General features: G+C 69.4%; 51 protein-coding genes and 1 pseudogene (1 of these 52 running past the window's edge). 28 read left to right on the plus strand and 24 right to left on the minus strand.

Going from position 1 to position 57,671, the window contains the following annotated elements:
* Positions 1 to 393 precede the first annotated feature (393 nt).
* The 5 genes from ABZV06_RS15540 (at position 394) to ABZV06_RS15560 (ending at position 3,987) form a co-directional block, all read left to right on the plus strand.
* Positions 394 to 1,305, plus strand: a complete 912-nt coding sequence (locus tag ABZV06_RS15540; RefSeq protein WP_355621862.1) for a GNAT family N-acetyltransferase — start codon at positions 394 to 396, stop codon at positions 1,303 to 1,305.
* A gap of 615 nt (positions 1,306 to 1,920) precedes the next feature.
* A complete protein-coding gene (locus ABZV06_RS15545; RefSeq protein ID WP_355621865.1) occupies positions 1,921 to 2,448 on the plus strand; it encodes a DUF6244 family protein in 528 nt (175 codons plus the stop codon).
* A 119-nt stretch (positions 2,449 to 2,567) separates the two neighbouring features.
* On the plus strand, positions 2,568 to 2,993 hold the full coding sequence (locus ABZV06_RS15550) for a hypothetical protein (protein WP_355622077.1): 426 nt from the start codon (positions 2,568 to 2,570) through the stop codon (positions 2,991 to 2,993).
* 10 nt (positions 2,994 to 3,003) lie between these two features.
* A complete protein-coding gene (locus ABZV06_RS15555; protein ID WP_355621868.1) occupies positions 3,004 to 3,453 on the plus strand; it encodes a SitI3 family protein in 450 nt (149 codons plus the stop codon).
* Positions 3,454 to 3,522: 69 nt separating this feature from the next.
* Positions 3,523 to 3,987, plus strand: a complete 465-nt coding sequence (locus tag ABZV06_RS15560; protein WP_355621871.1) for a DUF296 domain-containing protein — start codon at positions 3,523 to 3,525, stop codon at positions 3,985 to 3,987.
* 37 nt (positions 3,988 to 4,024) lie between these two features.
* Here the strand turns inward: ABZV06_RS15560 and ABZV06_RS15565 are convergent, their stop codons facing one another.
* Positions 4,025 to 4,756, minus strand: coding sequence for a haloacid dehalogenase-like hydrolase (locus tag ABZV06_RS15565; protein ID WP_355621874.1), 732 nt, complete (start codon positions 4,754 to 4,756; stop codon positions 4,025 to 4,027).
* 437 nt (positions 4,757 to 5,193) lie between these two features.
* Here ABZV06_RS15565 and ABZV06_RS15570 point away from each other — a divergent pair, with 437 nt between their 5' ends.
* The 4 genes and pseudogenes from ABZV06_RS15570 to ABZV06_RS15585 all read left to right on the plus strand — a co-directional run bounded on the left by ABZV06_RS15570 (position 5,194) and on the right by ABZV06_RS15585 (position 7,812).
* Positions 5,194 to 5,733, plus strand: a complete 540-nt coding sequence (locus ABZV06_RS15570) for an AAA family ATPase (RefSeq protein ID WP_355621877.1) — start codon at positions 5,194 to 5,196, stop codon at positions 5,731 to 5,733.
* Positions 5,730 to 6,230 carry a hypothetical protein gene (locus ABZV06_RS15575; protein ID WP_355621879.1) on the plus strand — a complete coding sequence of 167 codons (501 nt, stop codon included), beginning with the start codon at positions 5,730 to 5,732 and terminating at the stop codon, positions 6,228 to 6,230. Before ABZV06_RS15570 ends, ABZV06_RS15575 begins: the two co-directional genes overlap by 4 nt.
* Positions 6,231 to 6,325: 95 nt before the next feature.
* Positions 6,326 to 6,670: pseudogene (locus tag ABZV06_RS15580) on the plus strand (helix-turn-helix transcriptional regulator); the annotation flags it as partial.
* A gap of 92 nt (positions 6,671 to 6,762) precedes the next feature.
* Complete coding sequence (locus ABZV06_RS15585) at positions 6,763 to 7,812, plus strand: GlsB/YeaQ/YmgE family stress response membrane protein (protein ID WP_355621882.1); 1,050 nt, start codon at positions 6,763 to 6,765, stop codon at positions 7,810 to 7,812.
* Between the two features lie 60 nt (positions 7,813 to 7,872).
* Here ABZV06_RS15585 and ABZV06_RS15590 read toward each other — a convergent pair whose 3' ends face one another.
* Positions 7,873 to 8,367, minus strand: coding sequence for a hypothetical protein (locus ABZV06_RS15590; RefSeq protein WP_355621885.1), 495 nt, complete (start codon positions 8,365 to 8,367; stop codon positions 7,873 to 7,875).
* A 343-nt stretch (positions 8,368 to 8,710) separates the two neighbouring features.
* Between ABZV06_RS15590 and ABZV06_RS15595 the strand changes: the two genes are divergently transcribed.
* Both ABZV06_RS15595 and ABZV06_RS15600 read left to right on the plus strand, forming a co-directional pair.
* The gene (locus ABZV06_RS15595) at positions 8,711 to 9,292 is read left to right on the plus strand and encodes an RNA polymerase sigma factor (RefSeq protein WP_355621888.1); all 582 of its coding nucleotides are present in this window, start codon (positions 8,711 to 8,713) and stop codon (positions 9,290 to 9,292) included.
* Entirely contained in the window at positions 9,289 to 10,137 is an 849-nt protein-coding gene (locus ABZV06_RS15600) for a hypothetical protein (protein ID WP_355621891.1), read from the plus strand. Before ABZV06_RS15595 ends, ABZV06_RS15600 begins: the two co-directional genes overlap by 4 nt.
* Before the next feature lie 92 nt (positions 10,138 to 10,229).
* Here ABZV06_RS15600 and ABZV06_RS15605 read toward each other — a convergent pair whose 3' ends face one another.
* The gene (locus tag ABZV06_RS15605; protein WP_355621894.1) at positions 10,230 to 11,039 is read right to left on the minus strand and encodes a helix-turn-helix transcriptional regulator; all 810 of its coding nucleotides are present in this window, start codon (positions 11,037 to 11,039) and stop codon (positions 10,230 to 10,232) included.
* 277 nt (positions 11,040 to 11,316) lie between these two features.
* Between ABZV06_RS15605 and ABZV06_RS15610 the strand changes: the two genes are divergently transcribed.
* The 7 genes from ABZV06_RS15610 (at position 11,317) to ABZV06_RS15640 (ending at position 20,094) form a co-directional block, all read left to right on the plus strand.
* On the plus strand, positions 11,317 to 11,799 hold the full coding sequence (locus ABZV06_RS15610; RefSeq protein WP_355621897.1) for an NUDIX hydrolase: 483 nt from the start codon (positions 11,317 to 11,319) through the stop codon (positions 11,797 to 11,799).
* A 151-nt stretch (positions 11,800 to 11,950) separates the two neighbouring features.
* On the plus strand, positions 11,951 to 13,933 hold the full coding sequence (locus ABZV06_RS15615; RefSeq protein ID WP_355621900.1) for an ABC transporter ATP-binding protein: 1,983 nt from the start codon (positions 11,951 to 11,953) through the stop codon (positions 13,931 to 13,933).
* Between the two features lie 11 nt (positions 13,934 to 13,944).
* The gene (locus ABZV06_RS15620) at positions 13,945 to 14,511 is read left to right on the plus strand and encodes a kinase (protein ID WP_355621903.1); all 567 of its coding nucleotides are present in this window, start codon (positions 13,945 to 13,947) and stop codon (positions 14,509 to 14,511) included.
* Positions 14,508 to 15,404, plus strand: a complete 897-nt coding sequence (locus ABZV06_RS15625; protein WP_355621906.1) for a phosphotransferase — start codon at positions 14,508 to 14,510, stop codon at positions 15,402 to 15,404. The genes ABZV06_RS15620 and ABZV06_RS15625 overlap by 4 nt, the downstream gene beginning before the upstream one ends.
* Positions 15,405 to 15,755: 351 nt before the next feature.
* Positions 15,756 to 16,349 carry a hypothetical protein gene (locus tag ABZV06_RS15630; RefSeq protein WP_355621909.1) on the plus strand — a complete coding sequence of 198 codons (594 nt, stop codon included), beginning with the start codon at positions 15,756 to 15,758 and terminating at the stop codon, positions 16,347 to 16,349.
* Positions 16,350 to 16,367: 18 nt separating this feature from the next.
* The gene (locus ABZV06_RS15635; protein ID WP_355621911.1) at positions 16,368 to 18,068 is read left to right on the plus strand and encodes a hypothetical protein; all 1,701 of its coding nucleotides are present in this window, start codon (positions 16,368 to 16,370) and stop codon (positions 18,066 to 18,068) included.
* A 262-nt stretch (positions 18,069 to 18,330) separates the two neighbouring features.
* Positions 18,331 to 20,094 carry a hypothetical protein gene (locus ABZV06_RS15640; RefSeq protein ID WP_355621914.1) on the plus strand — a complete coding sequence of 588 codons (1,764 nt, stop codon included), beginning with the start codon at positions 18,331 to 18,333 and terminating at the stop codon, positions 20,092 to 20,094.
* A gap of 276 nt (positions 20,095 to 20,370) precedes the next feature.
* Here the strand turns inward: ABZV06_RS15640 and ABZV06_RS15645 are convergent, their stop codons facing one another.
* The 9 genes from ABZV06_RS15645 to ABZV06_RS15685 are packed head-to-tail and all read right to left on the minus strand — an operon-like array spanning position 20,371 to position 29,750.
* On the minus strand, positions 20,371 to 20,643 hold the full coding sequence (locus ABZV06_RS15645; protein WP_355621917.1) for a hypothetical protein: 273 nt from the start codon (positions 20,641 to 20,643) through the stop codon (positions 20,371 to 20,373).
* Positions 20,644 to 20,657: 14 nt separating this feature from the next.
* Positions 20,658 to 21,635, minus strand: a complete 978-nt coding sequence (locus ABZV06_RS15650) for a DnaB-like helicase N-terminal domain-containing protein (RefSeq protein ID WP_355621919.1) — start codon at positions 21,633 to 21,635, stop codon at positions 20,658 to 20,660.
* On the minus strand, positions 21,632 to 22,339 hold the full coding sequence (locus tag ABZV06_RS15655; RefSeq protein WP_355621922.1) for a hypothetical protein: 708 nt from the start codon (positions 22,337 to 22,339) through the stop codon (positions 21,632 to 21,634). Before ABZV06_RS15655 ends, ABZV06_RS15650 begins: the two co-directional genes overlap by 4 nt.
* Entirely contained in the window at positions 22,336 to 24,117 is a 1,782-nt protein-coding gene (locus ABZV06_RS15660) for a type IV secretory system conjugative DNA transfer family protein (RefSeq protein WP_355621925.1), read from the minus strand. Before ABZV06_RS15660 ends, ABZV06_RS15655 begins: the two co-directional genes overlap by 4 nt.
* Complete coding sequence (locus ABZV06_RS15665; RefSeq protein WP_355621928.1) at positions 24,118 to 25,614, minus strand: type VI secretion protein; 1,497 nt, start codon at positions 25,612 to 25,614, stop codon at positions 24,118 to 24,120.
* 5 nt (positions 25,615 to 25,619) lie between these two features.
* Positions 25,620 to 27,155, minus strand: a complete 1,536-nt coding sequence (locus tag ABZV06_RS15670) for an SCO6880 family protein (RefSeq protein WP_355621931.1) — start codon at positions 27,153 to 27,155, stop codon at positions 25,620 to 25,622.
* Entirely contained in the window at positions 27,152 to 28,720 is a 1,569-nt protein-coding gene (locus ABZV06_RS15675) for a hypothetical protein (RefSeq protein ID WP_355621934.1), read from the minus strand. The genes ABZV06_RS15670 and ABZV06_RS15675 overlap by 4 nt, the downstream gene beginning before the upstream one ends.
* Entirely contained in the window at positions 28,717 to 29,442 is a 726-nt protein-coding gene (locus ABZV06_RS15680) for a hypothetical protein (RefSeq protein ID WP_355621937.1), read from the minus strand. Before ABZV06_RS15680 ends, ABZV06_RS15675 begins: the two co-directional genes overlap by 4 nt.
* A gap of 8 nt (positions 29,443 to 29,450) precedes the next feature.
* Complete coding sequence (locus ABZV06_RS15685; RefSeq protein WP_355621940.1) at positions 29,451 to 29,750, minus strand: hypothetical protein; 300 nt, start codon at positions 29,748 to 29,750, stop codon at positions 29,451 to 29,453.
* A gap of 206 nt (positions 29,751 to 29,956) precedes the next feature.
* On the opposite strand from ABZV06_RS15685, the gene ABZV06_RS15690 reads away from it, so the two are divergent.
* The 6 genes from ABZV06_RS15690 to ABZV06_RS15715 all read left to right on the plus strand — a co-directional run bounded on the left by ABZV06_RS15690 (position 29,957) and on the right by ABZV06_RS15715 (position 34,917).
* A complete protein-coding gene (locus tag ABZV06_RS15690) occupies positions 29,957 to 30,418 on the plus strand; it encodes a helix-turn-helix domain-containing protein (protein ID WP_355621943.1) in 462 nt (153 codons plus the stop codon).
* A gap of 277 nt (positions 30,419 to 30,695) precedes the next feature.
* Positions 30,696 to 31,073, plus strand: coding sequence for a hypothetical protein (locus ABZV06_RS15695; protein ID WP_355621946.1), 378 nt, complete (start codon positions 30,696 to 30,698; stop codon positions 31,071 to 31,073).
* The gene (locus tag ABZV06_RS15700; protein ID WP_355621949.1) at positions 31,066 to 32,217 is read left to right on the plus strand and encodes an MAB_1171c family putative transporter; all 1,152 of its coding nucleotides are present in this window, start codon (positions 31,066 to 31,068) and stop codon (positions 32,215 to 32,217) included. The genes ABZV06_RS15695 and ABZV06_RS15700 overlap by 8 nt, the downstream gene beginning before the upstream one ends.
* Positions 32,214 to 32,807 (plus strand): phosphoesterase PA-phosphatase, encoded by a 594-nt coding sequence (locus tag ABZV06_RS15705; RefSeq protein ID WP_355621952.1) that lies wholly within the window; start codon positions 32,214 to 32,216, stop codon positions 32,805 to 32,807. The genes ABZV06_RS15700 and ABZV06_RS15705 overlap by 4 nt, the downstream gene beginning before the upstream one ends.
* A 135-nt stretch (positions 32,808 to 32,942) precedes the next feature.
* Positions 32,943 to 34,001 (plus strand): M23 family metallopeptidase, encoded by a 1,059-nt coding sequence (locus tag ABZV06_RS15710; protein ID WP_355621954.1) that lies wholly within the window; start codon positions 32,943 to 32,945, stop codon positions 33,999 to 34,001.
* A 169-nt stretch (positions 34,002 to 34,170) separates the two neighbouring features.
* Positions 34,171 to 34,917 carry a hypothetical protein gene (locus tag ABZV06_RS15715; RefSeq protein WP_355621957.1) on the plus strand — a complete coding sequence of 249 codons (747 nt, stop codon included), beginning with the start codon at positions 34,171 to 34,173 and terminating at the stop codon, positions 34,915 to 34,917.
* A gap of 274 nt (positions 34,918 to 35,191) precedes the next feature.
* Here the strand turns inward: ABZV06_RS15715 and ABZV06_RS15720 are convergent, their stop codons facing one another.
* From ABZV06_RS15720 to ABZV06_RS15730, 3 genes are all read right to left on the minus strand, one after another.
* Complete coding sequence (locus ABZV06_RS15720) at positions 35,192 to 36,202, minus strand: DUF5954 family protein (RefSeq protein ID WP_355621960.1); 1,011 nt, start codon at positions 36,200 to 36,202, stop codon at positions 35,192 to 35,194.
* A gap of 247 nt (positions 36,203 to 36,449) precedes the next feature.
* Entirely contained in the window at positions 36,450 to 37,157 is a 708-nt protein-coding gene (locus ABZV06_RS15725) for a sulfotransferase domain-containing protein (RefSeq protein ID WP_355621963.1), read from the minus strand.
* Between the two features lie 597 nt (positions 37,158 to 37,754).
* The gene (locus ABZV06_RS15730) at positions 37,755 to 38,918 is read right to left on the minus strand and encodes an acyl-CoA dehydrogenase family protein (protein WP_355621966.1); all 1,164 of its coding nucleotides are present in this window, start codon (positions 38,916 to 38,918) and stop codon (positions 37,755 to 37,757) included.
* 252 nt (positions 38,919 to 39,170) lie between these two features.
* Between ABZV06_RS15730 and ABZV06_RS15735 the strand changes: the two genes are divergently transcribed.
* Together ABZV06_RS15735 and ABZV06_RS15740 are read left to right on the plus strand one after the other, a co-directional pair.
* Positions 39,171 to 40,598 carry a UDP-glucose/GDP-mannose dehydrogenase family protein gene (locus tag ABZV06_RS15735; protein ID WP_355621969.1) on the plus strand — a complete coding sequence of 476 codons (1,428 nt, stop codon included), beginning with the start codon at positions 39,171 to 39,173 and terminating at the stop codon, positions 40,596 to 40,598.
* 150 nt (positions 40,599 to 40,748) lie between these two features.
* Positions 40,749 to 45,647 (plus strand): permease, encoded by a 4,899-nt coding sequence (locus ABZV06_RS15740; protein WP_355621972.1) that lies wholly within the window; start codon positions 40,749 to 40,751, stop codon positions 45,645 to 45,647.
* 139 nt (positions 45,648 to 45,786) lie between these two features.
* Here ABZV06_RS15740 and purE read toward each other — a convergent pair whose 3' ends face one another.
* The 6 genes from purE to mca form a co-directional block, all read right to left on the minus strand.
* Positions 45,787 to 46,278, minus strand: coding sequence for a 5-(carboxyamino)imidazole ribonucleotide mutase (purE, locus tag ABZV06_RS15745; RefSeq protein WP_355621975.1), 492 nt, complete (start codon positions 46,276 to 46,278; stop codon positions 45,787 to 45,789).
* A gap of 31 nt (positions 46,279 to 46,309) precedes the next feature.
* Positions 46,310 to 47,485, minus strand: coding sequence for a 5-(carboxyamino)imidazole ribonucleotide synthase (locus ABZV06_RS15750; protein ID WP_355621978.1), 1,176 nt, complete (start codon positions 47,483 to 47,485; stop codon positions 46,310 to 46,312).
* A gap of 29 nt (positions 47,486 to 47,514) precedes the next feature.
* Complete coding sequence (locus tag ABZV06_RS15755) at positions 47,515 to 49,608, minus strand: thioredoxin domain-containing protein (RefSeq protein ID WP_355621981.1); 2,094 nt, start codon at positions 49,606 to 49,608, stop codon at positions 47,515 to 47,517.
* A 40-nt stretch (positions 49,609 to 49,648) separates the two neighbouring features.
* On the minus strand, positions 49,649 to 52,129 hold the full coding sequence (locus ABZV06_RS15760; protein WP_355239827.1) for a bifunctional diguanylate cyclase/phosphodiesterase: 2,481 nt from the start codon (positions 52,127 to 52,129) through the stop codon (positions 49,649 to 49,651).
* A gap of 229 nt (positions 52,130 to 52,358) precedes the next feature.
* A complete protein-coding gene (locus ABZV06_RS15765; RefSeq protein ID WP_355239615.1) occupies positions 52,359 to 52,652 on the minus strand; it encodes a hypothetical protein in 294 nt (97 codons plus the stop codon).
* 48 nt (positions 52,653 to 52,700) lie between these two features.
* The gene (mca, locus tag ABZV06_RS15770) at positions 52,701 to 53,582 is read right to left on the minus strand and encodes a mycothiol conjugate amidase Mca (RefSeq protein ID WP_355239612.1); all 882 of its coding nucleotides are present in this window, start codon (positions 53,580 to 53,582) and stop codon (positions 52,701 to 52,703) included.
* Between the two features lie 201 nt (positions 53,583 to 53,783).
* Between mca and ABZV06_RS15775 the strand changes: the two genes are divergently transcribed.
* Both ABZV06_RS15775 and greA read left to right on the plus strand, forming a co-directional pair.
* Positions 53,784 to 54,224, plus strand: a complete 441-nt coding sequence (locus tag ABZV06_RS15775) for a DUF4307 domain-containing protein (protein ID WP_355621984.1) — start codon at positions 53,784 to 53,786, stop codon at positions 54,222 to 54,224.
* A 167-nt stretch (positions 54,225 to 54,391) separates the two neighbouring features.
* Positions 54,392 to 54,889, plus strand: coding sequence for a transcription elongation factor GreA (gene greA / locus ABZV06_RS15780; RefSeq protein WP_355239606.1), 498 nt, complete (start codon positions 54,392 to 54,394; stop codon positions 54,887 to 54,889).
* Between the two features lie 48 nt (positions 54,890 to 54,937).
* Here greA and ilvA read toward each other — a convergent pair whose 3' ends face one another.
* The 3 genes in view from ilvA to ABZV06_RS15795 are tightly spaced (at most 47 nt apart) and all read right to left on the minus strand, a layout consistent with a single transcriptional unit that may run on beyond the window.
* Entirely contained in the window at positions 54,938 to 56,158 is a 1,221-nt protein-coding gene (ilvA, locus tag ABZV06_RS15785) for a threonine ammonia-lyase (protein WP_355621987.1), read from the minus strand.
* The gene (locus tag ABZV06_RS15790; RefSeq protein ID WP_355621990.1) at positions 56,155 to 57,087 is read right to left on the minus strand and encodes a DUF4328 domain-containing protein; all 933 of its coding nucleotides are present in this window, start codon (positions 57,085 to 57,087) and stop codon (positions 56,155 to 56,157) included. The genes ilvA and ABZV06_RS15790 overlap by 4 nt, the downstream gene beginning before the upstream one ends.
* A gap of 47 nt (positions 57,088 to 57,134) precedes the next feature.
* Positions 57,135 to 57,671, minus strand: the final stretch of a protein-coding gene (locus ABZV06_RS15795) for an amidase family protein (RefSeq protein WP_355239824.1). It continues 855 nt past the right edge of the window; only the last 537 of its 1,392 coding nucleotides appear in the window; its start codon lies beyond the right edge, outside the window; its stop codon occupies positions 57,135 to 57,137.

The following is a 57,671-nucleotide window of genomic DNA, read 5'->3' on the forward strand; positions in this document are numbered from 1 at the left end:
TCAACAGCAGTATTCAACGCTTCTCGATCCTGAACTCGCCCTGTCCGGCGGACTTGCTATGAGCCGCTGGCCTCAACTCACCCTGACAGACAGGGCACACGGCGTTGGTGTGATGCCACAACAGGCTGGCGCCGGCGTCAGACACGTTTAGGCGGCGGCACACCTCGGCGAGTACCGGACGCGTTCGCGCTTCGACGAAACTGGGGCTCCTGTGGATCGAGCACTGTAGTTCCATCAGCGAGCGCACGCCTTGCTCGCGAGAGGCCCGTGCATAGCCGTAACCCTCGGGCGAACCGGGGGAGCCTCAACGGTGAAGTACGCCGGCCGCCGTGTCACCTCGAACACGCAGAAAACCCCGTGCCCATGGCTCTTGGCGGTGGTTAGCTTGCGCAGATGAGCGCAACCTCGGTGGCCGCGCCGCGCCTGCAGTTCTGCAAGACTCCGGGCGAGTTCCTCGCGGTAACTGGCGACCATCTGGCCGCCGACCCGGTAGTCAGCACGGTCGTGACCACCGTCGCGCACCGGCTGGTGGCGCAGCAGGCCGATGGGATCGCCCAGCCCGACCGCAATTGGTGGCTGGCGGTTAGGGATGCATCCGGCACGGTCGTAGGTGCCGGTATGCGAGCGGCGCCGTTCGCACCCTATCCGCCGTTCCTGCTGCCGATGCCCGACAAGGCGGCCGTGGCCCTGGCCCACGCTCTGCACGAGCGCGGGGAGGAGGTACTTGCAGTCAATGGCGCCGTTCCTGCCGTTGCGCTGTGCGCCGCCGAGTTGACCCGCCTCGGCGGGGGCAGAGTCCAGGTCAACCAGCACACGCGGCTGCACGAGCTCGGCGAGCTGGCTTGTCCGGCGGCAATGCCTGGCAGCCTGGAGCTAGCGGTCGAGGAGGACGTAGAGCTGGTCATGAAGTGGTTCAGCGCGTTCGTGGGCGACGCCGACGAACAGGCGGGCCGCCGACGCGGTGCCAGCGCGCATGAGGTGCCCGACCGTGCGGAATTGCTGCGCCGACTACGGGCCGGGCAGCTGTGGTTCTGGGTCGACGAGACTGGAGAGCGGGTGCACCTCACCGGCGCCAACCCCCCATCGTTCGGGGTCGCGCGCATCGGCCCGGTGTACACGCCGCCAGCCCAGCGCGGGCGTGGATGGGCCAGCAACGCGGTTGCCGAGGTTTCCCGGCGGATCCAGGCCGACGGTGCACGGGTGTGCCTGTTCACCGACCAGGCAAACCCGACCTCGAACAAAATCTACGCCGCTCTCGGCTACCGGCCGGTGGTAGACATGGCCAACCTCATCATCGTCCACTGACGAGAATGGCGTGCATGGCGGAGGAGATTGAGGTCGACCACTGCCCGCCCTCTACCATCGGCGAGTTAGGCAAAAGATTCAACGTCAATGGACTTGCGGCCCGCGCACCTGGTGCATCTATAGGATCTCATTAGCGACACACCAACCGCCTAACTGAACGGCGTTGCAGCTAGAAGTGCGAGCTGAGGCACCATCTCCACCGGCGCGTCGACAAGCCGCCCAAACATGGGGCTGTATTCGTAGACCGGCATCAGCGCCGTCTCGTCCGGGCGGTGAGGGCGCCGGCTGCCGGGCACGCGGGTGGGCGGGATCATCCGACGGACCGGCTCCCGCCGCTGCCGGCGGCCACTGCGCTTGCGATTACCCACCGATCCTCCCGACGCGAACACCCGCACCGCCGTTCCGTCGATGCTGACACGTCGACAGCCGGACACGACAGCCACAGACCCCACCCCACGAGCTGGAATCTGGACCGGAAGCCGCTCGTGCGACTACTCGCATCGCGGTGGCTGTCTGCGGTGCCGACCGCCTCGCCGATGTCTGGTGGCCTCACAAGGAGCCCGGTAGGTTCAGCTGTCCAGCACTTTCGCTCTCATCGATTGGGGTGCCGGCCACGTGTCGCAGATCGAGAAGATTGCCGGTGAACTCCGCGCGTTGATGACCGGGGTCGAACGCGCGCAGGGGTTGGCGGCCGCCGCCGACAGTCAGACGCAAGAGGTGGCGTTGCGGGCTGCGGGAGCTGGCTTCGTCGCCGTGGCGGCGGGTGTGGCGCGGGTGCGTAACGCGATCACGGGCATCCAGGGCGGCCTGGGAAGTCTTGCCGGGTCGATCGGTGAGGCGACGAAGGCGACCGCGGCGGTGCCGAACGAGGCCACCCCGCAGGAGACGATCGCCGGGCTGGCGCCCGTGCTGAGCGCCGTGGACGCCGCTCGTGACGCGGCGGCCGGGGCTATCACCGGAGTCGGTGAGGCGCAGCAACTCGTCACCGTGGTCCTGCAGGGTGGGCAGCCCGGGCCGCTGCTGCAGGCCCTAGATAGCATCAAGCAGGTCTTGGTGCTGGTCGTTCAGCGCACCGGCGGGGCCCGGCAGGCCATCGAAGCGGCGATCGCACAGGCCCGGCAGCTGGGCTCGTCGGGAAACTGACAGGGGCTGGCGGTCATCCACCGGCCAGCCCCGCCCCTGCTACCACTGACGTGTCAATCCCGTGGACCAGGCGTCCCACCGGCGTCGCCGACGGGTCGCCTACCGGACGTCGAACCCGGATCTCCGCGAACGAGAAGCCACGGGAGCGGCGTGCCCTGGAGTTGGAGAACGAGTGTGCCGACAGGGTCGCCGGCAAGGGGTACCGGGTTCACCAGAACCCCACGAGGCAGGAGGTCGCGGACGCGCGACGCGAGACCGGGGATTCTGGGAGGCCGGAGAAGGCACCCGACTTCCTCATCGAGGGGCATGTCTTTGACTGCTACGCGCCCACTGCTCCCGTGCCGGCCCGCGCCGTCTGGAGCGCCGTGTCCAGAAAGGTCGACACGGAGCAGACCCAACGCGTGATGTTGAACCTCCACGACTGGCGAGGAGACCTCGCCGCCCTGCACAAGCAGTTCCACGACTGGCCCGTAGCAGGGCTGAAGGAACTGGCGGCGGTAACGCGCGACGGTGCGATTATTCAGATCATCCGGCGAGACCGATGAAGGGGTGCAAATGGCTGTCGAGTACCGGTTGACGCTGGCGGGCGACATTCCACTGGAGCAGGTGGCGGAACTGGCTGCTCCCGGAGCGGTCGAGACGTCCACGGCGTCCGGCGGCAGGATGCTCAGTGCCGACCTGAACGACGAGCACGGGTACGTCGTGGACATCACGGGCGGAAGGCACGGCTACTACAGTGCCGAGGACGACGGTGGCGCTCTGTGGCAGTGGGAGCCGGAGGCCTACGTCGACGTCAGCTTCTACATGCGCAAGGACACCCTGTTCGACAAGGGCAAGCCCCACATGCTGGCGACCGTGGCCAGGATCCTCGCCGGCAGAGCCGAGGACGCGGCCCTGACCCTCAACGGCGACGTGCTCATGCTGACCCGCACTGCGGGGACCACCCAGAAGCACAACACCGACGGCTGGTACGACGAAGACTACGACAGGATTTTTCACCTCTGACGGGCATGCGTCCCCGGCTGGATCCACCACAGCCACTCCCCCGACCACCCCGACCGGAAGTGCCTCAGTATGCGCAGCCATGACCTCACGCCCGGACGGATGATCGGCGTCACCTTCGATCATGGCGAGGACTTCTTCACCGCCCTCGCCGACGCCTGCCGCACCAACGGCATCCGGCACGGCTACATCCCCGTCTTCATCGCCGGGTTCAGCGCGGTCGAGATCGTCGGCACCTGCCAGCGTCTGGACGACCCCCAAGCCCCGGTCTGGGACCGGGTGCACCTGACCAACGTCGAAGCGCTCGGCGGCGGCACCATCGCCTACGACGACGCCCACGACCGGATCGCGCCGCACATCCACGTCAGCGTCGGGCTCAAGGAGCACAGCGCGACCGGCCACACCAGTCACCTACTCGCCGCCACGGTCCAGTTCCTCACCGAGATGCTGATCATCGAGGTCGCTGCGCCCGTCATGCGCCGTATCCCCGAGGCGAGCCTCTACGACGTGCCGCTGTTGCGGATCGGCGACAACTGACGCTGGTTATGCTCGAACCTGAAGAGCAGATGAGTGGCTAAGCAGTCGACGACCCGCCCGAGCTCAACAGCGAAGTGACGGCGGCCACCACCATCATTGGTTCAAGACTGTCGAGCACCAGGTCAGGTTCGTAGGCAGTCAACTCTTGCCGTCCAATTCGGTGAGCGACGACGGCGACATGAAAGTCGGCATGGCGCGCGCAGGCGATATCGTTGGGCGCATCCCCGATGACGATGACGCGCGCAGGATCGAGCTGATCACCGTAGATCGCGGAGTAGCGTCGGGCGACGACTGCCGGGAGCTGAAAGCGATCGCGCTCGTCTGAACCGAACCCGCCGATGCGGAGATCAAGAAACTCATCCAAGCCCGCCACGTGCAGCTTCACCTCGGCAGCCGAACGCAGATTGCCGGTCAGCACGGTCTGGATGAAGCCACGGTCGTGCAACTCCGCGATGCTCGCCGCAGCACCTGGATACGGCGGCTGGACCTCAGCGAACTCCTGCCGGCCCTTTTGCATGACCGCGGCAATGGCCTGACGGAAGGCGGGTATGCCCGTCTCCGCAGCTGACGGGTCGACGCCCGAAGCGATCGCCGTGCCGACCGCGATCGACTCGTCCGTATACCCATGCACCTTCTTGTCAGGAAAGATAACCGCGGACTCCGCAAGACCGTACGTGCGAGCGATTGCGCGCGTCAGCCAGCGCAAGTCCGCGGGGATGAGCGTCCCGTCAACGTCCCAGATCACCAAGCCGGCGCTGCGGTGGTTCACAGAACCATCGTCGCACGACGGGCGAGTGAGGCCGATGACGGTACCGAACTGGCTGCCGAGCGTCGGTGGTTCTCATTCGAGGTTGCGCGCGGCGACTCGATCGCCTACCGGGCATGGCGTCCGACCGACACCGAATCGGAGGCCGAACTCGGTGCCCACACGTTCGGGCCGCACGGCAAGAACGCCGCTGCGGCTGCGACGGAACAGATCCGGGCATGGGACCAACGGGCTCGCCGCGGGCCAAGTCCGAGTTCGCTTACTGGCCAACGGGCACCAGCCCCGGGATGCCCACGCCGAGAAGATAGCGGTGCTGGCAGAGACTCATGGTCTTCTTACGATCTCCTCGCTGGCGGTGAACCGGCCGCCCCCAACTGGGCGAGCCACCCCCTCGTTAGGTCAAGTAGTAGTGCAGCCGTTTGATGCCTGAGGAGCGACACGTGCGCGTGATCTGGATCAACGGTGCGTTCGGCGCTGGGAAGACGACTCTGTCGCAGCAGTTGACGACGGAGGATCCCCGACTGCTGATGTTCGATGCGGAGCTGCCAGGCTTCATGCTCCGCGAGATCGTTCCGCCGCCGGTGAGCGGCGATTTTCAAGACCTGCGGGTGTGGCGTCGCACCGTCGCGGACACAGCTATCGCAGTGCTTGAGGAGTACGGACGCAGGCTTGTCGTACCGATGACCGTCGTGGTGCCGTCGTATCTTGACGAGATTTTCGGCCGGCTGCGCGCCCACAACGTGCTTGTCGACCATTTCTTCATCGACGTGCCCACCGGCGTCCTACGGACGCGCATCGCGGCGCAGTCGGTCTGGCCGGATGACCCGGTTCGGGATGCGCAGGTGCGTGCTTGGCGGCTGGAGCAGGTAGCCCGCTGCGCTGCGGCCGTCAGCCTGTTGCCGGCCGACACGGTGGTGCTGGATGGTCAGCTGCCGGTGACGCAGTTGGCCTCGGAGGTCTGGGCACGGTCAGCAACGTGATCTCTCGTAGCGGCCAACCGAGCCTGTTCGGGAACGGCGACAAGGCTGACGACAGCCGCGAGCCCATCCTCATGTCGCTCAATCCCCTGTACTACGACCTCCTCTGGACTGGCGGGAAGACGCACGAGTTCCGACGCCGGTTTCTGACCGGCCAGTCGGCGCGTTGGTACGTCTACCTCACCTGGCCTGTCGCCCGGCTCGGCGCGGTCATCGACCTCGGGCCCGCCATCATCGACACTCCGGAGCGAATTGCCGAGATCGCCGAACGGGCTCGCCCCGGCAAAGGCGCATCGGTGCTCGAGTACGTACAGGACCTGAACCAGGCCTTCGCGATCCCGATCCAACGAGTCGCGGAGTACCCGGGGATGTCGCTGGAGCAGCTCAGGGCCCAGTTGGAAGCATTCATCCTCCCTAGGGGTACACCAAGCTGCGCAACCACCCTGAGCTGCTCAGCATCTGCGAGAAGATCACGGTCTGCTCAGCGAGCCGCAAGATGACCGTGCCCGGGCACACCTAGGCGGTGTCATCACCCGATGCGGCGCTTCTCACGACCTTGTCACCGATATAGCTTCATCACCGATATATTGAGGTCATGGCCACACCCACGCCGCTCCGGGAACCCACCTTCCTGATCCTCACCGCGCTCGCGCGGGAGCCCATGCACGGCTACGGCATCATCACCGACGTCGCTGCCCTCTCCGGCGGACGGCTGGCGTTGCGGCCCGGCACCCTCTACGGCGCACTCGACCGCCTCACCGACGAGGGACTGGTGAAGCGGGACCACGAGGAGGTCGTCGAGGGACGGCTGCGCCGCTACTACCGGCTCACCGAAGCGGGCCGTTCCGTGCTCACCGCCGAGACCGAACGGCTACGCCGCAACGTCGAGGCCGCCAGCGAGCGACTGCGGGCCCGGCCCGCCGGCACCCCCGCCGTCGGCGGCACCCCCGCCGTCGGCGGCACCTCACCTGGCCCCCTCGACCTTCCCGGAGCGGCGGCCCGACCCATCCTTCGACCGACCGGAGGCCCGGCATGAACCAGCCCAACCCTGCGCCGGAACAGGCCCGGTCGCCGCTGGAGTCCCGCTACCGGCGGCTGCTGCGGGCCTACCCTGGTGACTACCAGGCCGACCGGGGCGACGAGATCGTCGGGACGTACCTCGACACAGTCGAACCGGGGCGGCGCTGGCCCTCCCCACACGACGCCCTCGACCTGCTCGGCGCCGGGCTCCGAGAGCGACTGCGCGGGTACGGCGCCCTCGGACTGGCCGCCGCCTTCCCACTGGCCGCGACCGCCGCGCTCAACACCCTCATCGCCGTCGCGACCTTCCTACTCCTACAGGTCGAGTTCGAAGACCCCCGCTTCGCCCGACTGGACCCGGTCGGCCCGGTCCAAACCCTCGGCGCCGTCATCTGGCTGGGCTGGCTGCTCGTCGGCCTCACCGCCGCCGCGCTGCCCGGATCCTGGACCCGCACCGCCGCGGCCGGCGCTCTCCTGCTGACTGTCGCCGTGCCGCCCGCGGCCGCCCTCATCGGACAACCCCGGCCGCCGCTGTTCGTGCTACTCCCCGCCGCCGCGCTCGGCCTGGCAACCCTCGCGCTGCCCTCCCATCCCGGCTGGGTCGCACGTAGCCTGCCGCTGCTCACGGCCGGCTGCATGACAGCCGCATCCGTCGCATTCAGCGCAGCCGAGAACGGCGGCAACATGTTCACCTCGTACAGCTCGACCCCAGAGCTGCTGGCGATGGCTGGTGGGCTGATGTTCACACTGGTCCTGCTCGTCGGCCTCGGCCGCGCCCTACGCGCCGACGACACCGGCCTCTGGGCGACCGTGCTGCTCGCCACCCCAGCCGGCCTGTTCGGTGCCGACCAGCTCAGCCAGGCGATCTGGGGTACCAGCGGCGGCGGACCCACCCCGGCGGCCTTCGCCACCACAACCGGATCGATCCTCCTCGCCGGTGCAGCGCTGCTCGCCGCGGCGCTCGCCGGTCAGGCCGCACGACACCGGACCGTACGTCGACGAGTCCTCGACGAAGCCTGCCCGACCTGCGGACACCGGCCGGAGGTGACAGCAGAGGCGTGACCCTCCCCCAGACCTCAGCCACTCCCGGGTACCAAAGCGTGCCGTCGGGTCCGAGCGTGGTTAGTCGGTCGTCTCGTCGGTGTCGGGCCAGAGCCGGACCGCCCGCGCGGCGGCGTTGAGGATCACCTGGCCGTCGACCTCCAGCCGCGACTCGGGCATGTCGTACGCCGGCCACTCGCAGACGAAGGTGACGGGCCCGGACGGCGGTAGTGGCCAAACCCAGTAGTGCGCCTCGTGCCGCCGGGCGTCCGACTCAGCGTTGCCCGGAAACAACAACCGGCCAGGTGGCTCGACATCCAGCGGCGTGGGCGAGCGTCGATCCATGTTGGTGACGGTGCTCCCGTCGGCGAACTGCACACCCACCCGGAGGAAATCCGCTGGCACGGGCTGCCCGGCCCAGTACCCGATCCGGTGGTGGTGCAATAGATCAGCCCGTCGGTCCGGCGTGCGTAGCACCGCGGTCACGCTGAACTCGAAGCCCGCGGGGTAGGCGAGCAGACCGCTGATCGCGACCGCCGCGCGATCGGTGTGGACCAGCACGTGGCTTTCCGCCACGACACCGGGGATCACCGCCTCGGGTTTCATCCAGTCGGGACGGGGCTGTCTGATCGGTTCTGGCTCGACATCCGATGCCGCTACCTGACGGTCGAAGAAGCCCATACCGCCCACCTTTCCACAATCCCGCACTGCCGCCGGCTCTCCAGGCATTACCGATGTCAGTGCCAGAGACATCCGTCGGTGCCGCTGCTGGATGCCGGCATTCGTGGATGGGCGACGGCAGTAATGCATGGGTTGGCTGGTCTGTGGCGTACCGGCCAGCACGTCGCGCCTCGGGTGATCGTTGGAAGGTTTCGGGCGCAGCCTGCAACAGGATTGGGCTTGGCGGCCATAGTGGGGTGTGACGCATCAGGTACGGCCGTCGGATGAGCAGCTGTGGTGCTCGATCATTGCGGGGGATGAAGCGGCTTTCGGACGGCTGTTTGATCGGTACTCCCGGGCGGTGTACAACCACGCGTTCCGGCTGACGGGGTCGTGGTCGGCGGCGGAGGACGTCACCCAGGCGACGTTCCTGGTCGCTTGGCGCCGCCGCAAGGACGCCCGCCTCGTCGAGGGCTCTGCGCTGCCGTGGTTGCTGGTTGTGGCGACAAATGCGGCGCGTTCGGAATGGCGAGCGGCACGTCGTTGGCTGGCGCTCCTGCGGCGGCTGCCACCCGAACGCGCCGCGGATGGTGATCTCGCCGAAGAGGTGGCCGCGCGGCTCGACGACGAGCGGCGGATCAGCGAGGTTCTCGCGGTCGTGCGCCGGCTGCCACCTGCCGAGCGGGAAGCGGTGGCGCTGTGCCTGTGGTCGGGCGTCTCGTACGCCGATGCGGCGGAGGCGCTGGGAATCAGCGAGGTCGCAGTGCGGTCCCGAGTCAGTCGTGCTCGGAGCCGCGTTGCCCGCCTCATGCCCGAGAGAATTCAGGAGGGGACGCGGTGATCGAGATCGTTGACCTGCCGGCGGAGCGGGACCTGCCACCGAGGGTCGAGCAGAAGATTCGGGCGAAACTGGTTCGCTCGGCCAACCGCCGCCCTGCCCGCAAGCAGCGCCCGCGGGTCGCCCTGATCGGGTCCATGCTGCTGGTCGTAGTGTCAGGCGTGGCGGCGGTCAAGTGGGACGCACTCGACGGCCGGGACGCGCAGGTGCTGGCGCTGGGGTCGGGTGAGCTGTCGCCGATGCAGCGCGACGCGGCCGATCAATGTCTGCGCTGGCACGCCGAGGAGAAGCAGCGGGAGGGTGTTCAGGCCCGGCCCGAGGTTGCGCTCACTCTCGCCGATCTAGCCGTGGCGTCGGAGCGTGGCAGCCACAGCCTGGTGCTGTTCATGAACGACATCGGCTACGCGACGTGTGACGTGCAAGCAGCCGGATGGAACCGGGAAGTTTCCGGCGGGATCGCAGCCGATCCGTGGCCGCACGGCACTTGGCTACCCGGCCCCTTGCAGAGGCTCTCGTTGACATCGACCAACTTCGGCGGCGGCGACGTCACTGTCAGCGGCAGAGTCAGCCAACGTGTGCACCGGTTGGTGCTCGAACACGGCGATGGCAACACCACCACCGCGCGACTTGCCGGCGGGGCATTCGGCCTGATGACAGCAGGCGCACACCTCAAGATTGACCGGCGCCCCCAGCTTGTCAGCTACGACGAGCACGGCGCCGAGATCGACAGACGCCCGCTGTTCCAACCCGAAGACCAACTCGAACACTGCTACACCACACCCGCCGGGAAGATCATCTACGGCAAGCCCAAGACCAACTGCCGACCCGCCGAAGCCTGGAGGCGCTAGGTCCGTGAATCGAGTTCCGCCGCGAACGGCCAATGACGATCGATGCCGACCTTTGTACAGCGAGAACCCCGGACCGGCCTGCGACTCAGCGCCTACCCGGCACCGCCGACCCCGGACGCATCGTCGCGCAGGTAAGCAGTGGCCCCGTCGTCCACCGCCAGGGTGTGGTGTTTTCGGCGTAGGGCGATCAGTGTCGCCCGTACCTCAGGTTGCTGAGCGGCTTCGGCAAGGTCGAAGGCTTCGGCGGCGTAGGCGTGCGCGACCCGGGTCGCGCCCAGGTCCAGGGCGAGGGCGCCAAGCAACCCGGACAGGTGGACGGCGAGGGTGTAGAGCCGTGCGCGTTGCGGTGGATGCTGCTGCCCGGCCATGAGTTCATCCACACAGGTACGCAACGGCCGCAGGCGCACCAGGCGGACTGCTGGCGGAAGGCGTTCGTTGTCGGCGATCGCCTGTCGGATCTCGTCTTCGAGGTAGCCGAGTCGGGCGTCTTCGTCGTTGCGGAACTTGAGCGCGGCTCGGCGGGCGTTGATGCTGTTCTCGTCTTCCCAGAAAGCCGATTCGTCCTTTCCGCTGTCGCTGGAATCGGTGCCGGCGATGGACTCCGGCCGGTGCGCGTTCTTCGCTGACGGGACCGACGGTGGCTGTGGTTGGTGCCGCTGGACTCGCTTGGTGAGGCGGTCGTATTCCTGGGTCAGGGTGCCGTCGGTCTGCAGGGCGGTGTCGCAGCGTGCCCAGAACTCGCGCTCGGGGTGTTGGCGGCCGGTCTCGGTGTTGGCAACGGAGCTGCGGCCGTACTGCACGAGCCGGGCGAGGCCCTGCTGGGTGAGGTTGGCTCCCTTGCGCAACTGTGCGAGGTGGCGGCCGAGGGCGCGCCGTGCCGTCGTGATCTCGTCGTCGGCCATGGTTTGCCACCCCCTGGCGGTGCCGAGATGCGGTCACGGTGCGGGCAGACCGTATCCGCCGCCTCCGACAATTCCTGGGTCGGTTACTGAGGGCTGTCGGGGGCCGGACGGGGTTTGGTCGACAGCCGGGCAGCCTAGCGGCTGCGTCGGCCGCCGGTAGAGGTCACGCGCGGCCGACGTTGTCGCCGTCTTGTCGGAGTCGGCAGCGGAATCTGCCGACAATGTCGTGGCACGGCGCGGCGGGCGTGTCGAACGGCAGGCGTCCTACGGTCGACTCATGCCCGCCGAACGCCTTGACTTCACCGCCGATCTACCTCGCAAGCGGATGGCCGCAGGGCTGCTCCTGACCGATCCCCGCGGTCGGGTGCTGCTGGTCGAGTCGGCATACAAGGCCTCGTGGGAGATCCCCGGTGGGTGCGTCGAGGCCGACGAGTCGCCCTACCAGGCGGCGGTCCGGGAGTGCCGTGAGGAACTCGGGCTCACCCTGACGCCCGGCCGGCTGCTGGTCATGGACTGGGTGCCACCGCAGCCTGGCCGCACCGAGGGGGTCATGTTCGTCTTCGACGCGGGCACGCTCACGTCCGAGCAGACGGACCAGATCGTCTTGCCGCCGACCGAGTTGCGCAGCTGGTCCTGGTGCGACCAGCCGGCGGCCCATGAACGCCTGCCGGCGCTGCTGGCCCGACGCGTCGCCGCGGCCCGGGAAGCACGCGGCCACGGGTTCACCAGGTACCTGGAGAACGGGCTGCCGGTCACCTGAGCCCCGGCCCTACACGGGCCAGCCGCACCCACGATTCGACTCATAGCCCTCTGCTGAAAATCCGATCTGCGGGAGGTCTCCTTCGGGCGACCGGCCCGACCCACACACGTCCCACTGCCATCCATTTACATGACTTTGAGGAGGTTTGTCCATGACTCAGACGACCACCGCACAGAGCCCCAGTACAGCGGGCCAGCCGGGCACCGCACGACCGGAGTCGGTCTTGCCGGAGCTACGGGCCACATGGTGGGAGACGGGAGTGCGGGCCCGGGCGGAAGCGGGCGTGTTCACCGTCTTCGCGGAACTCCCCCGGCTCGTCTGGACCGCTCTGGGCGTCAGCTGGCGCGCAGACCGACTCCGCACGGGCGTGGTCGCGGTAGCGACGGTCGGCGCCGGGGTGATGGCGGCCTTCGGCCTGTTGGCCACACAGCGGGTGTTGGTGGAGTTGTTCGCCGGCGGGCCGACCGCGGACAAGGTCCGGGCGGCGTTGCCCGCGCTGGCCGTGCTCGCGGTGGCGGTCGCGCTGCGTGCGGGGATGGGCATCGCCACGGGGTACGCGCAGAACGCGTTGACGCCGCAGGTGAGCCGGGAGGTGGAGCGGGGCCTGTTCGAGGTGTCCACGCAGGTGCGGCTGGAAGCGTTCGATGCCGACGCGTTCGCCGACGACATGGAACGCGCCTCCCGAGGCACCGAGTCGGCGATCGGCCTGGTGCAGTCCTCGATGAACCTCCTCGCCGGGCTGGCCGGTGTGCTCGCGGTGGCCGTTGCCGTCGTGGTGATCCACCCGCTGTTGCTGGTGGCGTTGTTGGTGGCGACGGTGCCGAACGGGTGGGCCGCGCTGCGGGCGGGGCACCTGCGGTATCAGACGTACACGGCCGGGTCGGTGCGGCGGCGCCGGTTGTGGCTGTTGCAGCGGTTGATGGCCGAGCGGGCATCCGCGCCGGAGTTGCGGTCGTACGGGCTGCGCCGGTTCCTGCTCGACCAGTACGACCGGGTCATGCAGGTCGAGACCGACATCCAGCTCGTCCTGGCGCGGCGCGTCACCACCACCACCTCGGTCGGAGCGTTGATCGGTGGAGTAGCCACCGCCGCGGTGTACGTCCTGCTCGGCCTGCTGCTGATCGACGGGCAGATTCCCATCGCCGCCGCGGCGACGTGCGTGATCGCCGTGCAGTCCGCGCAGCGCTCGCTTGCCATCGTCACCTTCCAGGTTGACCGCGTCTACACCGAGGGTCAGCACTTCAACGACTACACCGGGTTCATGACCCGCGCCGCCGCCTACCTCCCGGGCAGCAGCGGACCGGTGGCCACGACGGGCCCCGAACGGCTGCGGGAACTGACCGTCAGCGGGGTGAGCATGCGCTACCCCGACCGCGACACACCCGCCGTCGACAACGTCACCATGACCATCACCGCCGGGCAGACCGTCGCGTTCGTCGGGGAGAACGGCTCGGGCAAGACCACCCTCGCCGCGATGATCGCCACCCTCCGCACCCCCACCGACGGTGCCATCAAATGGAACGGCCGCCCCATGTCGGAGTGCGACATCGACGGGCTACGAGCCCGGATCGCGGTGGTGACGCAGGAATACCACAAGTGGCCGTTCACCGCGGCCACGAACATCGCCATCGGCAACGTCGACACCGACGCCCAGCAGGACCTCATCGAGGCCGCCGCCGCCCGCGCGGTCGCCCACGACATGATCACCGAACTACCCCACGGGTACGAGACGCTTCTCGACCGGACCTTCGCCCGAGGTCAGGACCTCTCCGGCGGGCAGTGGCAGCGCATCACCGCCGCCCGCGGGTTCCTACGCGACGCCGAACTGCTCATCATGGACGAGCCGTCCTCCGCGCTCGACCCCCGCGCCGAGGACGCACTGTTCCAGGCCATCCGCGACCGCAAAGGCCGGGCCACCACGATCCTGATCACGCACCGGCTGGCGAACGTCCGCCACGCCGACCGGATCTTCGTCCTGCACCACGGCCGACTCGTCGAGGCCGGCGGCCACGACGACCTCATCGCCACCGGCGGCCGGTACGCCGAACTGTTCGCCCTTCAGGCCGCCGGCTACGACGCCACCCCGAGCGAGGACAACCCCATCCCGCAACAGCACCTACCCGCCTCTCGATAGGAAGAACCGTCATGGACCACGCGGGGCCCACCGGCACCTCCGAGACGATCCTCATCAGCATCCGCGGCAACTCCAGCGCCGGGAAGAGCACCCTCGCTACGGCGTTGCGGCGCCGGCACGGCCGCGGCTGCGCGATGGTCGGCCAAGACCACATCCGGCGGATCCTGCTCAGGGAACGCGACAAGCCCGGCGGCCTCGCGCCCGCACTCATCGCGCAGAACGTTCGTTTCTGCCTCGACCACGGCTACCACGTGATCCTGGAAGGGATCATGCACACCGCCCGCTATCGGAGCATGCTCACCGAGCTGCGCGACGCGCACCGCGGGCGAACACTCTTCGTCTACCTCGACGTGTCGCTGCCAGAGACCCTGCGGCGCCACGAAACGCGTCCCATGGCGGCGGAGGTGTCGCCGGAAAACCTGCGCAGCTGGTACACCCCGCGCGACGTCCTCGGCTGGCCCGACGAACTCGTCCTCCCCGAGACCACCACTCGGGAGCAGGCGATCGAGCGCATCGCCGCTGCCGCCGGCCTGCCGCTGACCGGCCGCGACAACGACCTACTCCCGGCCGTCCCATGACCGCACCACCCAGAGCAACACCAGACAAGGCCGGTCTCGGGGCGGATGACGTGTTCCCGGCGCTGGTCGCCCGTGCCGCTGCCGCAGGAGTGGGCACCGGCAGGGTTGTGCACCGCACCGACAAGGCCGTCGTCGCCACCGGCCGCCGCGACGGCCAACCGGTGATCGTAAAGCTGTTGACCACCGACGACCCGTACTGGGTCGGCCGGCGCCAGCACGAGCTGCGCATGTACGAGCTGTTCACCGATCAGCCGCCGCCCGTGCGCGTGCCGCGGGCCCTGTACGCCGACGCCTACCTGATCGTCCTGACTCAGCTACCCGGGCAGCGCCTGGACGACCAACGCCACCTCACTCGCGACGTCAGTCCGGCCACCGCACGGTTGGTCCTGGACACCCTCGACACCTTCGCCGCCTGGACGCCGGCACCGCCACTACCGCAACCTGTCGACTACCACGGCCGGATCGACGCCGAACACGCCGCCGGGCTCCTCGACGACGCCGACCAGTACGCCCTGCACACCCTTGTCGACCAGCTCGGCCCGGGCCGGGTCACCGCACACGGCGACCCCCTACCCGCCAACCTGCTCCTCGATGGCGAGCACTGCGCCCTCATCGACTTCGAGTACACCGGCAGCTACCTACCCGGCTACGACCTCGCGCTGCTGCACATCGTCGGCGCTGCGGCCAGCCCGACCCTCACCGCCGCGATCGCCGAACGCGTGCACACCGCCGACATCACGACGGCCTACTCCATCAACCTGCTCCTGCTGACCTGCCGAGAGATCCGTCTGCACACTGTGCTGTCAGCAGCCGGCGCGACCACGTCCCGGCTCGCGTACCTGCGACAGCTACTCAGCCAGGCGCGCCGGGACGTTCAGGCGCTGATGCGATGAGCATGAACCGAACAACCGCCAGCACGCCGGTGACGAGCCCGTGGCACCAGCAGTGCGACTACCCGGCTCTGGTACTCAACCACTGCCAGCCTGCTGTGTGCGCTGACTCCTACCGTCATCACGGTCACCGTGGATGCTCTTGTTCACAAGGTAGTCGAGCTGGCTTGGCCCGCCACATGCGAATGCGTGCGCTCTCGGCCAGATGAGACACCCATCAGGGTCGCCTGGGTCGCCTGGGGCGCCTGCTTCGGCGGGAGACGGTATGGCAAAGCGCCACTGGTGCCATTAACGTGATAAGACTTCGGCCTAAATCGGCGCGCGTGGCGCCGGTTGAGGGAGGGGCCGAAGGCGATGCACCTCTACACCAGTGATGACGAGCGCGCGCCGGCACTGGCGATGATCGCCGTTGCCGCGGTCGTACTGGCGGTCATGGTGAACGCCGTGGTAGACCGGCTCGGCGTGGGCCCCCCGTGGCTATTCAGCGCACCAGCGGTCGCCGCCTGCTTCGGCCTGCTCTACCGCGCGATGGACACCGTCGCGTGGCGATGGCCGTTACTACACCGCCTCGGAGTCGTCCGCGTCCCTGTCCTGCAAGGCATGTACGACGGAGAACTCGTTTCCTTACACGAGCAGACCACCCTGCGGGTTCGCGTCTGCATCGACCAGACTTGGACACGGATCGCGATCCGCCTCGACGTCCTCGCCCCAACGTCATCCACATCAAGATCGGCCACTGCCGGGGTTTTCACCGACGGACACTCCCGCAGCCGGCTGACGTACACGTATCGGAACCAGGTCCGCCCGGGCGTCGCAGACCCTGCCATGAAGGATCACGACGGCACCACGGATGTAGTGATCGATGCCCGATCGGGTGAGCTCACAGGCCGGTACTTCACTCAGCGCGGCACGCAGGGCACCCTCGCGCTGCGACGTGTTCAGGTTTAGCCGAGAGGGGACGCGGGAGTGGCTGACGCATGGAGTAACACCGACACCGGGCGGCTGCGGTTTGCTACCAGCGCCCGCGCGGCCGTACAAGCCAGCCTACGGCTGATCGGCTACTCGGGAATCTCGCGGGTCGAGTTGATTTCAGTGCCCACGCCCGGCTCGCCGGACCAGAATGCCCCTGCGGCTGCGCCCTTCAGCGCGTTGGATACGGAACGGACGAAGTCGTTCGCCAAGATGTTTGGTGGCCGACGCGCGCCGGACGACGACGTCTGTGTGGGCATGGCAGCGAAGGTCCTGCTGTCGTCGGATCCAGGGGGCGCGGGCTGGTCATTCTTCGTTTCGAAACACTCGGCGCGAACGGACGATCAATACAGCTTCGCCGCGGTGGCACTCCGGAAAGTCGACTTGGCGAAGGTGCCTCACCTCCGTACTGCGCCTGAGCATGGCACTGTCGCCCACTCACTCGTGCACGCCGTGGTCGAGCAAGTGTTGTATCGCATCGGCCTGGTCCTCGCATCGGCCCCGACGGATATCGATATCCACGGCCTCCGTCATCAAGTGCAGGAATTCGTTCGGACTGCCACCGCTAGCTTCATCGGCGACGCAGTGTTCGCCGGCGTCCCGCTTCACGACCACGGGCTTTTCCTCGACAGCATCTCGGCATTGCCGTACGAAGGCCGGACGGGAAGCGGCGCTATTGTCGCTATACCTCCTGACTCCGGGCTGGGCAGAATCCGGCTGCGCCTACGGTCCCCGGCACCTATCAGCGATGTGCGAGCTGTGCGTAAGCTCTTGGAGGCCACCATCAAGGGAACCAGCCTTCTCCTGCACAATGGGTCCGTCTACGGCTTCGGCAGCGCGCTTAACCGGAAGGATCAAGCGCAGCCACCGCCGTTCTCCTTCCGAATCATTCGGCGGGGAACGTGGCAGTTCAATCAGGGGCGCCGAGTGCTCATGCATGTTCAGGACGGCCTCAGCCGCCTGCCGTCCTCGGCGATGGAAATGGACGTAGACAAGAGTGGCCTGAAGAAACGCATCGCCTGGCTGCTACCAGACAGCGACGCCGCCAAACTGACGAAGCTTGCGGTTTCCCTTTGCGGCAAGGATCACGGCGCCATGCTGATCATCTCGGGTCACGCGGCGCAGGAGGCCGCTCGTTTCAGTGGGCAAGCCTTCCCCGTCAAGCCCCAGCCGTTGGATCCGGAAATCGTCGCGAGCCTTGCTGAGATGGATGGGGGAATCCTCGTTGACGAACACGGACGCTGTCATGCCATCGGGGTGCTGCTCGACGGGCACACCGGCGTCCGGGAGAACTATTCCCGAGGCAGCCGGTACAACAATGCAGCGCGCTATCTGGCGCTCGATGGGGATCCGGAGGCGAGCCCTGGATCGACCCAAACAGTTGTCATTGTATACAGCTCCGATGGAATGGTAGACATCCTGCCGCCATATCCCCGGGTAGTGCACCCGTCAGGCGTGAGGCAAAGCGTAGAGCATCTCTTGGAAGTGATGCGGGAGCCGGCTCGCAACGCGGAGACGACCACGCGGGCTGTACGCACTGTCGATCGGCTACGATTTCATCTTTCAGCAAAGCAGTGTGAGCAGCTCAATGCCGCCTCAGACGCGGTCGCGGAGTGGCCAGACCACGCACCGCGGCCCCGCCGCTTTTTCCCTGACCCCCGCATGGATCCCGACCGATTCTTCAGCGACCGCGCGTAAAACTGGGTCAGGCATTCGATCGTCAAGCAACTGCATATTTTGGTAGAAGTAGTCCTTTCTTGACGCATGCAAGCGGCAGCAGTGCTTACGAACTCGAAACAACCAAGAACCCGCACATCGCGGCGCAGCTCAATATCCTGACCGAGCCTCGGATAGGCAATCCGGGAACACTGGACATCACGCCAGACGGCCGAGTGAATAGAACCTCCAGCCAATTCATCAAATTATCAGACCCGTTTTAAGGGCAGCAAGGAGCTAAGGCATGCCCAGGGATCCTCGGTTCATACCGCAATTCATGTGGGGACACCAGTCACATTTCCGAAACTCCGTCAAACGCGCCACTGAGTTCGCGTTCCAGGAAATCGGATTCGACAGCAAAGCCTACGTGGCGCTTATCGGATTCCGAGTTGCAGGCGGCGACGAACTTACTATTTGCATTGAGCCAGAAGACGGTCCGTATTCACCCAGCGATGTCGCCGCAGTGGCCAGACGCGCATCCGATCTCTACCGACAGCACCCCGATTACAACACCCTCCACACCAATCCGAGCCAGCACGAAAGACACCACGGGGCACTCCAGAATCAAATGCGTGCGGAAGCAATCGTCGAGGCCCTGTCAGGGCATGCCGCCAGTAGCGGCCTCACCTTCTTTGTTGGTATGCCCAACCGCGTCGGCGACTACGAAGTTCATACCGCTATTGGCGTGCGCACCTCGATAATGAAAGAAGTGCCTCAACTTCGAACAACAACGCGCGAAAGGTTCCGCATAACCCCGTCGTTTGTACACGCTTTGCTGGACGAAATACATTCTCGTGCGACAGTAGCGCTATACCGGCCTAACCCTGGCGAGAGACTAGACGCGCTCGGCACCAACACTCCAGAACTCGTCAGGAGTGCTACAGATCGTTTTGTGCGTAGCATCTTTATTTGCACTGGCTACTATTTCGGCCAAGGTACAGACCTGCTGCTAAACGCACTGTCGGCGCTTCCCTATGAAGGCCGCTCGGGCCTCGGGTTCCTGCTGCTTGCTGCACCGGATACGCCTGGAGTTGAGGTAGCAATGCGTCTAGGGACCCCTGTTCCTCTTGGTAGCACTCGAGCAGTCCGGAAGCTACTCGAAGCCAGTAGCGACAATGTGGGGCTACTGGCGGGCGAGTTGAATGACAGCTTCGGAGGCAGTGTTTACGCCCTTGGAAGCATCAATGACAGCTACAAACCTGAAACCGAGAGCGTGTTCGTTGCCTCAATACTGGGCCGTGGAGCGTGGGACCTTGAACATAATAGAGTGGCGATGCTAAGCGTCCGTGACGGAGTAGCACGGTTGCCGGCACGAACTCTCGACACCGCCGTCCTACGGGATTGCATTGAACGCACCTTGCCGGACGCTGATGTCGACCGACTAATTGCGCTGGCCATGGCCGCCGAACTGAACGACCACGGGGCGATGCTTGTCATATCCGGCGATGCAGCCTCGGAGGCCCTTCGACTTTCGCCTCAGGCTTGGTCAGTCGAACCTGTAGAGATTACGCTCGAGATGACGAGTCAACTGACCGCGATGGACGGCGCAATTCTTGTTGACCTGCATGGGCGTTGTCACGCCATTGGCGTCATCCTTGATGGGCACGCAAATAACGTAGGTGATCCATCCCGGGGCAGTCGCTACAACAATACGGTCCGCTATCTGGGGAGTCAACCGCCGCCATGTGTGATAGTTGTCTACAGTTCCGATCGCACCGTTGACATCTTTCCCCGTCTGATGCCCAGGGTAAGCCGAGCGACAGTCGAGGAGACGATCAGCCGTTACCTCAATCTTGCCGCCGAACGACCGCCGCACTTGGAATGGACTCATGAAGCCCAAGACGATCTTGCCATATACAGGTTTTACCTATCTCGGGAGCAATGCAACCTGGTAAATGCTGCCGCAGCGGCCATGGAGAGCTGGAAGATGGGGAATCACGGAATATCGGTAGGGCGCGACGATTGGAAGCCCCACCCTGATATGAACGATAGCTACTGGCGCGACTGAGTTGTTATTGAGTCACCTATATACCTAATCCCACAACGGATACTTCTACGCCGACCTCTGCTACGTCATCGGCGAAGGCTCATCATCAATCAGGCGTAGGCCATTACGAGCCCGCCGACGCCGCCTGGCACGTTTCGCTGCGACACACCGCGGCGAGGCAGGCTGCCTACGAGCAGATTGCGGATGGCTCCGTGCGCCAGGTTCCTGGCGAAGGGCATGGGCGGACGGCTCCTCGAGGGAGTACACCCGTAAGTCACCAGCCGCTCGACCAGGCTCTCAGGCCCAGAGCGCGCCGTTGTTGAGCCGCTCGTGCCACCGGTCGAGCCTGAGGTTCTGCTCCTCGCTGGTGATTTCGATGTAGCCGTCGGGGTCGCCGATCCACCAGACACCGTCGTGCTGTACGAACATGTGGTGTCGGTCTCGTGGGGAGAGGCGGCTGGCCCGCAGTTGCTCTTCGTGCCGGCGCATCTCGTCGTGGCTCATGGTCCGCGGTGCGCGGGGCGGGGCGCCGGCGCTGGTGGTGGTCGCGGGTTCGGGGTTCGTGTTCATGGCTGGCACTCCCTTCACAGCTCGATACGAGGAACGTCGAGGGTTGGGCTGGATTCGCGTGGCGGTTCCACCCCAGCAACCGGGCCTCCGATTTCCGCGGAGCGCGTGGTAGCGACGGCCTCGGCTGCGCTGGCGCTGCGGGTGAGCGTGACCGTGACGTGTTCGGAGACCAGGTCGTGACCGATGGTGACGGCGGTCCCGACTGCGACGGCAGTGACCTCCAGTCGGGCGAGGTGGGTGTAGTGGCCCGGGGTCTCTGGAAGCCGATGGTGCGGGGCCCCGAGTGATTGGATCTCCTGTGCGCGTTCGACGTTCCAGGCGAGGATGACGGCGTCGATGGGGTCTTGGTCATAGGCGATCGAGACCGCGAGTTCGTAGGTGAGGCGCCGTTCGTCAGTCGTGAAGACGTCGGAGGTCAGCCAGGCGGCGACGTCGCGGGCTTGTTCGGGGTGCTGCAGAAGGTCGGCGATGATCGCGTCTTCGGGGTGCAGATCGGCGGCGGCCAAAGCCATGACGGTGGGCAGGGACAGGGCCTGGTCCGGGTCAATCGTGCTGGCGGGGGCGAAGACTTCCGCTTGGGCGGTGAGGGCTTGGCCGAGGCGGACCAGGGCGTCCCGGGCGACCGGATCGGTGGCCTGCGCCGCAGCGGTGAGGTAGGGCTCGGCGAAGTCGATGGTGTCGCGGTCGAAGGCCGCTTGGATGACGATCTGGCTGTAGGCCCGAACACGCTGGTCATCCGGGACGGCGGCGGCGAGAGCGTTGAGCAGGTTGGTGTCGACGTCGGGCCGGTCGACGATCGCGACGACAGCGGCAACGATCCGTCCGGGGTCGTCGCCGGTGGCGGGGATGTCCAGGATGGCGCTGTAGATGGCTCTGTGGGCGGGGTGGCTGAAGTCGTCGCTGACCAGGTTGTCGGTGATGAGGGGTTGGTTCGGATCGGCGAGGAGGGCACCGAGAACGCCCTGCTCCGCGCGCATGATCAGGTCACTCATGGCGGGTCCTTACTGCTTCGTGAGCTGGTCGCGGACGGTGTCGGCGGCGCGCATCCGGGCGCTGGTGTCGTCGAGGTGGGCGTGGTGGTCGGGGTCGGTACACCGAAGCCACGTCGCGCCGTCGCTGCTGCGGGTCCACCACGCACCGCCGAGTGGGCGTAGTAGGGCATGCTGCGGCTATGCGGACGGGCCTCGCCCTGGTCAAGGGCCGCGGCCATCTCCGCGTCGGCGAGCATGTCGGGCAGGCTGCTGGCCGCGCCGAGGGCGGGGCTGGAGGCCATCAGCGGCGGCCCGTGGGCGTGCCAGCGTTGGGCGAGGTCCGGGTGCGCCTCGCTCAGTAGAGCGGCGCTGGTGTGACCTGCCCGGCAGGTCGGTGCCCAGAAGTTGCCTACGGCGGCGAGGGTTTGGCGCAGTTCTCCGTGCCAGGAGCGTGGGGAATGGGCGCCGCCGCTGTCGCGGCTGGTGTAGATGACGTCGCGCCAGAACTTGAGGCTGCGAAGTTCCTCCACGAGCCCGGGGTGCTGTGGCCAACACAGCGGCAGTCGCTCTTCCCGGGAGAGTTCGTAGAGGTCATGGATCCAGGTGACCCAGCTAACCAGCGCCATCCACTCGACGCTCTGCTCTTCGGCGGTCAGAGCGTGCCACTCGCGGATCGGCCGTACGGGAGCGTCTGATGCCGCAGCGGCCGGTGAGTCGATGGTCATCGCGGGGTCTCCGGGGTGTCGCCCATCAGGGTGCGGGCGTGGCAAACCGCGTCCGCGTACTCCTTGGCGTGTCGGCTCTCGTAGTGCCGAGCCATGCGGGTAAGGACGGCCGGGGTGGTCGCATGGATGATCAGCGCCTCCCGGCGCTGCTCGTTGAGGGTGCGAATCGCTTCGGAAGACATGGTCTTGCGGTCCGTGACGGTGGTCTGGACGGTGACGCCACGGTCGTTGCGTTGCGGGACCAGGAGGGTTTCGCGGTAGGTGCCGGCGAGTTGGGAGAAGTCGTCGAGGTCGTCGCCGGCGAGCCCGCCGAGGGCGATCTTGATGGTGGAGTTGGCCCAGAGCATTCGGCGGCCCACGGCCCGCCAGCGTTGTTCGGCGGCGGCGAGGTTCTGCAGGACGGCGGTGACGAAGATGCCGCTGCCTGCGGCGTAGGACATCAGCTGCGGTAGGTCCGGCAGCGGGACGACGTTGGTGACCTCGTCAAGGATCAGGCCCAGGGGCGGGTCCAGCCGGCCGGTGGGGGCCCGCAGCGCGAGGCGTTTCGCGGTGGTGGTGATCTCGTCAACGAAGGCGGTGACGAGTGGAGCAAGCGCTTCGGCCTGTTGTTCGTCAACGAGCAAATACACCGTGTCGGTGCCGGAGCGCAGGAACGCCTCGATGTCGAAGGATTCGGTGACCGTCCCGGCGAAGACGTGATGGGCGGCTTCGCCGAAGAGGCAACTGGTGCCGGTCTGCACGGTGGCCCACAGGTTGGCCCGGGTGGTGTGCGGTTGGCGGTAGAACCCGTCAAGCATCTTCAGGACCCCGTCGCGGGCACCGTAGGCGTCGCGCAGGAGTTTCACGGGCTGGTCGTTGGTGTCGTCGGTCGACCAGGCCAGGACGTCGGTCATGGTCCGGCCGGTGAGGGCGGCGGTGTGCAGCCAGGCGGCCATCAGGTTGGTGGCGGTCATGCCGAAGAAGCCGGCGTTGGTGGCGTCGCTGCTCTCCTGCTTGCCGACCTGGATCATCACGCCGGCGCGCTTGCGCGCAACGTCGTAGCGGTCGCAGCTGGCGATGGGGCTCCAGGCGATGCGGTGCGGCCAGGTGAGGTCGCCGGTCAGCTCCATGACCCACGCTGTTCCCGCCCGGAGGGTGGCGGTGTTCTCCAGGACGTCGGGACGTACGGAGGTGACGACTGCGGCGCCGGGGAAACCGCGCAGCCACGGGATGATGACCTGGCTGGTCTTGCCCTGCCGGGGCGGGGCGACCAGGAGCACGGAGGATTCCAGGCCCGCGTGCAGGCGCATCGGTCCGGCGTCGCCCAACGGCACCGCGACGTCCGTCAGCTCCGGCTTGTGATCCAGTCTGGGCCGCAGGCGCGGGGCCGACCGCAGGACGGCCTCGGCGGAGAGGGTGCGCCGCAACTGCTGCCGCGATGCCATCCCCCGGGCCTGGCGTCCGTTGCCCCACCGCTGCCACAGCACCGCTCCTGCTGCCGAGAGGGCACCGGTGACGAGCACGGCGGCGGTGTAGAAGCGGATCGGGCCCGGCAGCTGGCCCTGGACAGGTGGTGGCCAGGCCAGTCGAGGGTCGCTGAGGTGCCGGGGCAGGGCGAGAGCGATGCCGTACGCGTCGGCTGGGGAGGTCGCCGGCCACTGCAGTGCCAGCAGCCCGGCGACCTGGCCGGTCAGCCAGATGCCGAGCATGCCGCCAGCGGCCACCGCGACGATGGCACCCACCACCCAGTCAGAGCCGCTGGTGAGACTCCCGCCGAGCCGCGTGGTGTTGCCGCTCATCTACACCGCCATTCGTTCGTTGGTGTAGAACAGTTGCCGTTCCTGCGGGGTGAGGATGGTCTGCACGATCTGGCTGGGCTGCCGGCCGATCTTCCACAGCGCCCGGCCGACGTGCTCGCCGGACCAGGAGGCGATGTGGGCGCACTCGGTGTCGGTGAGACCGATCTGGTCCTTGGTCATGGCAAGCGGCGCGGTGTCCTGGCGCAGGCATACCCGCACGTCGCAGGAGGCGATGAGGTTGCTGGCGATGGTGACCTCTTCGCTGCCGGCCGGGCCGACGGCTTCGAAGTCGGCGAGCCGGTGGGTGCTGAGCACCTGGATCGTTCCCTGGGCACGGGACAGCCGCAGGTCGGAGTCGACCTTGCGGATCATGGCAGGGACGCGCATGGCCCGCCAGAGTTCGTCGCGGATGACCATGCGGACGGGCCCGCCGGGTTCGTCGATGGCGGCCTGCCCCCAGGATGAGACGCAGGCCAGGGTCATGGCGACGGTCTCGTCGCCGCGGCCGTCGATGCGGGACAGGTCAACAGTCTGGATGGGGGCGTCAAAGTCCAGGCGGATGGTCGTCGGCCCGTCGAACAGGCCGCTCAACGACCCCTGGACCATGTTGCCGAGGGCGTCGGCCGTCGGGCGGATCATCTCCCGCAGTTCCCCGGTGTCATCGCCACGGACCCGCAGTTCGGCTGCCATGTCCGGCAGCGGGTCGCGCAGCAGCGCCCAGACGGCGGGGATGGTCGGGTCGGTGAGGTCGCTGTCGCCGGTGGCCTCGCCGGAGGCGTTCTTGATGGCCAGGGACAGGGCCGCCTCCTCGGTCGGGGACAGTGCCCGACCGAGGCGCATCACCAGCAGCGAGGAGAGCAGAGTGATGCGCCTTCGGTGGATCTCGTCCAGCCGCTCGCGGAGCTTCTCCGTGTCGCCGGGAAGGTTGCGGCCGAGGGGTCCGCTGTCGAGGGGGTTGAGCCGGTTGCCGAGGCCTGGCCCGAGCTCGAGGGGCTCGACGCCGAGGTGACGGGCGAGGGTGGCGTACTCGTTCTTGATGTCACCGAGGACGAAGGCGCGCACGCCGTAGGCCATCAGCCGGTAGCAAAGCAGTTTGATGGTGGCGGACTTCCCGGAGCCGGGTACGCCGGTGATGAGGAAGTTCGGATTGGTGATCAGTTGCAGGCGCAGCCACTCGATGGGATGGCAGGAGAAGCTGCCTCCGGACTGGGTGTCGATACCGATGTAGGTGCCAGCCGGGGGCATCGTCTGCCCGTACAGCCACGGGTAGAGGCCCTGCATCTGCCCGGTGGAAGCCCGGAAGACGGGAATCTGCGGGGCGAGGGCGGCCTGCCCCGCGAACGGCCGCGGCCACCCGCGCCGCGGCGGCGTCGGCTCCGGTCGAGTCCGCCCCGGCTTCGAGGGGGCAGCGGCGGGCGTGGTCGGGGTCGGCAGGTCGCCGAGGAGGTCGCTCAGGTCCGCGACCGGCAGGTTGTTGCGTCGAGTACGCCGCAGCATCGGGCTCACCACCGCTTCCGGGGCAGGCCGAAGCCGAGCGGGAGGGCACCCATCACGAAGCCGGTGTCGTGGGCGTACCACATGCGGCGCAGCTCGATGCGGGCTGCGGCGGCGTCGGCCTCCAGTGCCGCGCAGGCGTCCTCGGTCTGGGCCGGGTCGGTGACGGTCACGGTGACGTAGCCGGTGAACCGGACCAGGCCGTGGCCGGCGGCGAGTTCGGCGTCCTGAGCCTCGGCGCGCGCCAGGGCCTGCCGCTCGTGCTCGGGCACGATCTGCTGGGTGCGGTGGCGCATCCCCACGGCGACGGAGCGGCGGGTCCGCTCCCCCATCACCTTGCGGGACGCCTCGCGCGGCCCGAGGGGTTCGATGTGCATCGAGTACGCCCGCCGGTGCACGCCGTCGCCGAGTAGCGGGGCGAGGACCGTGGAATAGACCTGGTTGCGGGGCCAGTCGTGGATCCAGTACGTGACGGAGTGGGCGCCGTCGTGGGCGTAGCTACCCGGGGAGCTGAGCGCTGCGGCAGGGCCTGCGACGGCCGGGTCGACGCCAGCGGGCAGACCGTCGGCACCCGGGGTGGTGGCGTTGGCGCGGCGTTCAGCGAGGTGCCGGCCGGCGTGCGGGTCGTAGGCGGTGCGGATGACCTCCGCGAGGTCGCGAGGGCCCAGCCACGACTCGACCTGCAGGTCCGCGCCGGCGATCGACGCGGAGAGTGCCCGCAGGTGCCGGGTGAGGATGTCCGCCGCGGCGACGCTGCCCCCACCTGCGCTCTTGATCGCCCCGGCGGCCCGGCGGTGGTCCATCGTGAACGCCAGGTACGCCTCCCGGCCGCTGCTGGACAGGGCGGCGGCGGTGAGCAGATCGCTGGTGACCGCGACGGCCTCGGGCGGGGCGGTGGCGGCGACGTGGTCGACGTGCCAGCGGCGCAGCGCCGCTCCGGACTCAGGGACGATGCGCTGCAGCGCCTGCACCCGCACGATCGGGTTCCCCTCTGTGCACAGCCCGGCCAGCAGCGCGCCCCAGCCGGCGACGCGCTGATCCCGGCGGGCGGAGTCGACCAGGCTGATTCCGGAGTACCGGACTCGCGCGACCGCGGTGTAGGTGCGGTCCAGACGGTGATACGCCACCGCGAGCGGCTGCCCCGACGGACCATGCGCCTCCAAAATCGTCAGCGGCGCCAGAACTCCGGGCAGGTCCATCCGTTTCGCGGCCGTCACGTCGACCGAAGTGGGAGCGAACGCCGCAGAAAGGAAGCGGTGCCGGGTGCGGGAGCGGCCCCAGTGGTAGGAGGTGAACGCCAGTACCCATTCGTCGGTGGTGCGGCCTCCGACGCGCAGGAACGCCAACGTCGCCAACACGACGGCGAGCGGCCAGAGTAGTGCCCCGGCGGCGGGGCGGGCGGCGGCGAGCGGCCAGATCCCCGCAAGGACGGCGCCGGCGAGCATCGTGACTCGCTGCAGGGTCATCCCGAACAGGAATGCGACCTTCTCGTGCTGCCATCCGAAGTAGCTGCGGGTGCGGTGCTCGGCGGTGGGGGTGCTCACCGGTCGGCCTCCTCGGTTGGGTTGGCGGATGGAGAGTCGTGCGGGGCTGGCGGCGCTGGATCGGGTACGCCCGTCCCCCTTGGTTGGGTCGGAGGCGCGGCCGAACTCACCTCGCTGACCGAGGGTCTTGGCGTCGGGTTGGTCTCGGGGGCCGGTGGAGGCGTGTGGAGCGGCGGTGGCACGGCTTCGGCCGCTCGACTCTGCCCAGATGTCGGAGCGGGTCCGGTCGTGTCACCGGAGGAGGCCGGGGTTCGAGGTTTCGCTTCAGCCGTTGCGGTAGAGCTTCCGGTGGGGCCGGTTGGTGCGGCGGAGCGGCCAGCGGTGCCGGTGAGGGCGCCAGTCCAGCTGCCTGCGTATCGGGAGTAGCCGGCCGGGCGGGCGTGCGGGTTCGCGCCGTGTACGCCAGCGTGCCCGGCGGTTTGTTCCATCCGCCCGGCCAAAGAGTTGACCGCCCGCTGGGCCAGGTCGACGCCGGCGGCGGCGACCGCGATCGGCGCGGCGACCGCCCCGAGTGCCGCAGTCGCGCTGCCCGCCGCGCCGGCGCTACCACCGGCCGCGCCGCCAGCGGCGCCGCTCTTGCCGGCAGCCGAGGCGAGGGTACGAGCCTCACTGGCCTGGCTGAACTGAGCCGGGTTCACTCCGCTCGGCGGGCCGCTGGCGTTCGCCCTACCAGCGGCGAAGCCCAGCATCCCGGCGAGCCCTCCACCGGCGGCGGCCTGCACGGTGGCGAAGGTGAAGAAGCGGGCGATGACCGGCCACGCGACGACGGCCATGAGCAGCACCAACATGCCGGTCAGCAGGGTGGTCACGTCCTTGGCCCGCGTGGGGTCGGTCGGGTCTCCGAGAACGCCGAAGCCGATCGCGAAGACCAGCGCGATCATCGGCTTGAGGATGACCAGCTGGATGGTGGCGACGCAGAGCTTCGACCACCAACTCTGCGTCGTCTCCGACATGTTGCCGACCGCAGCGATGGGCGAGGTGGCCAGCAATACCGCGATCGCGGCGTTGCGCAGCAGCAGCTCGAACCACAGCACCAACGTGAGCGCGATGCCCACCAGCGCGAGGATGAGCATCAGCGACCCCGAGGAGCCGGTAACCGAGCCCATCTGGAACAGGACGGTGAGTTTGGCCTTGAGGCCCTCGTTGCCGCCCAGGGATCGGTTGATGATGCCGCGGCTGACTTCGTCGGCGGCGATCAGGGCGGCGTTGGCGACGACCATCGTGACGAGGAACGCCAGCACCGCCTTACCCGCGCCGACCAGGCCCTGCGCGAGCGGGGATCCGTCACGGGTGGCGACAGTCCGGACAACCTGCAGGAGCAGCAGCAGGGCGGCGATGCCCATCGCTAGCCACCGTGAGATCGCCAGCGGCTGGTCGATGCTCATCAGGTCGAGGTTGGGGAACGCGACGAACGCATCGGCGAAGGCCTTCAGCAGCGACGTCGCGGCGTCGGCGAACGACCGGCAGACTGATTCCCAGGCGTTGGCGGCGGCTCCGTCGATGATGCCGCCGGGGGTGCAGCCGCTGATCTGGCCGTTGAGCGGGTCGCAGGCAGCGGCGTTCACGAGGTGAGTTCCTGCCAGCCTCGGGCGGCTGCCTCGACGCTGCCGGGCTGGGCTGCGAGGCTGGTGTAGTCGGTGGTGGTCGCCGGATCCGGCGGGAGGACCTTCCAGTCGGTGGCGGCCCAGTGCAGCCGGATCGGGTACACGCCGACGGTGGAGGTCACCTGCCGGCCGGGTGCGGTGCTGGACAGGTAGCCGAGGACCAGCACGGTCAGCGCGTCCGGGGTGGCGTCGCGAAGCTGATAGGCAGCTGGTCCGAAGGTGAGCGACGCGCCCAACGGCACCGGCCCGATCGTGGCCACTCCGAGGGTGCGCCGCAGATTCGCCGCCCCCTCGGCGAGGTAGTCGCTGGCGTCGGCGAACGAGGGGTCGGCGATCACGGTGGCGATCGTCCGGGCGCGGGCCGGGTCGAGGTTCGACAGCACCTGCGTGAGGTACTCCGTGCCGGCCGCCACCGCACCCGCTGGTGAATGCGGGTATCCCACCGCGATGCCCTGCACCGTCTGGCTTCCGGCGCCCAGCTGAACCGGCCCGCTCGGAACTGACGTTGAGGAGCCGGTGGCCGTGGGCGGCAATGCTCCCGGCGTCGCGGTTCTGGCGTCGCCGGAGTGGGGTTTCAGCACCCAGACGATCAGCCCGGTGGCCGCGACCAGGGTCGCGAGTGCTCCGCAGGCGATGACGAGCCAGCGGACGCGGTGTGGCTCCGGATTGATGAATTCGTTCACGGCTCGGCTCAGTTCGCTGCGCCGAAGACGGTGTTGACCAGGGGGATCGCCATGGCGGTGACGATCACCCCTCCGAGCGACCAGATGAAGGCGCTCTTGCCCATCTCGGCGGTGCCGGGCCGGTTGGAGAGCTTCCCGACGGCCATCAGGCCGCCCGAGGCGAGGGCGGCGATGGCGCAACCGATGAGTGCGCCCCACTTGACGTACGACAGCAGCAGCGAGATGCCGTTGCTGCCTCCCGTCGGATCGGCCGGGGCCGGGTTGGGCACGTCGGCGAGCACGGACAGGGCGGAGGGAAGGGTGTGCATGACGAACTCCTTGCAGAACGGAGGGACACGCCGCCGCGACCTGACCAGCGGTGTTAGCAATCGCGTACAGCAGGGTCAGACCTTAAGCAGCCCACCGCCCGCAGGGGTAGACCCGACTGGGTGACATAGGTCATGTGGCAACTTGCGTCCGCGATTGCTGTCATTGCAGGCTTGACCGACGCGCTTACAGGAAGGCCAATGCCGGGATGACGACCGACGACAGGACCCACCGCGTCGCCGCGCGCCTGGATCACCTGTTCCGCACGGTCTACCCCGCGACGCTCGGCCGCCCCTACAGCTACCGGGAAGCGGCGGCGAAGATCGCCGAACTGGCCGGCGGTGCGGCGGCGATCTCCCCGGTCTACCTTCAGCAGATCCGGACCGGCCAGCGAAAGACTCCGAGCCTGGACAAGCTCGCCTGGGTTGCCCAGCTGTTCGGCGTCCCGGTGACCTACTTCAGCGATGACGCCACCGCGGAACGTGTCGACGGTCAGTTGGAGATCGTCACCGAGCTGCGCGACGACGGGGTGCGGGAACTCGCCCGGCTCGCCGCTGGGCTCTCCGTGGAGGCGCTCGAACCCATCAAGGCACAGCTGCGGTACGCCCGCCGCATTGAGGGTCTACCGGAAGTCGACAGCGATGGGACGCCGCCGGCCACCCGAGTGTGAAATGCCTCTTGACCTGCGACTTCGGCTTGACGCCGCACCACGGCAGGCCACTAGCCTGACTCATCGCACCACAGCGGGGCCGCCCTGCGCCCCGGCTCGCCAGTCGATGGGAGAGGCAATGCGCCGACCACGGGCCGCCGGACCCGAGAGTCAGGCACACCTACGCGATCTGCGGCGGCGATGCGAGCAGGTACTCGATGACAACGGCATCGTGGTCCCGTCCCCCTTCGATCGGCACGCACTCGCCGCCGCCATCGCCCGGCACCGACGACGGCCCTTGACCCTGCGCGACCTTCCCACGTCCTTACAGTCGGGCCAGCACTCCGGGCTGTGGGTGCACACCGCGACCCAGGATCTGATCTTCGTCGATGCCACCCGCAGTTCGTGGGAGCAGGACCACATCACGGCGCACGAGGTGGGCCACATGCTGTGGGGCCACGAGGCGTCCGACGTCGACCTCGGCGAGATCCTGCTGCCGGACCTCGACATGACCGTCGTGCGCGCCATGCTTGGCCGGCACGACTTCACCAGCGACCAGGAGCGCGAGGCCGAGATGATGGCCACCGTCATCATCGACCGTGCCGGCCGCGCCGCACCTGGCGCATCCACTGGGCTGTCCCGGGTGGCATCCGCCCTCGCGCTCGACGATGTCTGAACCCTCCGCCGCCGAACTCGTCGTGGTTGCCGCGTTGTGGATCGTGTCGGCCGCGCGGGCACACGCCCTACACAGCGGGCCCGCTCACCGGGCGGTGTGGGCGGCCATCACCGGGCTGGCCGTGTCGATGACGGTCCGTGTCGAGCCAATCGCGCACGCAATCGACCAGCTCGCTGGCGTACATGGCGCTGGTGTCCTGGTGAAACACCTCGCCGGACTCGTGGCGGTGGCGGCCCTGTTCGACCTTGCCGTCCTCGGCACAGCCACCCATGTCCGGCGTCGCGTTTCCCTGGCCGGCCTGGCGGTCACCGTCGTCATCATGACCTGCCTGTTCTGGACGATGCCCCGCGTCGACTCCGAGGACTTCGCTGACCAGGCGGCCGGCAAACCCATCGCCACGGCGTACATCCTGAGCTGGACGGTGTACCTCGGCGTCGCGATAACCCTGTCCGCCCGGTTGTTCCGCCGCGCCCACCGGGCCAGCCGACACCGCGTCGTACGCGCCGGTCAACTGGTGCTCGTCGTCGGATGCAGCATCGGCACCGGGTACGCCCTCTATCGGGCCGCCTACTTCGGCGCACGTCTCGCCGTCGGCCCACCCAGCCGCGGTGACATCTTCTACGTCGACCTCTCCGACGACATCAAGTACCTCGCCATGCTGCTCATCACGGCCGGGCTCACCATCGCAGGTGCGCCCGGAACGCGAGCCAACCTGAGAGCCCGCCGGCATCTACGGACACTCAACCCGCTCTGGCACGATCTCGTGCCTGCCGACCACCGCCTCGATCCACCCGGGTTCAGCCCCCAGAAGCGGCTCTCCCGTCACGTCGTCGAACTCCACGACACGATCCACGACCTGTACCGCCGTACCGATGAACGCCTCGTCCATGACATCCACGACCGCCTTGCCATCCAGGGGCTAGGCAGCCGGGACCTCGCAGCAGCGACCGAAGTCAGCCTGCTCCGCATCGCCCAGGCTCTGCCGCCCACGGTTACGCCCACTGTCCCCTACGTCCCGCCGCCCGCGTCGCCGGACCCGGCCGAGCGGCTTTCCCGGCTGCTCGACCTCGCCCGCGTCTGGGACACCACGGCGGCCCGGGACGCCCTGACCCACGCAAGCACTGCACCGGAGCCACACCGATGACCGCCACCCTCACCAACGAGTCCCGCACCGCCCGCCGGGTCACCGACTGGCTCGACCCGAAAACCTGGATCATCGCCGTCAGCCTCATCACCGGCTGGACCTCCGGCCGGTGGGAGGGCCTCGGGTGGGGCATCGTCAGCGCGGTGTTCGCCGCAGTCATCCCGGTCCTGCTCATCAAGCGCGGCGTCACCGCCGGGCGGTGGGCCGACCGGCACCTCGGCGTACGCAGCCACCGCCTCACCGTCATGACCCTCATCCTCACCTCGGTCGGGGTCGGCATCGGCGCCATGGCCGTCGGCGACGCACCCCGCGCGGTCATCGCCCTCACCCTGGCCATGTTCGCCACTCTCGCCGCACTCGCCGCCATCACTCTGCGCTGGAAGATCAGCGTGCACACCGCCGTGGCCGCCGGCGCCACAACCATGCTCGCCAGCCAGCTACCCACCCTCTCGATCGCCGCCCTGGCCGTCGTCGTGGCGGCAGTGGGATGGTCCCGCGTCGCGCTGCGCGACCACACCACGGCGCAGGTCATCGCGGGCGGGCTCCTCGGCAGCATCGTCGCGGGCCTGATCTTCGCCAGCCTCACCTGACTCCGTTAGCGATAGTTGACAGCTGGGCGCCCCGCTCGGCTATCCTCGGCGACACTTCGTGCCGTGTGCAATCGCATACAGGCTGACCTGCGTCCGTCCGAGGTGCCCCATGCCTACGCCCCCGTCGAGGCGGCGATGAGACCGCTCACGCTCGCACCCCTCGTACCCCTTGCGCTCGCCCTCAGCGTCGCCGTCGCGGCCACCGGCAGCGGAAGCCTCGAACCCGCCGCCTCCACCACCGGCTGCCTACCCGCCCTGGCACCCGGCAGCGCCGCGCAGACCGAGTTGAAAGACCTCGCGCCGACCGCTCTGGCGCACGCCCAGAGCATCTACACGGCGTCCGTTCAGATAAAGCTGCCCGCCAGGGCCGCCGTGATCGGCATCGCCACCGCCCTGCAGGAGTCCCACCTCAGGAACCTCGCCAACACAAACGTCCCCCGCTCCCTGACTCTCCCCCACGACGGAGTCGGCGCCGACCATGACAGCGTCGGACTCTTCCAACAACGACCACTCCCGCCCGACGGAGCAGGCGGATGGGGCACTGTCCAAGAACTCATGACTCCCGCGATCTCGGCCACCAAGTTCTTCACCAAGGTGCGTGGCATACCCGGCTGGGAGACCCTCCCCCTCACTGTCGTGGCCCAGCGCGTCCAGGTCAGCGCCTTCCCCGACGCCTACGCCCAGCACGAACCCCTCGCCACCGCCATCGTCAACGCCCTCACCGACGGCAGCCTCACCTGCTCACCGGGGACCGGCACCTGGGTCAAGCCCGTCAACGGCACCTTCACCAGCGGCTTCCGCACACCCGAACGCCCCACGCACGACGGCGTGGACGTCGCCGCACCCAAGGGAACCCCGATCTACGCCGCCAGCGCCGGAATCGTCATCACCGCAAAGTGCGGCAGCGCCAACTGCGACATCGACGGCTCACTCAACACGCCAGGCTGCGGATGGTACGTCCAGATCCGCCACGCCGACGGCACCGCAACCCGCTACTGCCACATGCTACACCGCCCATACGTCGCCGTCGGACAAACCGTCAGCACTGGCCAGCAGCTCGGCGTCGTCGGCACCAGCGGCCATTCCAGCGGCCCTCACCTGCACTTCGAAACCCACACCAGCAACCCGCCAGGTAGTGCCAACGCCACCGAACCATTCGCCTTCATGGCCGCTCGCGGTGTCCGCTTGAGTTGATCATGAATGTTGATACCCACTAGATCTTTCGGTTTCACATCGGCCCGTCGGTGCACTTGTCGGTTTCGGCATGTCGATGAGGCGCCGATGGCGCAGCGGAGGTCCACCCGGTCACGGGAGCTGGCGGGTTCACAGGGATCCGTGGCCGCAGCAACTACAGTTCGGCGACATGGGGCGCATCAAGGGGCACTACGAGTGGGACGACGATGACCTCACCCCGGGACAGAAGAGGGAAGGCGGCCTCCACCAGAACCTCTTCGACAGCGAAGGCAACCTCAAGGGCAGCGCTCGGTTCATCCCCGACGACGGATGCGAGCCCGAGCCTCTTGTCGTCACTGAGACGGTCTACGTCCCCGTCGAACGGCGCCGCCGAACTCGGGAAGAGGAAGAACTCAATCAGGCCATCCATGACCTGGTCTCCCACATGATCGACCGTGGGATCGCCAAAGCCAAGCCCTTCGCGGAGCTGTGGTGGCGGGAAACGGCTCGTCCAGCCATCGATGCCAATCGGGCCAAGATGCTTGAGCGTCGCACACGGCGCAAGGCGCAGAAGAAGGCCCCTATTATGGAGGGGACCGCTGTCGAGCCATCTCAGAAACTGACTGAGGCGTCTGAAGAAAACCGCCCGAATATGTCGAGTGCAGAGGCGCAGGCTCGGTACCTAGCGGCCCTCGCTGCTCGAGCGTACAGCGACGAGCAGATGAGGCTCGTGACTAGCGCCAACATTGTCGACGGCAAAGGCCTTGCCGAGTTGGAGCACTCGCTAGCAGAACTTCCCTCCGATCAGGTCAAGAGCTTGCTCGAGGCAATGGCGACCAACCCCTCCATGCTGGGCGAGGACACCCTGGCAGAACTGGCAAGCATCCTCGGGCGGCGAGACCGCTCGGGATCTGACAAGTTGCGTCAACTTCGCTGAGGTGGATCGCTGGCCCTGCGTCTCATTCGTTCTGACGACACCGTCAGGATAACGACAGACCGAGGTAAAGAATGACCGACCAATCGGTGAGAACCTCCGACGCGGCCCAAGGTCAGCCGGCTGCCCGCCGACAAGACCACCGAGAACCTACGATGGATCGACAGCAGGATTCCTCGGTACGCACGCGTGCGGCAGACCCTCTCGACGTGACGCAGATGCGGCTGCCAGTCGCAGCGGTACGCCGCGCGGCTTGCCGAACGCAGCTGTAGCCAGGTCAGTCTGGATTGGGCATCAGGCCCTGCTCGCGAAGGTCGTGGACCTGCCGAGCGGGAGGTGAATACGAGTCCCGGTCTGAAGGGCGTGGCCCTTCCGGACCGTCGGGGCCAACCCGGACGAAGATCTCGACCCGGGTCACCCGGCACGGCACACCCTGCACCTCGAAGTCGTCGGTACGTGGAGGCTGGTGCGCTGCGCGGGCGCGTTCGTACGCCGCCAAGACGTGCTCGAACGGGGTGTTCTCGTCAAGTGCGACGCCTCCCATAGAGAAGGAACCTGCGTCCCGTGCCGCCTGCGGCGTCGGGTACATGGCCGCCGTTCGGGGCCGCCAACCGCCGTCGACGTAACCCCCGATGGTGTAACAGACGGGGAGCAGCACCACGTTCGGATGGGTGGTCAGCGCCCGCCGGGAGTCTGCGCGCACATTCTCCGAGACGACCTCCGACGTCAGGTAACCCGAGATCATTTCCATCCGGACGAGTCCGTCGGTGAGCCCGGTGCCCACGGTCGGGTCGATAACGAACCCGTCTATGGGCAACGCGCCCCGTTCCGCTTCGCCCGGCGGGTACGGGTCGGGGTCGGTAGGTCGGGGCGGCTCGGGCCCATCCGCGCCCATCCGAATGAACGGTTGGGCCCGAATGATCCGGTAGTGCAGGCCGTTGACGGTGAGCTCATCGAGCGGCTCCCAGTCGAGCAACTCGTACGCCGCCTCGTACGCCGCCCGCTCGGTTGCGTACTCGCCGATCTCCGGCAGTTCGCTGTGAAGCTTGCGGAAGTGGGACGCGAGGCCGTCGCGGGCATGCTGAGGCTCGTCGGCGGTGAGCCGAAGGATCCGCCATCGGCCATCGATCTGCTGGGCGAAGCCAAAGATCGGCATGCTCCACATGAGCGTCGGATAGGCGATCGAGCGTTCCCGGGCGTCGTCCTCCGAGACCACCGATACCGGGTCGTCCCGCTGCTCAATCCTGACCAGCAGGTGATCAGGCACCCGCTCACCGTGATGCGTCACCTACGCATTGTGTCTCCATGGTCGCTGGAACGCCATGTCGCGCCGCCGCGAGTCGCACATCAGCAACCGCCGGCTCTGCGGCCATCTCTACGGCCCAGCGCAGACCTTCACCACTTCCTACGAGCGCTACCCGGTATTGCGCACCGGCCTTACCTGCTCGGCATCGACGCTCCCGATCAGCTACCCGTCGATCTTGGCTTGCCGGTCGTCGGCGGTCATCCGCTGAGCGAGGGACAAACCCTCACGTTCAGCGCGAATGTTTCGCCTTGGTGCTGTAGCCGAGTAGCTGCATCGCGGCGACGTTGTCAGACTGCGCCCAGAAGAGTCGGTGAAGCTCGGCGGGCAGTTCGTCGCGGTGGGTGTTGGTTAGGCCTCTACGGAAGAAACGGTCGTCAGATTGTTTAAGCTCGGCGAACGACGGGATCTGGGCGTCGGCGAGGGGTCCGAGCTGGGGTACCAACGTTTGCACTACTCGTTCGATGGCAGCCCTCGGCCGCAGGACGAGTTCCTCGTACCGCAGTACCACTCGGTGAGGCGCCTCCGGCAGCAGCCAGCTCAGTACGTTGCGTCCCCAACTGCCGGTTCCGACCGTGCTCCGCCGGGTGATCATGGCGCGCAACTCCGTCTCGAACCTTGTGGCATCTGTCTCGCTCGATTGGCGAGCCCACGAGACAAGCGCATCGCGGCCATCCCTGACCAGGCAGATAGCCCTGTCCATCTCGTCGATCTGGTCGTCGCGCTGTCGGTGCGTCTTCACGAAGTGAAGCTCACACGACTCGCGCATGGCCTCGATTGGTGCAGGACGTTCTGAGAAGCCGACCAGATCGGCGCCCAAGCGCTGAGCCACGCCATCGACGTCATAGACGACGGATGTCCTTACGCCGTAGAGCCGGTTGAGGACAATCCGAAGAAAGGTGTTGCCTGACCGGGGAAAGGAGGACACCCAGACGATCACCTATGCATAGTAGTGGGTGCAGGCGGTCGCACGGTTCACCTCGGCTCACCGCCGCCTCCTGCGCCAGCCCCTTCGCCTTCGGTGAGCTACGAGGGTCGGCTGGTGCCGCCGACGCGGGCCCGGCTGCCTTCCGTACCGCCCCGCCGCCAAGCGTCGCTCAGCCGATCACAGCACTTTGGCGAAGCCTGCCGCTCCCTGTCGACAAAGGTTGACGGTGCGCGCACGGACGCCTGCCACGACAACTGCCCATTCGGCGAATTCGGCAGACACTCCTCGCCTCAGACTCGACATGGCAAAAATCGCCGGCCACCCTCACTCTAGGTGACCGCCGCTCCGATCCACACCATGCAACCCATCGATCAAACTCAAGCGCATTCTTCGATGAACCAACCCACGTTCCAACGGCGCCCGAAGGTCCACTCTGTAATCCATCCATGCAGATGCACCGATAGGGTTCCCCAGGATTTCCCCAGAACGCCAACCGAAAGCGTTCTGGTGTGACCGAAAATATCCCGCAAGGTAACCGATCAGTCACGCTCCGCTACCGCACTGATCGACTCGGCTGCACCCACTCTGAGCTGCTCAAACAGCCCCGGATCAGCCCTTCAGGAGCTCCCGCGCCATGACGATTCGCTGCACCTGGTTCGTGCCTTCGTAGATCTGGGTGATCTTGGCGTCGCGCATCATCCGCTCGACCGGGTAGTCGCGGGTGTAGCCGTAGCCGCCCAGCAGCTGCACCGCGTCGGTGGTGATCTCCATGGCGGCATCGGAGGCGAAGCACTTGGCCGCCGCGCCGAAGTAGGTCAGGTCGGCGTCGCCCCGCTCGGACTTGCCGGCGGCGGCGTATGTGAGCTGCCGGGCCGCCTCCAGCTTCATGCCCATGTCGGCGAGCATGAACTGGATGCCCTGGAACTCGGCGACCGCCTTGCCGAACTGGCGGCGCTCGGCGACGTACCCCTTGGCGTAGTCGAGCGCGCCCTGCGCGATCCCGACGGCCTGCGCGGCGATGGTGACCCGGGTGTGGTCCAGGGTCTTCATGGCGGTGGCGAAGCCGGTGCCCTCCGCGCCGATCATCCGGCCGGCGGGAATCCGGACGTTGTCCAGGTAGACCTCGCGGGTCGGCGAGCCCTTGATGCCGAGCTTCTTCTCCGGCGCGCCGAAGCTCACCCCGGCGTCGGACTTCTCCACCACGAAGGCGGAAATGCCCCGGGATCGGGCGGCGGGGTCGGTAACGGCGAAGACGGTGTAGAACTCGGAGACACCGGCGTTGGTGATCCAGCGCTTCACGCCGTTGAGGACCCAGTGATCCCCGTCACGTACCGCCCGGGTCGTCATGGAGGCCGCGTCGCTGCCCGCCTCGGGCTCGGAGAGGCAGTACGAGAACATGGCGTCGCCCGCCGCGACTGGTGTCAGGTAGCGGCGCTTGATGTCCTCGGAACCGGACAACAGCAGCGGCATCGTGCCGAGCTTGTTCACCGCCGGGATGAGCGACGAGGACGCGCAGGCGCGCGCCACCTCCTCGATCACGATGGCGGTGGCCAGGGCATCCGCGCCCGCCCCGCCGTACTCCTCGGGGATGTGCGGCGCGTGGAAGTCGGCGGCCCGCAGCGCGTCGTACGACGCCTTCGGGAACTCAGCGGTCTCGTCGGCCTCGGCGGCGTGCGGCGCCACCTTGGCGGCACAGACATCCCGGACGGCCTCCCGGATCGCCTCGTGCTCCTCGGGCAACCGGTAGACGTCGAACGACTCCCCTGCGGCCATGTCGGCCCCTCCCCTTCACCGCTATCATGCGCAGTCTGTGGCCTCCCCTGACCGCCGACCGCGCAGACTGAAGGATAGCGACTGCAGTTCAGGTGATGTTACCGGCGCGTAGGTATGGGGCATGACGGAGCACCCGCGCCGCTGGGCGATGATGGAAGGCAGACAGTTGAGCCACCCCTCCGGTGCCCGGCCAGGCGCCGCAGCAGAATGCGACGCGACGACGCGCCGCCAGTGCGAGCGGAGAAGACAGGCGTGACGATCCCCTACCCCACCATCCAGCCGACCCCCGCCATCGCCGCGGTGACGCCGCCCTCGGGCGCGCCTCGGCCGCGGGTGACGTTCCTGGGGACCGGTTACCTCGGTGCGACGTACGCCATCTGCTACGCCGAGCTGGGCTACGAGGTACTCGGGTTCGACGTCGACGCGGACAAGATCGCGATGCTGAACGCCGGCGAGGTGCCGATCCACGAGCCCGGCCTGGACGAGCTGCTCAAGCGCAACCTGGCCGCCGGCCGGCTGCGGTTCTCGACCGACATCGCGGAGACCGCCGAGTTCGGTGACGTGCACTTCATCTGCGTCGGCACCCCCCAGCGGGCCGACGGGATGGGCGCCGACCTGTCGTACGTCGAGGCGTCGGTCACCAACCTCGCGCAGCACCTGACCCGCAAGGCGCTGATCGTCGGCAAGTCCACCGTGCCGGTGGGCACCGCCGAGTGGGTCGAGCAGCTCGTCGGCAAGCACACCCCCGGCGACCTGGGCGTCGAGGTGGCGTGGAGCCCCGAGTTCCTCCAGGAGGGTTTCGCCGTCGACGACGTGCTGCGACCCAACCGGATCGTGGTCGGCGTCAAGAGCGAGTGGGCCAACGGCATGCTCTACGCCGCGCACAAGGGCGTCTTCGACCTGGCCGCCACCGAGGACCGCGAGGTGCCGCTGGTGGTCAGCGACTTCGCGACCGCCGAGCTGGTCAAGGTCGCGGCGAACGCCTTCCTGGCCACCAAGATCTCGTTCATCAACGCCATGGCCGAGGTCTGCGAGGCCAGCGGCGGCGACGTCACCCAGCTCGCTCGGGCCATCGGGTACGACCCCCGCATCGGCAACCGTTTCCTCCAGGCCGGCCTCGGCTTCGGCGGCGCCTGCCTGCCCAAGGACATCCGCGCCTTCCAGGCCCGCGCGCAGGAGCTGGGCGCCGGTGAGGCTCTGCGCTTCCTGCACGAGGTCGACCTGATCAACCTGCGTCGCCGGACCCGCGTGCTCCAGCTCGCCGCGGACCTGCTCGGCCGCCGCTCCGGGCCGGCCGGCCCGGACTTCTCCGGCACGCGGATCGCCGTGCTGGGCGCGACCTTCAAGCCCAACACTGACGACGTCCGCGACGCCCCGGCGCTCGCCGTCGCCGCACTGTTGCAGAAGGCCGGGGCCGACGTGCACGTGTACGACCCGCAGGGCACCGAGAACGCCCGCCGCGCGGTGCCCGAGCTGACCTACGAGCCCGGCATCAACGAGGCCGTCGCCGGCGCCGACCTGGTCTGCGTCCTCACCGAGTGGGCGGACTTCCGCAACGCCGACCCGGTCGCCCTGGGCGAGCTGGTCGGCGGCCGCAAGGTCGTCGACGGGCGCAACTGTCTCGACTCGGCACTGTGGACCCAGGCCGGCTGGGAGTACCGGGGCATGGGCCGCCCCTGACGATCCACCACACATCGGCCGGCCGCGAAGTGCTTTCCGCGGCCGGCCGATGATGTTCTTTCCCACGGACCCGCCGACAAGTGTCGAAATCCGCGCCAGCTTTGGGCATGCTGCGACAGTGGGAGTCCACAGTGCGGGTGGAGGGGTGTCGTGGCGACCTTTCAATGCTCCTCGTGCGGCCGGGAGATCAAGCCGGCCGTACAGTGCCCGCACTGCGGGGCCGACCAGCCCCAGTGGGTCGAACATCTGGCGGACATCGAGCGCTCGATCGCGGAGATGAAGGCGCGCGACGCCGCCATCGCCCGCGAACAGCGGCAGATCGCCACCAAGATGCAGGCCGCGCTGTTCCAGCGGGACATCCTCGCCCACGCCGGTGAGGAGCGGATCAAGCAGGCCACCCGGCCTCGACGGGTGCTGCGCCGCCGTCCCGGTCGCCGTCCGCCGACGGCCACCACCGGCGCGCCGCCGCCCCGGGTTCCCCGCCAGGGCACCCCGCCCGTTCCGGAGGACCCGCCGCCGCCCCCGCCCCGGGCCTCCTGGCTGGACGCCGACGACCCCGAACACCCCCCGGAGGCGTCGTCCCGGGAGGTGCAGAACATTCCGCTCGGACTGGGCGCGCTGCTGCTCGCCGTGGCCGCGATGGTCTTCGCCGCGGTGGCGACCAGTTCGATGGACGCGCTGGCCCGCCTCGGTGTCCTGCTGCTCGCCACGGTGCTGATGCTGCTCGCCCCGCCGGTGCTGGCGCGGCGCGGTCTCACCTCCACCGCGGAGACGATCTCGGCGGTGGGTCTGCTGCTCGTGCCGCTGGCCGGGTACGCGCTCTGGGCGGTGAACCGGGTCGGCGGCGGCTCGTCGGGTGCCGTCTTCGCCGGGTTGATCTTCGCGGCCACCGCCGCCGTGTCCGTCGGGTACGCCGCCTGGACAGGTCTGCGCGCACCTCGCTTCGCGACGGTGGTCGCCGCGCAGCCGGTACTGCCCCTGCTCGCGTACGACCGGATCACGGGGCCGGCCGGCTGGGCGCTGGTGCTGACCCTGGTGGCTCTCCTCGACCTCTGGCTGGCCCGTTCCCCGATCGTGGTGGAGCGCCCCGTCCCGCCGGACCTGCCGGCACCCGCCGGCGGATCGGCAGCACCCCGGCAGCGCGACGCCGAGGCCCGGCCGGAGGGCGACCCGGAAGAGGCCGGCGAGGTGCTCGACGCCGACCCGCGTACCGCCGACACCCGGCCCGCCCGCCCGGTTCCCGGCCTCCGCGAGCTGACCTGGGCGCTGCACGCGGTAGCCGTCGCGGTCGCCCTGGCGTACGCGGTGACCGCCCTGCTGCGGGCAGAGACCGTGCCCACGGCGACCGGCGCCGGGCTGGTCCTCCTGCTCGCCGCCGCCGTCGGGCTGGCCGGCGCGCTGGTGCTGCGCCGCCCCCCGCTGCCGGACGTGGCGGCAGGCATCGTCACCCTGGCCGTGATCGGCGCGTTCGGCCGGATCGTCTCGGTGGCACTGCCCGACCAGTCGTTGCTGCTGATCGCGGCCGTGATCACGGCGACCGGGCTGGCCGTACGCGCGGTCCCCGAGGCAGCCCGACGCGGCCCGCAGATCGCCTCGGCGGTCGCGCTCACCGTCAGCGGACTGGTGGTCGCCGGAGGAGCGCTCCGAGCCGGCGTCGCCCCTGTCCGGGCGGCACTGCCCGCCTGGGACGCCGACCTCGACCGGTACGCCGCCGAGCTGGCCGCCGCCGTCGGCCCGACCACGTGGCAGCTCGCCGCCGCCGCGTTCCTGCTCACCATCGCCGCGGTGCTGGCCCTGCCGCCGGAGATCCGCCGCGAGTTCGCGGTCGCCGGTGCCGCGTTGACGGCGCTCGCCGTACCGGCGTCGTTCAGCCTCGGGTGGGCGTCCGCCCCCTGGCCGATGGTGGTCACCGCGATCGGCATCGGGGTCATCGGCCTCTCCGCGCGTACCACCCGGGCCGCCCTGGCCCACGCGGTCGGCGCCGCCGTGGTGGGCCTGTTCGGCGCGGGCGCCGGCCTGTCCCGGCCCGCGCTCACGGCCGCGGTCCTGCTCACCCTGTTCGCGGCCGGCGCGCTGGTCGCCCTGGCACCCCGGGTCCGGATCGCGTCGGCCGCAGCCGACACGGTCACGGCGTGGGCCGCCGGAGGCGCGGCCTTCGCGCTGCCCGGAGCGGTGGCCGCCTTCGTGGCCGCCACCATGCCCGTCGACGAGACACCCACCCCGGCCAGCCTCCGCGAGGTGACCGTCCCGGTGCTGGCGGCGAGCTTCCTGGCCGTCTGTGTGACCCTCGGGTACGCCGCGATGGTGCAGGTCTCGCAGCGGCGCATCCCGGTGCCCCTGTCGGTGGGCACCGGGTTGGGCGGGCTCGTCGTCACCGCCGCCGCCTTCGGCGCGCCCGGTGCGACGGTCGCCGACGCCTGGGTCGGGGCGCTGCTGCTGGTCGCCGCGGTACTGCTCTTCCTGGCTCCCTCGATCGACGCCGGCCGCCGTTCCGACCTCGCCCTGGACGGCTCCGACCTGGCCGCCGCGGCGGTGACCACCGCCCTGATCGCCACGATGGTGCGGATCGCCGCGGTCCTCGCCCCGGGTGGACAGCTGGCGGTGGCCGCCGGCCTGCTCCTGGTCGTGGCCGTGGCCGCCCGCGCCATGCCCGAGGAGTGGCGACGCGGCCCGATCCTCGGCATCGCCGTCGGCGGCGTACTCATCGGAGTGTTGGCGGGTTGGACGGCGCTGCGCGGTGGGGTGGGTGTGCTGGCCACGCCCGGTCCGATCTGGAACGGCGACCTGAGCGACTGGCCCGCGGCGCCGACCGGCGGCGCGACCTGGCAGGCGCCGATCGCACTGCTGCTGCTGGCCGTCGCCGCCGGCGTCCTGCTTCCGCCGCCCTGGCGGTGGGACGCCTCCGGCGTGGCCGTGGTGCTCGCCACCATCGGCGCGCCGGCCGCCTTCGACCTGCCCTGGTGGTCGCCGGTGCTCGTCGGGGCCATGGTCGCCACCGTCTTCGGAATGGCGGCGGTGGCCACCGAGGAGGGTCGGGCCGGGCTGTCCCGGGCCACCGTGGCCGGAGTGGTCGCGCTGCACGGTGCCGGCGCCGGCCTGGTCCGCCCGTGGACCACCGCGCTGGCGCTGGGCAGCATCGCGCTGATCGGAGTCGTGGTGGCAACGCTGGCGCGCGTGCTGGCCGCGCCACAGGTGGACGACCTGGAGACCGAGGGTATGCCGCCGCACCTGGCGCAGATCGGTGGCGCGGCGGCCGGCGCGGCGCTGCTGGCGTTGCCCGGCGCGGTGGCGGCGTTGGCCGTCGAGTTCCAGCACACGGCAGAGGTGGTGCTGACCGCCGCGCTGGCCGCGTCCAGCCTCGGCCTGGCCGGCGTGGCCGCCGTACGCCGGCACGTGCCGCAGTACCTGCCCTGGGTCAGCGTGGCCGTGGTCGGCGGTGCGAGCATCAGCGCGCTCGCCGCCATCCCGACCGGCCTGCCCGTCGGGGTCTACGCGGCCGCCGCCGCGCTGCTCGGTGTCCTCGCCGAGCTGATCCGCGCGGCGACCGTGCCGCCCACCGCCGCCGCCCAGCCGGTCCGCCGCTGGGCGGTGCTGCTCGACGGCGCGCTGCGCCGGCTACCGGACGACCCGGATCGGCGGCGGTGGCGGGTCAGCCCCTCCGCCGGCGCGCTCGCAGCCGCCGCCCTGCCGACCGCACTGGCCCTCGTCTCGATCGCGCCCGCGCTGGTCTTCGCCCTGGTCGAGCCGCAGCGCACGGTGGATCGGATCTGGCAGGGTCCACCGCCGGAACTGCTCACCCCGCCGCCGGACGTGGTCAATCCGACCCACGTGCTGACCGCGCTGCTGCTCACGGCGACGGCGGCCCTGGCCGCCACCGGTTTCAGCGGCGGGCGGCGGTCCCGGGCCGTACCTGTGGTGCTTCCCGGCGCCGCCGTCACGCTGCTGATCGCGCCCATCGCGTTGGGCAGCAGCTGGCCGGCGAGCACCCTCGCCGCGCTGTCCGTGTTCACCATCTCCATGCTCGGTCTCGCCCTGACCCCGCCACCGCCGCTCGTCGAGCCGGCCCGTTCGCTGCGGCTGGCCCGGGTGCTGGTGTTCGTCATCGGTCTGGCCGCCGGTGGCGCTGGCCTGGCCGGCAGCCTGGCCGAGGAGCAACTGACCCTGTTCACCCTCGGTGGCGCGGTGGGTGTGGGCGCGGTGGCGGCCCTGTTCGGCACCACCCAGCGGGCGCGCATCCTCGGCTGGCTCTTCGCCTCGCTGATGGCGCAGCTCTTCGTGCTGACCGCCGGCCTGATCGCCGGGCTCGCCGCGGTCTGGTCCGCGTTCGGGGTGCTCGCCGTCGGCGCGATACTCCAGGTCCTCGCGGCGACCCTGCCCCAACTGCGCCGCCCCGAGGCGCAGCGCGAGGCGGCCACGGTGCAGTGGACCGGGTACGCGGCGGCGCTGATCGCGCTGGCGCTCGCCTTCGACTCACCGCGGCACATCGCCGCCCTGCTGGCAGCCTGGGGCGCGGTCCTCGGCGTGGCGGCGACCCGACCCGGCCGACGGCCCGTGGAGCGGCGGATTCTCTTCTGGGCGGTGGTGTTCTGCGAGATCACCGCCTGGTGGATCCTGATGCGCGTCGCCGACGTGGCGCTGCCCGAGGCGTACACGCTGCCGTTCGCCGCGCTGGCCCTGCTGGTCGGCGTGCTGGAACTGCGCCACCGCCCGGATCTGAGCAGTTGGGTGGCGTACGGTCCGGCGCTGGTCGCCGCGTTCGTGCCGACGCTGGCGATCGTGCTGGCCACCGAATCCAGCACACTGCGGCAGATGCTGTTGCTGCTCGGTGCGGTGGCGGTGCTGATCTTCGGCTCGTCCAGCCGGCAACAGGCCCCGGTGATCGTCGGCGCTTCGGTCACCGCGATCGCCGCGATCCACGCCCTGGTCAGCCTCGGCCCGTGGCTGGCGCTGATTCCCGTGGGCATCCTGCTGCTCGTCCTCGGTGCCAGCAACGAACGCCGCCGCCGAGCTCAGGAACGCCTCCAGACCGCCCTACGCGGCATGAGATAGGCCGGAGGGTGAGCGTGCCGGGTCCGCGCGGTGCGGGTCTCCCGCGATCTTGCACCTTCTGTCGCCGCATAGCTGGACAAAAGCAGCTTAACGACCACCGAAAGTGCAAGATCGCGCAGGAGGAAGGGAAGGGGCCTGGTTACGGGAGGGTGGCCTGGAGGGCTGCGTCCTTGGTCTTGATGAGCTGCTCCAGGTCCTGCTGGTACTTCGCCATGCGGGTCCGCAGCGTCTCGTCGGACGCGCCGAGGATCCGGACGGCCAGCAGGCCGGCGTTGCGGGCGTTGCCGATCGACACGGTGGCCACCGGAATCCCCGCCGGCATCTGCACGATGGACAGCAGCGAGTCCATGCCGTCGAGGTGCTTCAACGGCACCGGCACGCCGATCACCGGCAGCGGTGTCACCGAGGCGACCATGCCCGGCAGCGCGGCGGCGCCACCCGCACCGGCGATGATCACCTTGAGCCCACGGTCGACGGCGTCCCGGCCGTAGTCGATCATCGCGACCGGGGTCCGGTGTGCCGAGATGACCCGCACCTCGTACGACACCTCGAAGTCGTCCAGCACCTCTGCGGCAGCCCGCATCGTCGGCCAGTCCGAGTCGCTGCCCATGATCAGTCCGACCGTGGTCACCGGAGTCCTCCTTGGTTCGCGGCCGCCCGGGTCACTCATGCCCCTCGCGGAGCCAGCGCGCGGCCCGCGCCGCCCGGGCCCGTACGTCGTCCAGATCGTCGCCGAGCACCGTGACGTGCCCGATCTTGCGGCCGGGGCGTACCTGCTTGCCGTAGAGGTGCACCTTGGCGCCCGGCTCGGCGGCGAAAAGGTGGTGCAGCCGCTCGTCGATCGAGATCCCGCCCGGCTCGCCACCGAGGACGTTCGCTGACACCACCACCGGCGCCGTCAGCGCCGTGTCGCCCATCGGGTAGTCCAGCACCGCCCGCACATGCTGCTCGAACTGGGAGGTCCGGGCACCCTCGATGGTCCAGTGCCCCGAGTTGTGCGGACGCATCGCCAGCTCGTTGACCACGATCGCCGGCCGGCCGGCGTCGTCGCGCACCTCGAAGAGCTCCACGGCGAGCAGACCGACCACGCCGAGCGCGGTTGCCAGGTCGATGGCGAGCTGCTGGGCGGCGACGGCCAGGTCCTCGTCCAGGCCGGGTGCCGGGGCCAGCACCTCGACGTTGATGCCGTCGCGCTGGACCGTCTCGACCACCGGGTACGCGGCCACCTGCCCGAACGGCGAACGGGCCACCTGCACGGCGAGTTCCCGGCGCAGCGGCACCCGCTCCTCGACGAGCAGCCGGGTGCCTCCGGCGAGCAGCGTGGTCGCCAGCTCGGTGGCCTGGGTGGCGTCGTCGACCATCCAGACGCCCCGGCCGTCGTAGCCGCCCCGGGCCGCCTTGAGCACCACCGGCCAGCCGACCTGCTCGCCGAAGCCGACCAGGTCGGCGGGTTCGCCGACGGGCCGCCACGCGGGGTTGGGAGCGCCCAGCTCGGTCAGACGCTCCCGCATCACCTGCTTGTCCTGGGCGTGCAGCAGCGCGTCCGCCGGCGGGTACAGGGTCACCCCTTCGGCCGTCAGGGTGCGGATGTACTCGTTGGGCACGTGCTCGTGGTCGAAGGTGACCACGTCACAGCCCTTGGCGAAGGTACGCAGGGCGACCAGGTCGGTGTGGTCGCCGTACTGGACGTCGGCGGCGACGAGCGCCGCACCGTCGTCGGGGGCGCTCGCGAGCACACGCAGTGACTGGCCGAGGGCGATCGCGGCCTGGTGGGTCATCCGGGCCAACTGGCCGCCACCCACCATGCCGACAACAGGCAGACCGGTACGGGAATCCATAGCGCGGCCAGCCTACCGGGTGCCCCGACTCAGCCCAGCTCGGCGATCAACTCATCGACGGTGGTGACCGGCCGCTGGCAGACGAAACCCCGGCAGACGTACGCGGCGGAGCGGCCGTCGACCAGCGGACGGTCGGCGAGCAACGGCACACCGGGCTGGTCCGGGAGGCCGGCGACCACCACCGCGCCGGGCGGTGCGTACCGGTGGGCGGCGGCCACCAGCGGGTCACCGGCCGGGTCGTCGGTTGCCACCGCGATCTCGTATGGCCCCGACAGCAGCGCCTCGCCGACGGTCGCCGCGTACCCCGCGAAGCGGGCGTGCCGCCCCACGATCGGTGCCACGGTGGCGAGCGCCGCCTCGGCGGCCTCGCGGTAGCGGGTCTCCCCGGTCAGCGCGGAGTACGCCACCAGCCCGGCCACCAGCGCCGACCGTCCCGACGGGGTGGCGTTGTCGGTCGGATCGGCCGGCCGGGCGACCAACTGCTCCGCATCGTCGGCCGTGTCGTAGTAGGCGCCGCCGGGCGCGGCGAAGCGCTCCAGCGCGGTGTCCAGCAGCTGACCGGCCAGGGTCAGCCAGCGTCCCTCGCCGGTGAACTGGTGCAGCGCGCAGAACGCCTCGGCCACGCAGCCGTAGTCCTCCAGAACCCCGGCCGGCTCACCGACCCTGCCGTCGCGGGAGACCCGACGCAGCCGGCCGTCGACCACGTGCACGGAGGCCAGGTGCTCGGCGGCGTCACGCATCGCGCCGTCCGCGACGATGGTGACGCCCTCCAACAGGTTGGCGCCCTCGTCCCGCGTCTTCAGGGACAGCGCGGCGACCTGGAGGAACTCGACGATCGCGGTGATCGCCAGGCCGTTCCACGCGGCCACCACCTTGTCGTCGCGGGCCGGCTGGGGCCGGGTGTCGCGGGCCGCGAGCAGTTGCCCGACCACACCCTGCCAGCGGGTACGGATCTCGGGCGCGACGTCGTCGACGTCCCGCGCGAGCTTGAGCACGCTCGTGCCGTGTTCGACGCCTCTCCTTCCGTCCGGAGCGCCGCCTTGCGGCGCGGAGGCGGAATGAGGGGCGAAGGTGCCCTCGTCGGTGACCGCGAACAGGTCGGCGGCCCACGGGCCGTCCTCCTCGCCGAGCGCCTCGACGAGCTGCGCGGGCGTCCAGGCGTAGGTGAGCCCCTCGACGCCCTCGGTGTCGGCGTCCAGCGCCGACGCGAACCCCTCCCCCGGCCGGTGCAGCTCGTCGGCGAGGAACCGGGCCGTGTCCCGGGCGACGCGACGGGCCAGCGGATCGCCGGTCAGCCGCCAGAGCTGCGTGTAGACGCGCAGCAGCAGCGCGTTGTCGTAGAGCATCTTCTCGAAGTGCGGCACCGTCCAGTGCGCGTCCACCGAGTACCTGGCGAAGCCACCGGCGAGCTGGTCGTAGATGCCGCCCCGGGCCATCGCCTCGGCGGTGTGCCGCACGATCTCCAGGCTGCGCGGGTCACCGGTGCGCTGGTGGTGGCGCAGCAGGAAGAGCAGGTTCATGTGCGGCGGGAACTTCGGGGCGCCCCCGAACCCGCCGTTCGTCTCGTCGTACTCACCGGCCAGGTTGCCGGCCGCGGCGTCGAGCAGTGGGCCGTCCAGCGGCGCGGTGGGGCCGCCCACGGCCTGCGCGCCACCGATCGCCTCGACCACGGCGGCGCCCTGGCGCAGCACCTCGTCCCGCTGGTCCCCCCAGGCGGTGGTGACCGACTGGAGCAGGCGGATGAAGTTGGCGCGCGGGAAGTAGGTGCCGCAGAAGAACGGCGTGCCGTCGGGGGTGGCGAAGACCGTCATCGGCCAGCCGCCCTGGCCGGTCATCGCCTGGGTGGCGGTCATGTAGACGGCGTCGACGTCGGGACGCTCCTCGCGGTCCACCTTGATCGACACGAAGTTGTCGTTCATCAGGGCCCCGACCTGCTCGTTCTCGAACGACTCGTGCGCCATGACGTGACACCAGTGGCAGGCCGCGTAGCCCACCGAGATGAGCACCGGCACGTCACGCCGTTTCGCCTCGGCGAACGCCTCGTCGCACCAGGGCCACCAGTCGACCGGATTGTCGGCGTGCTGGAGCAGGTACGGAGAAGTGGCGTCGGCGAGTCGATTCACCCGACGACCATAACCACCCCGGCCGGGACGCGCCGGGCGGTCAGGAGGCGCCGTCGGCGCGCAGGCGGAAGACGTTCGAGTCGGCCGAGTCGCGCAGCGAACCCAGCACCGCGCCGATCTTGTCCGCCGGCATGGGCTTGAAGAAGTGGTAGCCCTGCGCGGACGTACAGCCCAGCTCGGCCAGGGCCAGCCGTTGCTCGGCCGTCTCCACGCCCTCGGCGACCACCCGCAGCCCCAACTCGTGGGCGAGCCCGACGGTGGTCCGGACGATCGCCGCGGCCTCCGGCGAGTCGGCCATCCGGATCACGAAGGAGCGGTCCACCTTCAACTCGTCCACCGCGATCCGGGTGAGGAAGGTCAACGAGGAGAAGCCGGTGCCGAAGTCGTCGACCGCGAGCTGCACGCCCATCGACCGGAGCTTGGCGAGCACCTCGTCGATGATCTCCAGCTCGCTCATCACCACCGTCTCGGTGATCTCCAGGACCAGCCGGTGGGGTGGCACCTGGTGTCGGCGCAGCGCGTCGGCGATCTCCGCCGGCAGGCGGGGATCGAGCAGGCTACGCGCGGACAGGTTGACCGAGATCGGGACGTCCAGCCCCTCGCGGGCCCAGCTCGCGGCCACGCCGAGCGCCTTGTCGAGCACATAGCGGGTGAAGGTGCCGAGCTGCTCGCTGTTCTCCACCGGGCGGATGAAGTCGGCCGGGTTGAGCCAGCCCCGCCGGGGGTGCTGCCAGCGGATCAGCGCCTCCACGCCGGTGGGCGCGCCGGTGGCCAGGTCGACCGCCGGCTGCAACGCCAGCACCAACTGGTCGTCGACCTTCAACGCCTCGCGCAGCTCCGCCAGCAGGGCCAACTGGTCGGTGCTGGCGGCGTCCCGGGTGCTGTCGTACGCCGCGACGCTGCCGCCGCCCTCCTTGGCCTGGTACATCGCGATGTCCGCGCGGCGCAGCAGCTCGGTCAGGTCGGCGGTGCCGGCGTCGGCGACGACCACGCCGACGGAGACCTCGATGGACATCCGTACCCCGGCCACCTCGGTCGGCGCGGCCAGCCGCTCGGCGATCTCGCGGGCCTGACGCAGCGCGTGTGCCATCGGCGCGGCCCGGTCACCGAGCACGGGGACCGAGGTGAGCAGCAGCGCGAACTCGTCGCCTCCGAGCCGGCCGAGCAGGTCACCGGGGCGGGTCAGCGCGCTGAGCCGGTTGGCGGTCAGCCGCAGCAACTGGTCGCCGGCCGCATGCCCGAGGGTGTCGTTGACTTCCTTGAACTGGTTGATGTCCAGCAGCAGCAGCGCCACCGGGTGGTCGTGTGCGAGCTGCCGCAGCGACTGGTCGCCCTTGCCGAGCATCGCCGCGCGGTTCGCCAGCCCGGTGAGCGGGTCGTGCACCGCCTCGTACGACGATCGGGCGGTGACCAGCCGCAGCTCCCGGTGGGTCGCCGCGTCGTGCAGGGCGGCGGCGAGCGCATCCCCGAACGCGGCCACGGCGTCGCGTTCCCGGGTCGACGGTGGAGCGGAGCGGGGGAACCGGACCCGTAGCTGACCGACCGGCGCGGCACCCACCGACAGGGGACGGATCAGCTCGTACTCGTCGGGCTCGGACCGCTCGGGCGGGCCGACCTCCCGGTCGAGCAACTGCCCCCCGGCGTCCCCCCGGTAGCGGCGCCACCTGCCGTCCGGCCGGGCCACGTCGACATCGACCAGCTCGGCGTTGAACAGCGTCAGCGCGCCCGTCACCGCCGCGCTGGCCACGCCCCGCTCGTCGAGCTGGTTGAGGGCTGCGGTCGCCTCGGCGAAGGCACGCCACGTCCGGCGTTCCTGGTCCGCCCGCAGGCGGTAGCGGTACGTCTGTTGCAGCAGCCAGAGCAGCGGTGGGAGCAGCAGCAACCAGCGCGGGTCGAGCTCCAGCAGCGCGATCACCACCAGACCGACCGCCACGTTGCCGACGAACATCAGCAGCTTGCCCCGCAGCGCGGCCAGCAGCGGCGGCCCGACCGGCAGCCCGTGCCGCAGGCTCAGGGCGACCCCACCGAGCCAGGCCGTCACCATCAGGTACGTCACCGACCCCGCGACCACGGCCAGCGCCAGCATCGGGTTCGGCGGGGTGAGCAGGGGATGCCCGAGGGCGGTGGTCACGGTCACGGCCAGCGCCGACGCGGCGGCCAGCGACGCGGCGATCCGGACGATCTCCAGCGGCGGGCGGCGGTCACTGTGCAGGGACAGCCCCGTCCAGGCCAGCCCGGTGCCGAGGAGCGTGGCCGACGGCAGCCAGCCGGCCGGAGCGAGGTAGAGGCAGACGATCAGGGCGGCCTCACCCCAGGTGATGCTGACCATGCCGGCCGCGCCGCGGAACCGGAGCCGAGCCAGTTGGGCCACGGCCAGGACGCCGACGGCGATACCGAAGCGGGCCGGACCACCCAGCGGGTCATCGGCCGGCAGGCCGGACGGAAGGGTCAACCCGACCACGGCGGCCACCAGCGCGGTCACCGTGACCGCGAGGGTCAGCACGCGCAGCCGGGCAGGCATGCCGTGCACCCCGAGCCGGTCGAACGGGTCGCCGGCCGGGCCGGAGGTCATCGACCTCTCCCGTCAGCCGGTCGAACGACGGTACGGCGGGCGGCCGGTGCTGTGCTGGTCATCGGCGCCCCCTTCCGCGCACGGCTCGGGGACTTTTGGTCCCCCGGCGGAAGGCTAAGCCAAACCGGGTGGTCGCAACAGGGGTCCACCACCCGGTTCGGCGTGAATCATGGGCGGACTACCCGTTCCGCTGCTGCTGGTGCCCATTGGGAGCGGGCGTGGATGAATCATCCGTGCCGGTCCCGTCTGTCGGATCGACGACTGAAGCGTCGGCCCTGGTCGGATCGGCCGGCCGACCCGGCTGCGGGAACCGGTCGGGCAGACGCCGCAGTCGGGCATTCATGTTGCGGATCAGCAGGATCGTCGCCGCGGCCAGCAGCAGGATGAGGAGGAGGCCCATCGGTCCGGCCAGACCACCCGTGCGGGTGTCCCCGAAGTTGTTCTCCGCGAGCACCTGGGCAGCGGTCAGCATGGTGTTCCTCCGATGTGCGATTGCCTACCAGGGTAGCCCCGGCCGGAATCAGCGCGCGTGCGCCGTCTCCCGCACTCCGGCGAAGAGGTCCGACTCGGGCAGCGGGCTCTCCACCATGGTGCGCGCCAACTCGAAATCCTCCGTCGGCCAGGCCTGCTGCTGCATCTCCATGGGCACGTGGAACCAGAAGCCGTCCGGGTCGACCTGGGTGGCGTGGGCGCGCAGCGCGTCGTCCCGAACCGGGAAGTATTCGGCGCAGTCGACGCGGGTGGTGATCCGCGGGCCCTTGTCCGGGCGCTCGTCCCAGCGCTTGAGCCACTCCTCGTACGGCGACTCGGCACCCGTGGCGAGCACCGCCTCGTGCAGGGCCATGATCTTGGCCTTGGAGAAGCCGATGTCGTAGTAGAGCTTCAGCGGCTGCCAGGGCTCGCCCAGTTCGGGATAGCGCTCCGGGTCGCCGGCCGCCTCGAACGCGGCCACGCTCACCTTGTGGCACATGATGTGGTCGGGGTGCGGGTAGCCACCCTCCTCGTCGTACGTGGTCACCACGTGCGGACGGAACTCCCGCATCAACCGGACCAGAGGGCCGGCGGCAACCTCGACGTCCTGGAGGGCGAAGCAGCCCTCGGGGAGCGGCGGCAGCGGATCACCCTCGGGCAGGCCGGAGTCGACGAACCCGAGCCAGGCCTGGTCGACGCCGAGGATCGCCCGCGCGGCGTCCATCTCGGCGCGCCGGATGTCCGCGATGTTGGCCCACACGTCGGGCCGGTCGAGCTTGGGGTTGAGCACGCTGCCGCGCTCACCGCCGGTGCACGTCACCACCAGCACGTCGACCCCCTGGGCGACGTACTTCGCCATGGTCGCCGCACCCTTGCTCGACTCGTCGTCCGGGTGCGCGTGGACGGCCATGAGACGCAGCTGCTCTGCCAACTTTCGGCGCTCCTCGTGTGTGCCGGCCGGTGGACCCGACCGGGCTCGACCGGCTGACCTGCCGGTATTCCCCCACGCCCCGCGGCCGCTCGGCACCTGCGGGACCCGACCTGCCATTCCTGGCTCTCGGCCGGGCTGGGAGGATGGACTCCTGCCATTCTTGCCGATGCCGCCGACAACAACGCCAGGAGATACCCGCCGGTGACCGAGACGCACGCCACAATTTCACCGGGCGCGCCGGTTTTCCCGGCCGGACGCTACGGCCGCCGCCGTGCGCCCGGTGACGCCCGTCGCCGTACGCTGCTGGCCGCGCTGGTGCTCCTGGTACTGGTGGTGGGGCTGAGTCTGATCTCGCTGCGGCTGTACCGCCAGTACGGCGACCCGCTCTACGACGCCCAGGTGATCACCTACACCGACATCACGGACAGTCAGGTGGTGGTCGACTTCCGGGTACGGGTGCCGGAGGGCGGCTCGGCGATCTGTGTCCTGCGCGCCCGGGATCGCGCGGGCGTCGAGGTGGCCCGCGACGAGGTCACTGTCACCGCCTCCCCCGGCGACCGGCACGTCAGCGCCCGGCACCGGCTGGGCACCAGCGCCCGACCGTTCATCGGTGAGGTGCTGCGTTGTCGGCCTCCCGCCTGAGCTGCTGAAACGCCCTTACACGGCGGTGGCGGACGACCACCGCGCGCTGGCGACGCGGAGTGCCGGATCCGGACACCGCCGGTGATCGCCGACACGCTGTGTCGTACCGCACTGGTAACTTGGTAGTTCACCTGTCAGCCAGCCACGCACAACCGAGGAGAACGCCTGTGTCCACTGGCAACGAGGCGCCCGCCACCTGGCTGTCCCAGGACGCGTACGACCGCCTCCAGGCAGAGCTCGACGAGCACATCGCCAACCGACCGGCGATCGCGGCCGAGATCAACGCTCGCCGCGAGGAGGGCGACCTGCGCGAGAACGGCGGCTACCACGCCGCCCGTGAGGAGCAGGGCAAGGCCGAGGGTCGCATCCGCTACCTGCAGGAGCTGCTGCGCACCGCGAAGGTCGGCGAGGCGCCGACGGCGGACGAGGTGTCGCCCGGCATGGTCGTGACGATCTACTTCGACGACGACACCGACGACACCGAGACCTTCCTGCTCGGCTCGCGGGAGATCGCCGCCACCACCGACCTGACCGTTTACAGCCCCGAGTCGGCCCTGGGCAAGGCGATCCTGGGTGGCCGCGCAGGCCAGACCTGCACCTACACGGCACCCAGCGGCGCCGACATCAAGGTGACAGTGGTCAGCTTCGAGCCGTTCTCCGGCTGAGCGCCAACTCCCCCCACGGTGTAACGCCGCCGGGGCGGGACACCACCGTCACGCCTCGGCGGCGAAGACCACCTGGTAACCACTGGCCCGCAGCGCGCTGATCAGCGTGTCGGAGTGCTCCACACCGCGGGTCTCCACCGACAGCGCCACCTCCACCTCGCCGAGGCCGAGGTGCGGGTTGGCCCGCTGGTGTTCCACGTCCACCACGTTGGCCCGGTGCTCGGCGATCTGGCTCAGCAGTGAGGCGAGCTGCCCGGGCCGGTCCGAGCAGCGGACGGTCACGCGCAGGTAGCGGCCGGCGGCGGCCAGACCGTGCTCGATCACCCGCATCATCAGCAGTGGGTCGATGTTGCCGCCGGAGAGCACCGCCACCACCGGCGTCTCCACCTCCACCACGCCGGCCAGGAGCGCGGCCACGCCGACCGCCCCGGCCGGCTCGACGACCTGCTTGCCGCGCTCCAGCAGCATCAGCAGGGCCCGCGAGATGTCCTCCTCGGAGACCGTGACGATCTCGTCGACCAGCTTGCGGACATGGTTGAAGGTGATCTCCCCCGGCCGTCCGACCGCGATACCGTCCGCGATGGTGGCGAACGCGGGCAGCCGGACCGGCTCCCCGGCCTCCAGGGAGGGCGGGAAGGCCGCCGCGCCCGCAGCCTGCACACCGACGATGCGTACGTCCGGGCGCAGTGCCTTGGCGGCCACCGCCATGCCCGAGATCAGGCCACCGCCGCCCACCCCCGTGATGATCGTCCGCACGTCCGGACACTGGTCGAGGATCTCCAGCGCCACCGTGCCCTGCCCGGCGATCACGTCCGCGTGGTCGAACGGGTGGATGAGCACCGCACCGGTCAGCTCGGCGTACGTCTGAGCGGCCACCAGCGACTCGTCGACCGTGTTACCGGCCAACTCGACCTGCGCGCCGTACCCCTTGGTGGCGGCGACCTTCGGCAGCGGCGCGTTGACCGGCATGAACACCGTCGCGTGCGTGCCGACCAGCCCGGCGGCGAGAGCCACGCCCTGGGCGTGATTCCCGGCGCTCGCCGCGACCACACCGCGCTCGCGCTCCGCCGCCGACAGCCGCGAGATCCGCACGTACGCACCACGCACCTTGTACGAGCCGGCGCGCTGCACGTTCTCGCACTTGAGCCAGACCGGCCCGCCCAGCGCCGCGCTCAGCGGTCGGGAGGGCTCCAGCGGGGTGGTCCGGACGACGTCGGCGAGCAGTTTCCGCGCAGCCCGTACGTCGTCGAGGCCGACCAGTTCCGTCATGCCCCGATCGTGCCACCCGACCCCGGCACCCTCGGCGGCGACACCGGGGTGAACGACGCGGGCGCGGCTCCCGGCGCCTCCGGGGCGGCGGCAGCGGTCGGGGCCGGGACGGGCGGCGGGGCCGGCGGCCATGCTTGCGCCGGCCAGACCGGCGCGGTCGGCCACGCCGGGGCAGCGCGGGCGATCCGGGCCTCCTGCGCTGCGGAGATCCGGTGGATCAGCAGGATCAGCGTCACCGCCGCGATCACGCAGCCCAGCGCGGGCAGCGTGTTGCGGAGCAGGGAGTCCCGGTAATGGTCGACGTACGCCTGGTAGCCGACGTCGTTGAACGGGGTCTCCGGCAGCTTCTCGTACGCCTTGTCGCCGACGCGGCTGCTCAGCCTCTCACCGACGCTGAACACCAGCCAGGAGCACCACCAGACGCTCACGAGGGTCGGCGTGAACCGCCGCCAGAGGCTGTCCCGCGCCACGCCCGCCACGACCCGGGCCGGCACCACGAAGTTCGCGAACGGCACCAGCCAGCCGGCGATCGCCCAGCCCGCTCCGAGTGTGGGCAGCGCACCGGGGAAGGCGTCGGTGTTCTTGCGTGCCCGCCACGTCCAGATGATCACCAGGACGGCGGCGGTGAGGTAGACCACCGTCATGGCCAGCCCCGCCACCACCTCGACGAGCACCGCTGCGAGGAGCAGCTCCGGGTCGTCGTCGGCCTTGGCCCGCCGGGCCAGCATCATCCCGATCACCGGCGACAGCGCCACCAGCAGATAGAGCACGGCGGTCGCGCCGACAGCGACGTTGGCCGCCAGCCCGATCCCCCGTACCCGGTAGGTCGGCAGCCCCGGCGTGACCGCCGGCTGCCCGAGCGGCGTGTGGCAGCGCGGACATTCGTTGTGCTCGGAGGACGGCGCGTCCCCGCAGGTCTGGCAGCGCATTCGTGTCCCTCGTGGTTCGCGCGACGGTGCGCGCACACGCTAGACGATCATGCGCTGGCCGGCGACCCCGTGCCGACGAGGGGATAACCGGGGGCGTGGCGCGACCACGGGGCGGTCATCTCGAACTGACCGGCCACGCCGAGCAGCAGCAACTCCGAGCCGGGCGGGCCGACGAGCTGCACGGCGACCGGCAGGCCGTCCGGGCGGCGGCCCACCGGCACCACGATCGCCGGCAGGCCGGCGACGTTCCACGGCGCGGCGTACGGGGCGTACCTGATGTTGGCCGACAGGTTCGCGCGCCAGGACCGCTCGGACCAGCGGCCGGCCTCCGGCGGCGCGCTCGCCAGGGCGGGCGTGAGCAGCAGGTCGACCGAGTGGTCGGTGAAGAAGTCGACCGACCGCTGTCGCCAGGCGGCCCGGTCGGCCTCCCGGACGTAGCCGCGGCGCTGCGCCCACTCGCCGAGCGTGACGTGCCGCCGGGTACGACGCTGCAGGCCGCGCCGGTCCAGCCCGGCGGCCCGGACGTCGGCGGCGGCAGCGGCGAACCAGGTGGCGAGGCCCTGGAGGCCCAGAGCCGTGGGGTA

Source organism: Micromonospora sp. NPDC005172 (genome assembly GCF_040608555.1).
Lineage (GTDB): Bacteria > Actinomycetota > Actinomycetes > Mycobacteriales > Micromonosporaceae > Micromonospora.

Bases quoted from the DNA above. Each gene is read 5' to 3' on its own strand.
- ABZV06_RS15540 (WP_355621862.1), top strand. From the start codon at position 394: ATGAGCGCAACCTCGGTGGCCGCGCCGCGCCTGCAGTTCTGCAAGACT.
- ABZV06_RS15555 (WP_355621868.1), top strand. From the start codon at position 3,004: ATGGCTGTCGAGTACCGGTTGACGCTGGCGGGCGACATTCCACTGGAG.
- ABZV06_RS15560 (WP_355621871.1), top strand. From the start codon at position 3,523: ATGCGCAGCCATGACCTCACGCCCGGACGGATGATCGGCGTCACCTTC.
- ABZV06_RS15585 (WP_355621882.1), top strand. From the start codon at position 6,763: ATGAACCAGCCCAACCCTGCGCCGGAACAGGCCCGGTCGCCGCTGGAG.
- ABZV06_RS15605 (WP_355621894.1), bottom strand. From the start codon at position 11,039: ATGGCCGACGACGAGATCACGACGGCACGGCGCGCCCTCGGCCGCCAC.
- ABZV06_RS15610 (WP_355621897.1), top strand. From the start codon at position 11,317: ATGCCCGCCGAACGCCTTGACTTCACCGCCGATCTACCTCGCAAGCGG.
- ABZV06_RS15615 (WP_355621900.1), top strand. From the start codon at position 11,951: ATGACTCAGACGACCACCGCACAGAGCCCCAGTACAGCGGGCCAGCCG.
- ABZV06_RS15620 (WP_355621903.1), top strand. From the start codon at position 13,945: ATGGACCACGCGGGGCCCACCGGCACCTCCGAGACGATCCTCATCAGC.
- ABZV06_RS15625 (WP_355621906.1), top strand. From the start codon at position 14,508: ATGACCGCACCACCCAGAGCAACACCAGACAAGGCCGGTCTCGGGGCG.
- ABZV06_RS15630 (WP_355621909.1), top strand. From the start codon at position 15,756: ATGCACCTCTACACCAGTGATGACGAGCGCGCGCCGGCACTGGCGATG.
- ABZV06_RS15640 (WP_355621914.1), top strand. From the start codon at position 18,331: ATGCCCAGGGATCCTCGGTTCATACCGCAATTCATGTGGGGACACCAG.
- ABZV06_RS15645 (WP_355621917.1), bottom strand. From the start codon at position 20,643: ATGAACACGAACCCCGAACCCGCGACCACCACCAGCGCCGGCGCCCCG.
- ABZV06_RS15650 (WP_355621919.1), bottom strand. From the start codon at position 21,635: ATGAGTGACCTGATCATGCGCGCGGAGCAGGGCGTTCTCGGTGCCCTC.
- ABZV06_RS15655 (WP_355621922.1), bottom strand. From the start codon at position 22,339: ATGACCATCGACTCACCGGCCGCTGCGGCATCAGACGCTCCCGTACGG.
- ABZV06_RS15660 (WP_355621925.1), bottom strand. From the start codon at position 24,117: ATGAGCGGCAACACCACGCGGCTCGGCGGGAGTCTCACCAGCGGCTCT.
- ABZV06_RS15665 (WP_355621928.1), bottom strand. From the start codon at position 25,614: ATGCTGCGGCGTACTCGACGCAACAACCTGCCGGTCGCGGACCTGAGC.
- ABZV06_RS15685 (WP_355621940.1), bottom strand. From the start codon at position 29,750: ATGCACACCCTTCCCTCCGCCCTGTCCGTGCTCGCCGACGTGCCCAAC.
- ABZV06_RS15690 (WP_355621943.1), top strand. From the start codon at position 29,957: ATGACGACCGACGACAGGACCCACCGCGTCGCCGCGCGCCTGGATCAC.
- ABZV06_RS15700 (WP_355621949.1), top strand. From the start codon at position 31,066: ATGTCTGAACCCTCCGCCGCCGAACTCGTCGTGGTTGCCGCGTTGTGG.
- ABZV06_RS15705 (WP_355621952.1), top strand. From the start codon at position 32,214: ATGACCGCCACCCTCACCAACGAGTCCCGCACCGCCCGCCGGGTCACC.
- ABZV06_RS15710 (WP_355621954.1), top strand. From the start codon at position 32,943: ATGAGACCGCTCACGCTCGCACCCCTCGTACCCCTTGCGCTCGCCCTC.
- ABZV06_RS15715 (WP_355621957.1), top strand. From the start codon at position 34,171: ATGGGGCGCATCAAGGGGCACTACGAGTGGGACGACGATGACCTCACC.
- ABZV06_RS15730 (WP_355621966.1), bottom strand. From the start codon at position 38,918: ATGGCCGCAGGGGAGTCGTTCGACGTCTACCGGTTGCCCGAGGAGCAC.
- ABZV06_RS15750 (WP_355621978.1), bottom strand. From the start codon at position 47,485: ATGGATTCCCGTACCGGTCTGCCTGTTGTCGGCATGGTGGGTGGCGGC.
- ABZV06_RS15760 (WP_355239827.1), bottom strand. From the start codon at position 52,129: ATGCCTGCCCGGCTGCGCGTGCTGACCCTCGCGGTCACGGTGACCGCG.
- ABZV06_RS15765 (WP_355239615.1), bottom strand. From the start codon at position 52,652: ATGCTGACCGCTGCCCAGGTGCTCGCGGAGAACAACTTCGGGGACACC.
- ilvA (WP_355621987.1), bottom strand. From the start codon at position 56,158: ATGACGGAACTGGTCGGCCTCGACGACGTACGGGCTGCGCGGAAACTG.
- ABZV06_RS15790 (WP_355621990.1), bottom strand. From the start codon at position 57,087: ATGCGCTGCCAGACCTGCGGGGACGCGCCGTCCTCCGAGCACAACGAA.